The organism is Streptomyces sp. SYP-A7185, from assembly GCF_046103685.1.
GTDB lineage: Bacteria > Actinomycetota > Actinomycetes > Streptomycetales > Streptomycetaceae > Streptomyces.
This window is the reverse complement of record NZ_CP122310.1, coordinates 5,357,501-5,413,429: the sequence shown is the minus strand read 5'-3', so window position 1 is coordinate 5,413,429 and position 55,929 is coordinate 5,357,501. Positions and strand designations below refer to the sequence as shown.

General features: G+C 70.0%; 53 protein-coding genes and 2 rRNA genes (1 of these 55 running past the window's edge). 17 read left to right on the top strand and 38 right to left on the bottom strand.

Annotated features, from left to right (window positions below):
• Positions 1-120: 120 nt before the first annotated feature.
• Entirely contained in the window at positions 121-264 is a 144-nt protein-coding gene (locus tag QBL25_RS23780) for a hypothetical protein (RefSeq protein ID WP_409062975.1), read from the top strand.
• Here QBL25_RS23780 and QBL25_RS23775 read toward each other — a convergent pair.
• The 3 genes from QBL25_RS23775 to QBL25_RS23765 are packed head-to-tail and all read right to left on the bottom strand — an operon-like array spanning position 261 to position 3,334.
• A complete protein-coding gene (locus QBL25_RS23775; RefSeq protein WP_409059028.1) occupies positions 261-941 on the bottom strand; it encodes a UbiX family flavin prenyltransferase in 681 nt (226 codons plus the stop codon). The genes QBL25_RS23780 and QBL25_RS23775 overlap by 4 nt on opposite strands.
• Before the next feature lie 9 nt (positions 942-950).
• Positions 951-1,874, bottom strand: a complete 924-nt coding sequence (gene mqnP / locus QBL25_RS23770) for a menaquinone biosynthesis prenyltransferase MqnP (RefSeq protein WP_409059027.1) — start codon at positions 1,872-1,874, stop codon at positions 951-953.
• A gap of 2 nt (positions 1,875-1,876) precedes the next feature.
• Positions 1,877-3,334 (bottom strand): menaquinone biosynthesis decarboxylase, encoded by a 1,458-nt coding sequence (locus QBL25_RS23765; protein ID WP_409059026.1) that lies wholly within the window; start codon positions 3,332-3,334, stop codon positions 1,877-1,879.
• 89 nt (positions 3,335-3,423) lie between these two features.
• Between QBL25_RS23765 and QBL25_RS23760 the strand changes: the two genes are divergently transcribed.
• Positions 3,424-3,759 (top strand): PLD nuclease N-terminal domain-containing protein, encoded by a 336-nt coding sequence (locus tag QBL25_RS23760; RefSeq protein WP_409059025.1) that lies wholly within the window; start codon positions 3,424-3,426, stop codon positions 3,757-3,759.
• Positions 3,760-3,761: 2 nt separating this feature from the next.
• The gene (locus QBL25_RS23755) at positions 3,762-4,685 is read left to right on the top strand and encodes a LysR family transcriptional regulator (protein ID WP_409062753.1); all 924 of its coding nucleotides are present in this window, start codon (positions 3,762-3,764) and stop codon (positions 4,683-4,685) included.
• On the opposite strand, the gene QBL25_RS23750 is transcribed toward QBL25_RS23755, so the two are convergent.
• A complete protein-coding gene (locus tag QBL25_RS23750) occupies positions 4,618-5,544 on the bottom strand; it encodes a DMT family transporter (protein ID WP_409059024.1) in 927 nt (308 codons plus the stop codon). The two genes, QBL25_RS23755 and QBL25_RS23750, sit on opposite strands and share 68 nt — an antisense overlap.
• Positions 5,545-5,673: 129 nt before the next feature.
• Here QBL25_RS23750 and QBL25_RS23745 point away from each other — a divergent pair, with 129 nt between their 5' ends.
• Complete coding sequence (locus QBL25_RS23745) at positions 5,674-6,135, top strand: nucleoside deaminase (protein ID WP_409062752.1); 462 nt, start codon at positions 5,674-5,676, stop codon at positions 6,133-6,135.
• A 43-nt stretch (positions 6,136-6,178) separates the two neighbouring features.
• On the opposite strand, the gene ccsB is transcribed toward QBL25_RS23745, so the two are convergent.
• The 7 genes from ccsB to hemL all read right to left on the bottom strand — a co-directional run bounded on the left by ccsB (position 6,179) and on the right by hemL (position 13,993).
• Entirely contained in the window at positions 6,179-7,285 is a 1,107-nt protein-coding gene (gene ccsB / locus QBL25_RS23740; protein ID WP_409059023.1) for a c-type cytochrome biogenesis protein CcsB, read from the bottom strand.
• The gene (locus tag QBL25_RS23735; protein ID WP_409059022.1) at positions 7,282-9,069 is read right to left on the bottom strand and encodes a cytochrome c biogenesis protein ResB; all 1,788 of its coding nucleotides are present in this window, start codon (positions 9,067-9,069) and stop codon (positions 7,282-7,284) included. The genes ccsB and QBL25_RS23735 overlap by 4 nt, the downstream gene beginning before the upstream one ends.
• A 3-nt stretch (positions 9,070-9,072) precedes the next feature.
• On the bottom strand, positions 9,073-9,837 hold the full coding sequence (locus QBL25_RS23730; RefSeq protein ID WP_409059021.1) for a cytochrome c biogenesis CcdA family protein: 765 nt from the start codon (positions 9,835-9,837) through the stop codon (positions 9,073-9,075).
• Between the two features lie 10 nt (positions 9,838-9,847).
• Complete coding sequence (locus QBL25_RS23725) at positions 9,848-10,477, bottom strand: TlpA family protein disulfide reductase (RefSeq protein ID WP_409059020.1); 630 nt, start codon at positions 10,475-10,477, stop codon at positions 9,848-9,850.
• Between the two features lie 66 nt (positions 10,478-10,543).
• Positions 10,544-11,782 carry a hypothetical protein gene (locus QBL25_RS23720; protein WP_409059019.1) on the bottom strand — a complete coding sequence of 413 codons (1,239 nt, stop codon included), beginning with the start codon at positions 11,780-11,782 and terminating at the stop codon, positions 10,544-10,546.
• Between the two features lie 193 nt (positions 11,783-11,975).
• Positions 11,976-12,659, bottom strand: coding sequence for a histidine phosphatase family protein (locus tag QBL25_RS23715; RefSeq protein WP_409059018.1), 684 nt, complete (start codon positions 12,657-12,659; stop codon positions 11,976-11,978).
• Positions 12,656-13,993 carry a glutamate-1-semialdehyde 2,1-aminomutase gene (gene hemL / locus QBL25_RS23710; RefSeq protein ID WP_409062751.1) on the bottom strand — a complete coding sequence of 446 codons (1,338 nt, stop codon included), beginning with the start codon at positions 13,991-13,993 and terminating at the stop codon, positions 12,656-12,658. The genes QBL25_RS23715 and hemL overlap by 4 nt, the downstream gene beginning before the upstream one ends.
• Before the next feature lie 324 nt (positions 13,994-14,317).
• Between hemL and QBL25_RS23705 the strand changes: the two genes are divergently transcribed.
• On the top strand, positions 14,318-14,758 hold the full coding sequence (locus QBL25_RS23705) for a hypothetical protein (RefSeq protein WP_409062750.1): 441 nt from the start codon (positions 14,318-14,320) through the stop codon (positions 14,756-14,758).
• Between the two features lie 63 nt (positions 14,759-14,821).
• Here QBL25_RS23705 and QBL25_RS23700 read toward each other — a convergent pair whose 3' ends face one another.
• From QBL25_RS23700 to QBL25_RS23690, 3 genes are all read right to left on the bottom strand, one after another.
• Positions 14,822-15,403, bottom strand: a complete 582-nt coding sequence (locus QBL25_RS23700) for an FMN reductase (protein ID WP_409059017.1) — start codon at positions 15,401-15,403, stop codon at positions 14,822-14,824.
• Entirely contained in the window at positions 15,400-16,491 is a 1,092-nt protein-coding gene (locus QBL25_RS23695; protein ID WP_409062749.1) for an LLM class flavin-dependent oxidoreductase, read from the bottom strand. The genes QBL25_RS23700 and QBL25_RS23695 overlap by 4 nt, the downstream gene beginning before the upstream one ends.
• 321 nt (positions 16,492-16,812) lie before the next feature.
• Entirely contained in the window at positions 16,813-17,397 is a 585-nt protein-coding gene (locus QBL25_RS23690) for a TIGR03086 family metal-binding protein (RefSeq protein WP_409059016.1), read from the bottom strand.
• Positions 17,398-17,571: 174 nt separating this feature from the next.
• Here QBL25_RS23690 and QBL25_RS23685 point away from each other — a divergent pair, with 174 nt between their 5' ends.
• A complete protein-coding gene (locus QBL25_RS23685) occupies positions 17,572-18,420 on the top strand; it encodes a DUF6597 domain-containing transcriptional factor (protein ID WP_409062748.1) in 849 nt (282 codons plus the stop codon).
• A gap of 184 nt (positions 18,421-18,604) precedes the next feature.
• Here QBL25_RS23685 and QBL25_RS23680 read toward each other — a convergent pair whose 3' ends face one another.
• Positions 18,605-19,147, bottom strand: coding sequence for a GNAT family N-acetyltransferase (locus QBL25_RS23680; RefSeq protein ID WP_409059015.1), 543 nt, complete (start codon positions 19,145-19,147; stop codon positions 18,605-18,607).
• A 91-nt stretch (positions 19,148-19,238) separates the two neighbouring features.
• Between QBL25_RS23680 and QBL25_RS23675 the strand changes: the two genes are divergently transcribed.
• Both QBL25_RS23675 and QBL25_RS23670 read left to right on the top strand, forming a co-directional pair.
• On the top strand, positions 19,239-19,574 hold the full coding sequence (locus tag QBL25_RS23675; protein ID WP_362996516.1) for a YnfA family protein: 336 nt from the start codon (positions 19,239-19,241) through the stop codon (positions 19,572-19,574).
• An 83-nt stretch (positions 19,575-19,657) separates the two neighbouring features.
• A complete protein-coding gene (locus tag QBL25_RS23670) occupies positions 19,658-20,437 on the top strand; it encodes an SDR family NAD(P)-dependent oxidoreductase (RefSeq protein ID WP_409059014.1) in 780 nt (259 codons plus the stop codon).
• A 31-nt stretch (positions 20,438-20,468) separates the two neighbouring features.
• Here the strand turns inward: QBL25_RS23670 and QBL25_RS23665 are convergent, their stop codons facing one another.
• Complete coding sequence (locus QBL25_RS23665; protein WP_409059013.1) at positions 20,469-21,662, bottom strand: RtcB family protein; 1,194 nt, start codon at positions 21,660-21,662, stop codon at positions 20,469-20,471.
• A gap of 181 nt (positions 21,663-21,843) precedes the next feature.
• On the opposite strand from QBL25_RS23665, the gene QBL25_RS23660 reads away from it, so the two are divergent.
• The 3 genes from QBL25_RS23660 (at position 21,844) to QBL25_RS23650 (ending at position 25,374) form a co-directional block, all read left to right on the top strand.
• Positions 21,844-22,719 carry a DUF3558 domain-containing protein gene (locus tag QBL25_RS23660; RefSeq protein WP_409059012.1) on the top strand — a complete coding sequence of 292 codons (876 nt, stop codon included), beginning with the start codon at positions 21,844-21,846 and terminating at the stop codon, positions 22,717-22,719.
• A gap of 116 nt (positions 22,720-22,835) precedes the next feature.
• Positions 22,836-23,747 (top strand): DUF3558 domain-containing protein, encoded by a 912-nt coding sequence (locus QBL25_RS23655; RefSeq protein WP_409059011.1) that lies wholly within the window; start codon positions 22,836-22,838, stop codon positions 23,745-23,747.
• Between the two features lie 172 nt (positions 23,748-23,919).
• Positions 23,920-25,374 carry a DUF2637 domain-containing protein gene (locus QBL25_RS23650; protein WP_409059010.1) on the top strand — a complete coding sequence of 485 codons (1,455 nt, stop codon included), beginning with the start codon at positions 23,920-23,922 and terminating at the stop codon, positions 25,372-25,374.
• Positions 25,375-25,408: 34 nt separating this feature from the next.
• On the opposite strand, the gene QBL25_RS23645 is transcribed toward QBL25_RS23650, so the two are convergent.
• Positions 25,409-25,618 (bottom strand): hypothetical protein, encoded by a 210-nt coding sequence (locus tag QBL25_RS23645; protein WP_409059009.1) that lies wholly within the window; start codon positions 25,616-25,618, stop codon positions 25,409-25,411.
• A gap of 179 nt (positions 25,619-25,797) precedes the next feature.
• Positions 25,798-27,555 (bottom strand): lysine--tRNA ligase, encoded by a 1,758-nt coding sequence (gene lysS, locus QBL25_RS23640; protein ID WP_409059008.1) that lies wholly within the window; start codon positions 27,553-27,555, stop codon positions 25,798-25,800.
• Between the two features lie 145 nt (positions 27,556-27,700).
• Here lysS and argS point away from each other — a divergent pair, with 145 nt between their 5' ends.
• The gene (gene argS, locus QBL25_RS23635) at positions 27,701-29,476 is read left to right on the top strand and encodes an arginine--tRNA ligase (RefSeq protein ID WP_409059007.1); all 1,776 of its coding nucleotides are present in this window, start codon (positions 27,701-27,703) and stop codon (positions 29,474-29,476) included.
• Between the two features lie 74 nt (positions 29,477-29,550).
• On the opposite strand, the gene QBL25_RS23630 is transcribed toward argS, so the two are convergent.
• Together QBL25_RS23630 and QBL25_RS23625 are read right to left on the bottom strand one after the other, a co-directional pair.
• Positions 29,551-30,762 carry a PLP-dependent aminotransferase family protein gene (locus QBL25_RS23630; protein ID WP_409059006.1) on the bottom strand — a complete coding sequence of 404 codons (1,212 nt, stop codon included), beginning with the start codon at positions 30,760-30,762 and terminating at the stop codon, positions 29,551-29,553.
• A gap of 123 nt (positions 30,763-30,885) precedes the next feature.
• Entirely contained in the window at positions 30,886-32,373 is a 1,488-nt protein-coding gene (locus tag QBL25_RS23625) for a helix-turn-helix domain-containing protein (protein WP_409059005.1), read from the bottom strand.
• Between the two features lie 192 nt (positions 32,374-32,565).
• On the opposite strand from QBL25_RS23625, the gene QBL25_RS23620 reads away from it, so the two are divergent.
• Both QBL25_RS23620 and QBL25_RS23615 read left to right on the top strand, forming a co-directional pair.
• Positions 32,566-33,096: a DUF4232 domain-containing protein gene (locus tag QBL25_RS23620; protein ID WP_409059004.1), complete on the top strand. Its 531-nt coding sequence runs from the start codon at positions 32,566-32,568 to the stop codon at positions 33,094-33,096.
• Between the two features lie 181 nt (positions 33,097-33,277).
• Positions 33,278-34,162: an NAD(P)-dependent oxidoreductase gene (locus QBL25_RS23615; protein WP_409059003.1), complete on the top strand. Its 885-nt coding sequence runs from the start codon at positions 33,278-33,280 to the stop codon at positions 34,160-34,162.
• A gap of 18 nt (positions 34,163-34,180) precedes the next feature.
• On the opposite strand, the gene QBL25_RS23610 is transcribed toward QBL25_RS23615, so the two are convergent.
• From QBL25_RS23610 to QBL25_RS23580, 7 genes are all read right to left on the bottom strand, one after another.
• Positions 34,181-35,158, bottom strand: a complete 978-nt coding sequence (locus tag QBL25_RS23610) for a zinc-binding dehydrogenase (protein WP_409059002.1) — start codon at positions 35,156-35,158, stop codon at positions 34,181-34,183.
• 110 nt (positions 35,159-35,268) lie between these two features.
• Positions 35,269-36,258 (bottom strand): porphobilinogen synthase, encoded by a 990-nt coding sequence (hemB, locus tag QBL25_RS23605; RefSeq protein WP_409062747.1) that lies wholly within the window; start codon positions 36,256-36,258, stop codon positions 35,269-35,271.
• A gap of 129 nt (positions 36,259-36,387) precedes the next feature.
• Entirely contained in the window at positions 36,388-38,046 is a 1,659-nt protein-coding gene (locus QBL25_RS23600) for a uroporphyrinogen-III synthase (protein WP_409059001.1), read from the bottom strand.
• Positions 38,043-39,002 carry a hydroxymethylbilane synthase gene (gene hemC / locus QBL25_RS23595; RefSeq protein WP_409059000.1) on the bottom strand — a complete coding sequence of 320 codons (960 nt, stop codon included), beginning with the start codon at positions 39,000-39,002 and terminating at the stop codon, positions 38,043-38,045. Before hemC ends, QBL25_RS23600 begins: the two co-directional genes overlap by 4 nt.
• Positions 38,999-40,744 (bottom strand): glutamyl-tRNA reductase, encoded by a 1,746-nt coding sequence (locus QBL25_RS23590; RefSeq protein ID WP_409058999.1) that lies wholly within the window; start codon positions 40,742-40,744, stop codon positions 38,999-39,001. Before QBL25_RS23590 ends, hemC begins: the two co-directional genes overlap by 4 nt.
• On the bottom strand, positions 40,741-41,496 hold the full coding sequence (locus tag QBL25_RS23585; protein WP_351173364.1) for a redox-sensing transcriptional repressor Rex: 756 nt from the start codon (positions 41,494-41,496) through the stop codon (positions 40,741-40,743). The genes QBL25_RS23590 and QBL25_RS23585 overlap by 4 nt, the downstream gene beginning before the upstream one ends.
• Before the next feature lie 305 nt (positions 41,497-41,801).
• On the bottom strand, positions 41,802-42,080 hold the full coding sequence (locus QBL25_RS23580) for a glutaredoxin family protein (protein ID WP_409058998.1): 279 nt from the start codon (positions 42,078-42,080) through the stop codon (positions 41,802-41,804).
• Positions 42,081-42,205: 125 nt separating this feature from the next.
• On the opposite strand from QBL25_RS23580, the gene QBL25_RS23575 reads away from it, so the two are divergent.
• From QBL25_RS23575 to QBL25_RS23565, 3 genes are all read left to right on the top strand, one after another.
• Positions 42,206-43,165, top strand: coding sequence for an HAD family hydrolase (locus QBL25_RS23575; RefSeq protein WP_409058997.1), 960 nt, complete (start codon positions 42,206-42,208; stop codon positions 43,163-43,165).
• Positions 43,166-43,466: 301 nt separating this feature from the next.
• Positions 43,467-44,258, top strand: coding sequence for an ECF subfamily RNA polymerase sigma factor, BldN family (locus tag QBL25_RS23570; RefSeq protein ID WP_409058996.1), 792 nt, complete (start codon positions 43,467-43,469; stop codon positions 44,256-44,258).
• Positions 44,259-44,596: 338 nt separating this feature from the next.
• The gene (locus tag QBL25_RS23565) at positions 44,597-45,835 is read left to right on the top strand and encodes a DUF5667 domain-containing protein (RefSeq protein WP_409058995.1); all 1,239 of its coding nucleotides are present in this window, start codon (positions 44,597-44,599) and stop codon (positions 45,833-45,835) included.
• A 57-nt stretch (positions 45,836-45,892) separates the two neighbouring features.
• Here the strand turns inward: QBL25_RS23565 and QBL25_RS23560 are convergent, their stop codons facing one another.
• The 11 genes from QBL25_RS23560 to QBL25_RS23510 form a co-directional block, all read right to left on the bottom strand.
• On the bottom strand, positions 45,893-46,978 hold the full coding sequence (locus tag QBL25_RS23560) for a lysophospholipid acyltransferase family protein (RefSeq protein WP_409058994.1): 1,086 nt from the start codon (positions 46,976-46,978) through the stop codon (positions 45,893-45,895).
• A gap of 14 nt (positions 46,979-46,992) precedes the next feature.
• Positions 46,993-48,039, bottom strand: a complete 1,047-nt coding sequence (locus tag QBL25_RS23555) for an NAD-dependent epimerase/dehydratase family protein (RefSeq protein WP_409058993.1) — start codon at positions 48,037-48,039, stop codon at positions 46,993-46,995.
• A 359-nt stretch (positions 48,040-48,398) separates the two neighbouring features.
• The gene (locus tag QBL25_RS23550) at positions 48,399-48,497 is read right to left on the bottom strand and encodes a 30S ribosomal protein bS22 (protein WP_003948845.1); all 99 of its coding nucleotides are present in this window, start codon (positions 48,495-48,497) and stop codon (positions 48,399-48,401) included.
• 126 nt (positions 48,498-48,623) lie between these two features.
• Positions 48,624-48,833 carry a helix-turn-helix domain-containing protein gene (locus tag QBL25_RS23545; protein WP_157869005.1) on the bottom strand — a complete coding sequence of 70 codons (210 nt, stop codon included), beginning with the start codon at positions 48,831-48,833 and terminating at the stop codon, positions 48,624-48,626.
• A gap of 132 nt (positions 48,834-48,965) precedes the next feature.
• Entirely contained in the window at positions 48,966-49,781 is an 816-nt protein-coding gene (locus tag QBL25_RS23540; RefSeq protein ID WP_409058992.1) for a phosphatase, read from the bottom strand.
• 176 nt (positions 49,782-49,957) lie between these two features.
• Positions 49,958-51,133 (bottom strand): acetoin utilization protein AcuC, encoded by a 1,176-nt coding sequence (locus QBL25_RS23535; protein WP_409058991.1) that lies wholly within the window; start codon positions 51,131-51,133, stop codon positions 49,958-49,960.
• Complete coding sequence (locus tag QBL25_RS23530) at positions 51,084-52,307, bottom strand: MFS transporter (RefSeq protein ID WP_409058990.1); 1,224 nt, start codon at positions 52,305-52,307, stop codon at positions 51,084-51,086. The genes QBL25_RS23535 and QBL25_RS23530 overlap by 50 nt, the downstream gene beginning before the upstream one ends.
• A 158-nt stretch (positions 52,308-52,465) precedes the next feature.
• On the bottom strand, positions 52,466-53,191 hold the full coding sequence (locus QBL25_RS23525; protein WP_409058989.1) for a VC0807 family protein: 726 nt from the start codon (positions 53,189-53,191) through the stop codon (positions 52,466-52,468).
• 135 nt (positions 53,192-53,326) lie between these two features.
• Complete coding sequence (locus QBL25_RS23520) at positions 53,327-53,977, bottom strand: HAD family hydrolase (protein ID WP_409058988.1); 651 nt, start codon at positions 53,975-53,977, stop codon at positions 53,327-53,329.
• A gap of 93 nt (positions 53,978-54,070) precedes the next feature.
• A 5S ribosomal RNA gene (gene rrf / locus QBL25_RS23515) occupies positions 54,071-54,187 on the bottom strand.
• 91 nt (positions 54,188-54,278) lie between these two features.
• Positions 54,279-55,929 (bottom strand): 23S ribosomal RNA (locus tag QBL25_RS23510); it runs 1,472 nt beyond the window's last position.

Sequence of the window (55,929 nt, the reverse complement as noted above, 5' to 3'; positions counted from 1 at the left end):
TCATTATTCAGCGATACCGCGAGTCTATGTGTAGAATCTAAGGCGCAACAGGGTTTGGACCCTGTGAATCTTTCGGGATTTCAGCAGATCAACAACGATTGTTCAGACGATCTTTCAGGAGTGAGACACCCCGTGTACTCGATCGAGATGGCCTACGCCCGGATGCGCGAGCTGCAGGACCTGGCCAACCGCTCGCGTGCCCACCAGCCCACCCCGCCCAAGGCGGCCGCGCGCCACACGCGGCGCGCCGCCAAGAAGCGCTAACCCCCCGAAGGGGCGGAGCCTGAACCGAGCTCCCCCTTCCACCGGCGGTACAGCCGATGCGGCACCCCTGCCGCGTCGAGCGTCCGCCCGGCGACGAAGTCCACCAGATCCTGGATGTGCGTCGCCCCCGCGTAGAACGCCGGAGAGGCGGGCAGCACCACGGCGCCCGCCTCGTCCAGCGTCACCAAGTGCTTCAGCGTCTGCCCGTTCAGGGGCGTTTCCCGTACGCAGACGACGAGCCTGCGGCCTTCCTTGAGCGTCACGCTCGCCGACCGCTGCAACAGGTCCTTCGAGAGCCCGAGCGCCACCCCGGCCACGCAGGCCGTGGACGCGGGCACGATCAGCATCCCCTTGGTCGCGTACGACCCGGACGAGGGACCGGCGGCCAGATCACCGGCCGGCCAGTACCGCACGCCGTCCACCGGCACGTCGAAGGTCTCCGGCTTGCCGTCGGCGCCCCGGCCGAGCCACTCCCGCAGATCCTCCTGCCAGTGGGCGTCCCGGAAGGCGATGCCCGTCTCGTCGAGGATCGTCAGCCGCGAGGCCCGCGAGACCACCAGGTCCACGCTCTCCCCGGCCGCGAGCAGCGCCCGCAGCACGGCTGCGGCATACGGGGTCCCCGATGCCCCCGAGACCCCCACGATCCAAGGCTTACGCTGCGTATCTCCTGGCTTCACACCGTGAGCCTAGACGGTCAGACCGCGCACCAGCAGATCGAGCAGCGCGCACACGAACAGGGCGATGCCGATGAAGCCGTTGACCTGGAAGAAGGCGCGGTTGAGCCGCGAGAGGTCGTGGGGCTTCACGATCGAGTGCTCGTAGACGAACGCTCCGGCGACGATCACGAGTCCGAGCCAGAGGAACGGTCCCGCGCCGGTGTCCGCGGCGTACCAGGCGAACAGCGCGGTGGTCACGAGGTGGCAGCCGCGGGCGCCCCGGACGGCGGCGGGGATGCCGAACCGCGCGGGCACCGACTTCACGCCGACCTCGCGGTCCGTCTCCACGTCCTGGCAGGCGTAGATCAGGTCGAAGCCGCCGATCCAGACGCCGACCGCGAGCCCGAGGATGACGGCCTGCCAGGACCACTCGCCGGTGATCGCGATCCAGGCGCCGACCGGCCCCATGGCCTGCGCGAGACCGAGGATGGCCTGCGGGAAGTTCGTGAACCGCTTGCCGTAGGGGTAGACGACCATCGGGATCACCGCGATGGGCGCGAGCGCCAGGCAGAGCGGGTTGAGCAGGGCCGCGGCGCCCAGGAACACGACGAGCGCGACCAGCGCGCCGGTCCAGGCGGACTTCACCGAGACGGCACCCGTGACGAGCTCGCGGTGCGCGGTGCGCGGGTTACGGGCGTCGATCTCCCGGTCGATGATGCGGTTGGCGGCCATGGCGAAGGTGCGCAGGCCGACCATGCAGATCGTGACCAGGAGCAGCCGGCCCCAGTGGATGTTCCCGTCCAGCTGGAACATCGCGGTCAGCGCGGCGATGTACGCGAAGGGCAGCGCGAACACCGAGTGCTCGATCATGACCAGCCGCAGGAAGGCCTTGACCTTGCCGGGCGGGGCGGGCTCGGGCCCGAAGAGTTCCGGAGTCGCTGAATCAGCACTCATCTTTAGAGCCCGTACTCCTTCCAGCGGCGGTCGACCTTCGACGCCGTCTCCGGGTCGGACTCGACCATGTTCGGCCAGCCCCCGTCCCGGGTGTAGCCCTCCTCGGGCAGCTTCTTCGTCGCGTCGATGCCCGCCTTGCCGCCCCAGAACTGCTGGTAGGAGGCGTGGTCGAGATGGTCGACGGGACCTTCGGCCACCGTCAGGTCGCGCGCGTAGTCGGTGTTGCCGAGCGCGCGCCAGGAGACCTCGTGCAGGTCGTGGACGTCGCAATCCTTGTCCACGACCACGATCAGTTTGGTCAGCGACATCATGTGGGCGCCCCAGATGGCGTGCATGACCTTCTGCGCGTGCTTGGGGTACTTCTTGTCGATCGAGACGATCGCGCAGTTGTGGAACCCGCCGGACTCCGGCAGGTGGTAGTCCACGATGTCCGGGACGATCACCTTGAGGAGCGGCAGGAAGAACCGCTCGGTGGCGCGGCCGAGGGGCCCGTCCTCCGTGGGCGGGCGGCCCACGACGATCGACTGGAGCAGCGGACGCTTGCGCATCGTCACGCAGTCGATCTTCAGGGCGGGGAACGGCTCCTGCGGGGTGTAGAAGCCGGTGTGGTCGCCGAAGGGGCCCTCCGGCAGCATCTCGCCCGGCTCCAGCCAGCCCTCGATGACGACCTCGGCGTGCGCCGGGACCTGGAGCGGGACCGTCTTGCAGTCGACCATCTCCACGCGCTTGCCCTGGATGAACCCGGCCAGCATGTACTCGTCCATGTCGCCGGGCAGCGGCGCGGTCGAGGCGTACGTGACGGCGGGCGGACAGCCGAAGGCGATCGCCACGGGGAGCTTCTCGCCCCTGCGGGCGGCCACCTGGTAGTGGTTGCGGCTGTCCTTGTGGATCTGCCAGTGCATGCCGATGGTGCGCTTGTCGTGGCGCTGGAGGCGGTACAGACCGAGGTTGCGCACCCCGGTGTCCGGGTCCTTGGTGTGGGTCAGGCCCAGGTTGAAGAAGGAGCCGCCGTCCTCGGGCCAGGTGAAGAGCGCGGGCAGCTTCTCCAGGTCGACGTCGTCGCCGGTGAGCACGGTCTCCTGCACGGGCGCGTTGTCGGACTTCACCTTCTTCGGCGGGACGTGCGTCATCGCGCCGAGCTTCCCGAAGGCCTCGCGCACGCCGACGAAGCCGTGCGGCAGCTCCGGCTTGAGGAGGCCGCCGATCTTGTCGCTGATCTCGGCGTACGACTTCAGGCCGAGCGCCTTCAGGAGGCGGCGGTCCGTGCCGTACACGTTCATCGCGAGGGGCATCGCCGAGCCGCGCACGTTCTCGAAGAGGAGCGCGGGGCCGCCGGCCTTCTGGACGCGGTCGGTGATCTCGCCGACCTCCAGATACGGATCGACCTCGGCCTTGATGCGCTTGAGATCGCCCTCGCGCTCCAGTGCACGGAGCAGGGAGCGAAGATCGTCGTAAGCCATGCGTTCCAGTATCGGTCACCGGCTACCCTGGCCCCGTCACCGGGGCTCGTACGCCGCCCTTCCTTCGTCGCTTGGGGAATCGCGCCACCATGCTCAGGTATCTGCCGTTCCTGCTGGTCCTGGCCGTGTGGATCTACGCCTTCATCGATGTCCTGAACACTCCGGAAAAGGAGATCAGGCATCTGCCGAAGGTGGTGTGGGTCATCATCGTGCTGCTCTTCGGGGAAGTCCTCCTCGGCCCGATCGCCTGGTTCGCCACCGGCAAGGTCCGCAAGACCCCTGCCGCGGGGGGTGGCCCGCGCGCCGGGCGCGGCGGACAGTGGGTGGCACCGGACGACAACCCCGAGTTCCTGAAGTCCCTCGGGGACGAGGACCCGGGCAAGGACCCCGACGAGAAGAAGCGGGACAAGGGCACGGAGAGCTGATGATGGAACTGCGGCTGCTCGTCACCTTCGAAAAGGTCGCGTCGGTACTCAGCTTCACGCAGGCCGCGGCCGAGCTGAAGTACGCCCAGTCCAGCGTCACCAGCCAGATCCGCGCCCTGGAGTCCTCGCTCGGCGCCGAGCTCTTCGACCGGCTCGGCAGCCGCATCCGGCTCACGGAGGCCGGCGAGCGCCTGCTCCCCTACGCCCGGCAGATCATCGAGCTGACGGACGAGGCGCGGGCCGCGGTCGTCGACGCCGGAGAGCCGAGCGGTGCCATCGCGGTCGGCACGATGGAGTCCCTGACGTCCTACCGGCTGCCCCCGCTGCTCGAACTCTTCCACCACCGCTACCCCAAGGTGCAGCTCTCGCTGCGCCCCACGCTGGGCGACGAGACCCGCCAGGCGCTGCGGCAGGGGACGTACGACGTCGGGTTCCTGATGGAGCGGGAGACCGAGCACGCGGGCCTGGAGACCGAGGTCCTCGCCGAGGAGCCGCTGGTCCTGGTCTGCGCGCCGACGCATCCGCTGGCCGGGCACGGCGGGGACTCGCTCGCCACCGGCGATCTGGCGGCGGTGCAGCTGGTCGGCACGGAGCCCGGCTGCCCCTACCGGGATCTGTTCGAGGACGAGCTGCGGGTACGCAACGGCGCCCCGCCGCCCTTCATGGAGTTCGGCACGATCGAGGCCACCAAGCGAGGAGTCGCCGGTGGCCTCGGGGTGGCGCTGCTGCCGCGGATGGCGGTGCGCGAGGAGCTGACCTCGGGTGTGCTCCTCGCGCTGCCGTGGGAGCCGCCCTTCGTCCTGCACACGCAGCTGGCGTGGCGGGCGGGCAAGCGGCTTCCGGCTCATGTGCGGCTCTTCATCGAGCAGTCGGTACGGCTGGTGCGGGAGCAGGCAGCGGAGTCGCGGACGACCGCGAACCAGTGATCACTTTGGCCTGCCCGGCCCGGTTGACCTTCAGGCTGGCCAGGACGATCAGCGGTACGCCGAGCGCCTGGACGAGTCCGATGTGGTGCCCGTAGACGGCCCAGTCGGCGACCATCGCGACCGCCGGGTAGGTGAAGGCCAGTACGGCGATCTTGGCGGTGGGCAGCTTGGCGTACGCCGCGTACATCAGGACGTACATCAGGCCGGTGTGGATGACGCCGAGTCCCACGAGCCAGGCCCAGCCGGCGCCCGTTCCGCTCATCGCGCCGAAGTCCGCGAAGGGCAGCAGCAGCGGGATGCCGACGACGACCTGGACCAGGGCGATGAGGTGCGGGCGTACGCCGGTGATGCGCTTGGTGACGAGCGTGGACAGGCCGTAGAGCAGCGCGGCCACGAGCGCGAGGCCGATGCCGGCGAGGGAGCCGAGGTCGCCGGGGCGCACCCCGGAGACGAGGACGAGCCCGGCGAAGGCGGTCGCCAGCCACATCAGCTGGTGCCTCGTGAGCCGCTCGCGGAAGATGACCGCGCTGAGCAGCACCAGCAGGAACGGCTGCGTGTGGTAGACGACGGTGGCCAGGGAGATCGAGGTCGCCTCGTACGCCTTGAACAGGAACACCCAGTTGAAGACGATGAACGCCCCGCCGAGCGCGGCCAGGCCGAGCTTCTTCGGGGTGAGGCCGTGGTCGCGGAAATAGCCGCGGGCGAAGGCGTAGGCCCCCAGGGCGAGGGCGCCGAAGAGCACGCGGAAGAAGACGACGTTGAAGGCCGAGGCGCCGGACTCGACGACGAAGATGCCGAGCGTGCCGGAGAGCGTCATCGCGGCGGTGAGTTGGGCCGTGCCCTTGTTCTCTGAGGTCATGCCCAAGAAGCTACGAGCGGACGTATGCGCGGGTCCACGAGCCAGTGGGGCGTCCTGCCGATGGGGTCATCGGCAGGGACGATGGCCCTGGTCGAGGCCCGGACGAGAGGTGCGCACATGGACATGGACATGGACCAGGAGCAGGCTCGCGCGTGGCTCGCGACCGCCGCCGACGAGGCGCGGCAGGGCCTCGCGGAGGGCGGCGTACCGGTCGGGGCGGCGCTCTACGGCGCGGACGGGGCGCTGCTGGGGCGCGGGCGCAACCGACGTGTCCAGGAGGGCGATCCGTCCCTGCACGCGGAGACGGCGGCGTTCCGGGCCGCGGGGCGGCAGCGCACGTACCGCGGGACGACGATGGTGACGACCCTGTCCCCGTGCTGGTACTGCAGCGGTCTGGTCCGGCAGTTCGGGATCTCGCGGGTGATCGTGGGCGAGGCGCGGACGTTCCAGGGCGGCCACGACTGGCTCGCGGAGCACGGCGTGGAGATCGTGATCCTGGACGACCCGGCGTGCGCGGCGCGGATGCGGGAGTTCGTCACCGCCCACCCGCGGCTGTGGCACGAGGACATCGGTCTCGACGGGCCCTCGTAGCCGCCCCGGGGAAGTCCGCCGGGGTGGCCACGAGGGCTCGGGCTCAGACGCCCGCGTAGGAGTGCTTGCCGGTGACGAAGATGTTCACGCCGTAGTAGTTGAACAGCCAGCAGCCGAAGGCGATGAGGGCCAGGTAGGCGGCCTTGCGGCCCTTCCAGCCCGCGGTCGCGCGCGCGTGGAGGTAGCAGGCGTAGGCGACCCAGGTGATGAAGGACCAGACCTCCTTGGGGTCCCAGCCCCAGTAGCGGCCCCACGCGTCGCCCGCCCAGATCGCGCCCGCGATGATCGTGAACGTCCACAGCGGGAAGACGGCGGCGTTCACGCGGTAGGAGAACTTGTCGAGCGTGGCGGCGGCCGGGAGCCGCTCCAGGACCGAGGAGGCGAAACGGCCGGGCTTGCCGCCGCCGGCCAGCTTGTTCTCGTACGAGTCGCGGAAGAGGTACAGGATCGTCGAGACCGCGCCCACGTAGAAGACGGCGCCGCAGAAGATCGCGGTGGAGACGTGGATCCACAGCCAGTACGAGTGGAGGGCGGGAACCAACTGGTCGCTGGCGGTGTACAAGACAGTGACGGCGAGACCGAGGTCGAGGAGGACCGTGGTGATCAGTGGAAGGCCGAGCCAGCCGACGTTCTTCTTCAGCGCCATGAGCACGAGGTACACCCCGACGGCCATGGTGGAGAAGGTCAGGTTGAACTCGTACATGTTGCCCCACGGCGCCCGCTGCACCGACAGGGCGCGGGTGAGCACACCGCCGAACTCCACGAGGAACGCGAGCACGGTCAGGGACACGGCGATACGGCCGTAGAGGTCCCCCTTCTCGTCCCCGGCGGAGGCCCCGGGCCCGTCCGGCACGTCACGGGTGCCGGTGACGGACCGGGTGACGACCTTGGGGGCCGACGCGGGGCGGTCCAGGACGGTGGTGCCGCCCTTGGCCTTGACGGTGACGGCGGGCGCCTTGGCGGCGGCCTCGGTCCCGGGGGTCAGCGCGGCGGCCGTGCGGCCGACCTTGCTGCGGCTGCCGAAGATCCACTCCGCCATGTGCGCGAAGAAGGCAAGGAGATAGACGGCCATCGCGGAGTAGACCAGCACATTGCTGATGTGCGCGAGGTTCTCGTTCGGTTCGGCGGCGAGGGTGGTGGCGAGATTCACTTCTCAGCCCCTTCGGCAGGAACATCTTGGGGGGTGGAGTCGCCATGCTCGGCATCAGCATGATCGGCATGGTCTGGTTCGGGCGCGCTCGGCGCCTTCTCGTGCAGGTGCGCGGCCAGGTCGCCCAGCTCCTCGGGCAGCTTGGCGGACTCGCTGCGGCCGAGCCCGGCCATCTCGACGACGGTGACGCCGTCGGCGCCCCGGACGGCCCGCACCCACACGCGGCGGCGCTGGATGAACAGCGACCCGGCGAGCCCGACGATGGCGCTGATGGCCCCGACGAGCGCCCACATGCTGCCGGGCTGCTGGCTGATCTGGAAGGTCGCCCAGCGCTTGATGTCCTTCTCGAAGGTGATCGAGCCGGCGCCGTCGGGCAGCTTCATCGTCTCGCCGGGCCGCATCCGCTGCTTGAGGAGCTCGCCCTTGGCGTCCTTGAACTTCGTCATCTTGCTGGTGTCCAGCTGGTAGACGTTCTGCGGCAGCCCGGAGTCCACGCCGAGGCTCCCGTGGTACGCGGACAGCGCGAGCACGGGGTAGTCCAGTGCGGGGAACTGGGAGAACATCTGGCCCTGGCCCTCGCCCGCGAACGTCGGCACGAAGAAGGCGTTGAAGCCCAGCTGCTCCTTCTTGCCGTTCTTGTCGCGGTAGCCGTCCAGCACCTTCACGGCGCCGGTGGCCGTGCCGTTGCTGTCGATGGGCAGCAGGGGCACGGACATCCGGGAGACGACCTTGCCCTTGCCGTCGCGGACGGTGACGGTCGGGGCGTAGCCCTGGCCGATCAGGTAGACCTTCGAGCCGTCGACCTCGAGCGGCTTGTTGACCTCGATCGACGTCTTCTTCTCCGGTCCGTCGACGCCCTCGCTGTAGGTGACGTTCGCCCGGTAGGTGCGGGCGGTCCCCTTCTCGGGGCCCTTCCGCTCGAAGGTCGACTCGAAGCTGTCCAGCTTGAAGCTGAACGGCGCCAGGTCGTCGGTGTCGAAGAGGTTGCCCGACTTGAAGTTGTCGTACTGCGTGAGGGTGTTGGAGAACCCGTCGCCCTGGACGACGAGCTTGCCGCCCTCGGACTTGAACAGCGCGCCGACGGCGAACGCCACCAGGAGCACGATCAGCGAGATGTGGAAGAAGAGGTTGCCCGCCTCCCGCAGGTAGCCCTTCTCCGCGGCGACGGACGCTCCCGCGGCCCCCTTGCCCGCCGTGAGGTCCGCCCGGAAGCGGCGCCCCTTCAGCAGGCCGAGCGCCGCCTCGTGGACCTCCTCGGGCTCGGCCCCGGTGCGCCACGTGGTGTACGCGGGCAGCCGGTCGAGCCGCTTGGGCGCACCCGGCGGACGGCCGCGCAGCTGGCCGACGAACTGCCAGGTGCGGGGCACGATGCAGCCGATGAGGGAGACGAAGAGCAGGATGTAGATCGCGGAGAACCACACCGAGCTGTAGACGTCGAACAGCTGGAGCTTCTCGTAGATCGGCGCGAGCGTCGTGTGGGCCGTCTTGAAGTCCTGGACCTTCAGCTCGTCGATGCTGGTCTGCGGGATCAGCGAGCCGGGGATCGCACCGAGCGAGAGCAGGAGCAGCAGGAGCAGCGCGACCCGCATCGAGGTCAGCTGCCGCCACATCCACCGCGTCCAGCCGACGGCCTCGCGGCCGGTCCACTTCAGCCAGCCCGTGGCGCCGGGGGCGCGCTTGCCGCCGAAGGAGCCGGGCATCGCCCGGTCGACGGGGGCGGTGGACAGCTGGGAGCCCGCGGCGCCCAGGTCGCTCTGCTCTTCAGGGGCTTCGGTCTTGCTCATGGATCAGATCCCCACCGTGTAGCCGTTGGACCAGACCTGCATCTCCTGCACGATGCTGTCCCACACGCCGGTGACGAGCAGCAGTCCGGTCGCGATCATCATGATGCCGCCGATGCGCATCACCCAGACGTAGTGCTTCTTGACCCAGCTGAACGCGCCGAGCGCCTTGCGGAAGGCGATCGCCGCGAGGATGAACGGCAGCCCGAGCCCCACGCAGTACGCGACACTCAGTATGGCCCCGCGCCCCGCGCTGCCCTGGTCGAGGGCCAGGGAGTTGACGGACGTGAGCGTGGGGCCCACGCAGGGGGCCCAGCCCACGGCGAACAGCGCGCCGAGCACCGGGGCGCCCGCCAGTCCGGCGGCGGGCTTCTTGTGGAAGCGGAACTCCCGCTGGGAGAGCCAGGGCATGAGTCCCATGAAGAAGATGCCGAGCGCGATCATCAGGACGCCGAGCACCTTGGTGATGACGTCCTGGTACTCCTGGAGGTTCTGCCCGACATAGCCGAACAGCGCGCCGGTGGAGACGAAGACCGCGGTGAAGCCGAGCACGAAGAGCCCGGCCCCGGCCGCCATCCGCCCCCGCTTGGCCTCCGCCAGATCGGTGCCGCCGACGCCCGTGACGTACGACAGATAGCCCGGCACGAGCGGCAGGACGCACGGGGAGAAGAAGGAGACGAGACCGCCGAGGACCGCGACGGGCAGTGCCAGGAGGAGCGCGCCGTTCATGACGGTCTGGTTCGCTTCGCCGACGGCGGCGAGGGTGGACATCACGGCAAGATCACTTCTCCGCGATCAGCGGGTCGATCATCTTGCGCAGCTTGTCTTCGTTGAGAGCCTGCTGCGAGCGGGCCGCGATCTTGCCCTCGCGGTCGAGGATGATCGTGGAGGGGATGAACTTCGGGTTCATCGTGCCCTTGGGGAAGCGCAGCATGAGCTTGCCCATCGGGTCGTGCAGGCTCGGGTAGGAGATCTTCCACTCCTTCTCGAACGCGAGCGCCGGGTCCTTCTGCGGGTCCCGGGTGTTGATCCCGATGAACTGCACGCCCTTGTCCTTGGTCTCCTCGGAGACCTTCGCGAAGTTCGGGGCCTCGGCCCGGCAGGGCGAGCACCAGGAGCCCCAGACGTTCAGGACGACGATCTTGCCCTTGTAGTCGTCGACGTCGAGGTGCTTGCCGGTGAGGGTCTCGCCCTCCAGCTTGGGCCCGTCCTGGCGGTCGCCCTTGCCGGCCGTGGCGATGCCGTCGGAGCCGGTGACGAAGTTGGTGTTGCCCGAGCCACCGGAGGTGCCGCCCGAGCCGCACGCCGACAGGGTCAGCGCGGCGACCGCGGCTCCAGCGCCCAGCAGGGCGGCGCGGCTGCGGTTACGGCTGCTCTTCGTGCTCCGGGGGGCGCTGCAGGCGGCACTCATGTGAAAAGTTTCGCATGTCTGTTTCGGGGATCTTCCGCACCCCCCGGGGTTCCGGAAAGTCCCCTTTCAGACGGCCTTGCCGAGGCCCTTCCAGCCACCGGTGGGTTCCTGGCCCACCTCCAGGCCCTGGAGCTCGGCGAGGACCTTGGGGTCCTGGACGTCGAGCCAGTCCACGAACTGCCGGAAGGAGACGAGACGCACGTCCTTCTTCCCGGCCATGTGCTTGAAGGCCTCCTCGACGGCGTCCATGTAGATGCCGCCGTTCCACTCCTCGAAGTGGTTGCCGATGAAGAACGGCGCGCGGTTGGTCTCGTAGGCGCGCTTGAATCCGGCGACGTAGGACTCGGTGGCCTGCTTGCGCCAGCCCGGGTAGTTGGCCGGCGGGGCCTTCGTGGAGTTCTGCGACTGGTTGGCCAGGATGTTGTAGTCCATGGACAGGACCTCGAAGGAGTGCCCGGGGAAGGGCATCGCCTGGAGCGGCAGGTCCCACACGCCCAGCTTCTTGCGCGGCCAGCGCTGCCGGCCGCCGGGCGACGAGGCGTCGTAGCGCCAGCCGAGCTTCTTCGCCGTCGGCAGCAGGTTGTCCTGACCGAGGAGGCACGGGGTGCGGCCGCCGACGAGTTCCTTGTCGTAGTCGAAAGGCAGCGACGGCAGATCGCTCCAGCCGGTATTCGTCCGCCATTCCTTCACGAAGGACGTGGCCTGGTCGATTTCGCTCTGCCATTGCGCCGGCGTCCAGTTGGCGACCGTGCCGTGGCCCGTACAGAAGTGCCCGTTGAAGTGCGTGCCGATCTCATGGCCTTCGAGCCACGCCTGGCGGACGTACTTCAGCGTCTCCTTGATGTGACCGTCGGTGAGATAACCGATGTCGGACGCGCCGACCGCGTTGTTCGGCGGCTTGTACATCCGCTTCTTCGACTCGGGCAGGAGATAAAGCCCGGAGAGGAAGAACGTCATGCGCGCGTCGTGCTCCTCGGCCAGCTTGAGGAATCGCGGGAAGAGGCCGTTGCCCACTTCGCCCGCGCCGTCCCAGGAGAAGACCACGAACTGCGGGGGCGTCTCACCCGGCTGCAAGGGCACGGGCTTGGCCGGCTGGAGCGGCTGCTTGCCCGTGTACGCGGTCGAACCGTCGCCGATCGGCTTCGCCGGCGGTTTGTCGCCGCCCTGGCCGTCCTGACCGCCGTTGTCCCGGCCACCGGAACCGGCCGCGTGACTGCCGCCGCCCGTGCCGCAGCCGGCCAGTCCCCAAGCGGCCGCGGTCCCGACGCCGAGGCCGAGTATTCCCCTGCGACTGATGTCGCGCATTCCATCCCCATTCGTCGCGCCCTGCGGCCCTGCATGCGTCCATGCACGATGGACGCCCCGTTAGAGGGCGCGACGAACAAAGGGGTTCCGACAACAAGCACATATTTAGCGCTTTTTACCGAGAAGGGACATACAGTCGCCGGTCAATTACACGACGTCGACGACGAATCGACGGCGGACCGCCGCCGGTCGGTTACGCGCCGAACGCCTTGGCCTTTCCCTTTACGGGCTTGGCGCCCGCGAGAAGATGCGCGGGGACGAGATCCCGCGCGGGCTCGGTGTACCCCACGGAGACGATCTTGTCGCCGCGGTACGTGAACGTCGTCAGCGAGGCGAGCGTGCACTGCCGCTTGCGCGGGTCGTGCCACAGGCGCCGCTTCTCCACGAAGCTCCGCACGATCCAGATCGGCAGCTGGTGGCTGACGCACACCGCCTCGTGCCCGCGGGCCGCGTCCTTCGCCGCGTCCAGGGCGCCCATCATCCGCACGACCTGCTCGACGTACGGCTCGCCCCAGGACGGCTTGAAGGGGTTGACCAGGTGCTTCCAGTTCTCCGGGTTCTTCAGCGCGCCGTCGCCGACGCCGAAGGTCTTGCCCTCGAAGACGTTGCCCGCCTCGATGAGCCGCCCGTCCGTCGCCAGATCCAGGCCCTGCGCCTTGGCGATCGGCGTCGCCGTCTCCTGCGCACGGTCCAGCGGCGAGGCCACGACGTGCGTGATGTCACGCGGGGCCAGGTGCTCGGCGACCCGGTCGGCCATCTGCCGTCCCAGCTCGGAGAGGTGGTAGTCGGGCAGGCGCCCGTAAAGGATCCCGTCCGGGTTCTCCACCTCCCCGTGGCGCATCAAGTGGACGACGGTGAGCTCGCTGCCCGCGCTCATGCGGTGGCCTCCGTGGTGGATTCAGTGGCTTCGGCGGCCGCGCGCGCCGCCGAAGGCAGGGCGGCGGCGATCTTCTCGATCGCCCGCTCGTCGTGAGCGGTCGACACGAACCAGGACTCGAAGGCCGACGGCGGGAGATACACGCCCTGCGACAGCATCGAGTGGAAGAACGCGGTGAAGCGGAACGACTCCTGGGTCTTCGCGTCGTCGTAGTTCCGCACCTCGGCGTCGGTGAAGAAGACGGAGAACATGTTCGACGCGTTCTGGAGGCGGTGTGCGACGCCCTCCTTGGAGAGCGCCTCGGTGACCAGGCCGCGCAGCTGCTCGGAGACGGCGTCGACCTTGTCGTACGCCGCATCGTCCAGGAGGCGGAGCTGGGCGAGGCCCGCGGCCGTCGCGACCGGGTTACCGGAGAGCGTGCCCGCCTGGTAGACGGGGCCGACCGGGGCGAGGTGCGCCATGACGTCGGCCCGGCCACCGAAAGCGGCGGCCGGGAAGCCGCCGCCCATGACCTTGCCGAAGGTCAGCAGATCGGGGCGCACGCCGTCGACGCCGAACCAACCTGCCTTCGACGTACGGAAGCCGGTCATCACCTCGTCCGAGATGTACAGCGCGCCGTTCTCCCGGCACAGGTCCGCAAGGCCCTGGTTGAAGCCGTCGCGCGGCGGCACGACGCCCATGTTGCCCGGCGAGGCCTCCGTGATCACACAGGCGATCTCGCCGGCGTTCGCGGCGAAGGCGGCCCGCACGGCGTCCAGGTCGTTGTACGGGACGACGATGGTGTCGCCCGCCTGGGCGCCGGTCACGCCCGGGGTGTCCGGCAGCCCGAAGGTGGCGAGCCCGGAGCCGGCCGCGGCGAGCAGCGCGTCCACGTGGCCGTGGTAGCACCCGGCGAACTTGATGATCTTGGCTCGGCCGGTGAACCCGCGGGCGAGGCGGATCGCGGACATCGTCGCCTCGGTGCCGCTGGAGACCAGGCGCACCTGCTCGACGGGCGCGACGCGCGCGACGATCTCCTCGGCGAGCGCGACCTCGCCCTCGCCGGGCGTGCCGAAGGACGTGCCGCGCGCGACGGCCTCCTGGACGGCGGCGATCACGTCGGGGTGGGAGTGGCCGAGGATCATCGGCCCCCACGAGCAGACGAGGTCGACGTACTCACGGCCGTCGGCGTCCGTGAGGTACGGACCGGTACCGGACACCATGAAGCGGGGCGTTCCGCCCACAGCGCGGAAAGCGCGCACGGGAGAGTTCACACCACCGGGCGTCACGGCCGCCGCACGGTCGAAGAGAGTCTGCGAAACTGGGGCGCTATACGGGAAGCTCACATGAACCATGGTGTCAGAGGCTTCGGACATCCTGCGGACAGGTGTTTCACTCCACGTTTTAGCCGGTGACCGTGGGGGAGGTCACTGACACGATGATCGGGTTGCGCGGCGGGGCCCGCGAGGCCTAGAAAAGCAGGGGCGGGCGCCCTGAAGAAGCAGTCGGGTGGAGATATGCATCGCGGTGGCGGACTGGGCGAGGGGACCGACGGCCTGGGCCCCCGGCGTGCCCGGCGGATCGGCAAGCACCGGCGCGAGGCGGAAGCGGCCGAGGCTGAGGCCTTGGCGCGGGGCGGCGAGACCGAGCATGACCGGGCGGGAAGCAGGAGTGGCCGGGTGGGCGGGGTGACCTACAAGTACTTCGGAGCCCCGGACGGCGCGACCGCCGCCCGTGTGCCCATCTCGATGCGTCCCGAGGAGCTCGGCGGCGACGAGCTCGGCATGGGCGGCATGTTCACGAAGATCAAGCCGGAGACGGTGGCCGCGATGGTCCTGACCGGCATCGAGGGCATACCCCTGTCGAAGGTGCCCCCGCTCGAACTGGTCGTCCTTCACCCCGACTACGCCGTGGTGAAGCTCCCCATGACGGTCGTCGACCCCCTGCGCGGCATCGGCGAGGAGTCGGTCGGCGCCGCGGCGTTCATCTGGTCCACGGTCCCCGACCGAGGCGGCCCGCGCGACGCCTTCAACGTCTACCAATTGCTGCACGAATGGCAGGACTTCAGCCACCGCCTGCACGACGCGGGCCACCAGGCTTATTGCTTGGTGTGGCCGTGAGCTGAAGTCGCGCACCGTCTTTGCCCTCTTCGCCCTCTTTGCGCTTCGATGTCGGGCGCGGGGCTACTCCGGCCGTAGCGCCGCCAGTTGGCGTTCGAAGGGGATGAGTTCTTCCTCCTGGGCCAGGGCGGGGCGCATGATTTCGGCCAATTCCGCCGCGGCCCGGTCGATGCGTTCGTCCAGGCCGTCCGCGCCCCAGTCCTCGGACGCCGCGTACACGGCCGTCGGTACGACCAGGGCCCGCAGGTACGCGAACAGCGGGCGCATCGCGTGCTCCAGGACCAGCGAATGGCGCGGGGTGCCGCCGGTCGCCGCGATCAGGACCGGCGTACCGGCGAGCGCGTCCTTGTCCAGGACCGTCAGGACGTCGAAGAACGACTTGAACAGACCGCTGTACGAGGCCGAGAAGACCGGCGTGACGGCGATCAGGCCGTCCGCGCCCTTCACCGCGTCGGCCGCCGCGCTCAGCTGGGGGCCGGGGAACCCGGTGACGTAGTTGTGCGCGATCTCCACGGCCAGGTCGCGGAGTTCGACCACCTGGATCTCCACGTCCGCACGGCGCCCCGTGGCCGCCGCGAGGCGGTCGGCCAGGAGGCGGGTGGAGGAGGGGACGCCGAGTCCGGCGGAGACGACGACGAGCTTCATGCGGTGACCTCCTGGGTCTGCGTGGCCGCCACGCGGGTGGCGTGCGTCGGTGCGGCCGGGACGGTCGCCGGGCGGTTCTTGGCGAACTCCTCGCGCAGGACCGGGACGACCTCCTCGCCGAGGATGTCCAGCTGCTCCAGGACGGTCTTCAGGGGCAGACCGGCGTGGTCCATCAGGAACAGCTGACGCTGGTAGTCGCCGACGACATCCCGGAAGGACAGCGTCCGCTCGATCACCTGCTGCGGGGAGCCGACGGTGAGCGGCGTCTGGGAGGTGAACTCCTCCAGCGAGGGGCCGTGCCCGTAGACGGGGGCGTTGTCGAAGTACGGCCTGAACTCCTTCACCGCGTCCTGGGAGTTCTTCCGCATGAACACCTGACCGCCGAGCCCGACGATCGCCTGCTCCTCGGTGCCGTGGCCGTAGTGCGCGAACCGGCTGCGGTAGAGCTCGACCATCTTCTTGGTGTGCTCCTGCGGCCAGAAGATGTTGTTGTGGAAGAAGCCGTCCCCGTAATACGCGGCCTGCTCGGCGATCTCCGGGGAACGGATGGAGCCGTGCCAGACGAAGGGCGCGACACCGTCGAGCGGGCGGGGCGTCGACGTGAAGGACTGCAAGGGCGTACGGAACTTGCCCTCCCACGTCACGACGTCCTCGCGCCACAGGCGGTGCAGGAGGGCGTAGTTCTCGACGGCGAGGTTGATGCCCTGGCGGATGTCCTTGCCGAACCACGGATACACCGGCCCCGTGTTGCCGCGGCCCATCATCACGTCGACCCGGCCCTCGGCGAGGTGCTGGAGCATCGCGAAGTCCTCGGCGATCTTCACCGGGTCGTTCGTGGTGATGAGGGTGGTCGAGGTGGAGAGGATCAGGTTCTCGGTGCGGGCGGCGATGTAGCCGAGCATCGTGGTGGGCGAGGAGGGGACGAACGGCGGGTTGTGGTGCTCGCCGGTCGCGAAGACGTCGAGCCCGACCTCCTCGGCCTTCAGCGCGATGGCGACCATCGCCTTGATGCGCTCGTGCTCGGTGGGGGTGCGGCCCGTGGTGGGGTCCGGCGTCACGTCGCCGACGCTGAAGATCCCGAACTGCATGCCGGATCCGGACTGCATGGCTGACTCACTCTCCGCAGGTTGTTTATGGTTCAACTATACCTACGGAACGGTGGTGGGGTGGGGGGTATTCCCGGAGGGGGGTCGGGGGCGGGGGTCGGGGCCGGGGCCGGGAGGGGGGTGGCGGTCGGCTGGGGGCGGGCGGGGGTGACTCACGGAGGCCCGGGAGATCCGGCGAGGCCCGGCCCCGGGGAGGCCCCGGGAGATCCGCAGATGCCCGGCCCGAGGCCGCCCGGGGAGGCCTTGCGAGGTTGGCGGCCCAGTGCAGTCGGCAGCCCGGGGACGTCGGCGGCGGCCCCGGGCCTACGGGGTCCAGCGAGGGTCCCTGCCGGTCTCGGCCAGGAGCCGCTCCAGCTCCGAGGCCCCCTCGGGCACGGCCTGCGGCTCCCCGAAGACGCCCATCTTCCGGGCCGTCGGACCCAGGCCCGCGACCGATTCCCGCAGCGCGGCCACGACACCGCTGCTCTCCGGGGCGGGCTCGTAGTCCTGCCCCGTGGCGCGGGCCAGATCCCAGGCGTGCACCGTCAGGTCCAGCAGCGCCATGCAGCCGACGGTCCGCGCGGGCATGTCCATCGCCCCCGTGGTCCCCTCGTCGGCGCCGGGCGCGGCCCAGGCGCCGACCAGCCGGCCCGCCTCCTCGGCGAACCGATCGCGCCAGGCGGGGCCCTCGGCGACGTAATCGGGGGACGTACTGAAGTCGGCGTCCCGCTTCGCGGCCAGTGCCTGGAACTGGACGATCACCTGGATGAGGTGGTTGACCAGGGCCTTCACGTCGTACTCGGCACAGGGGGTGGGGGCGGTGAGGCGGTCGTCGGGGATGGCGCGGACCACCGGTACGGCGTGGGCGGTGGCTGCCTTCAGGAGGTCGGCGATGCTGGTCTCAGTCATGTTCCGACGGTAGGGCGGCGATCGCTCCCCTGGCTTGAAGAAACGCGACAAGGGTGCGGGACCCCGGCATACGATCCAGCCATGGCCGACGCCGACCCCGCTGCCTCTGCCCCAGGGGGTGCCGCTGGTGACTCCGCTGCCCCTACCCCAGGGGATTCCTCTGCTCCACGGGCTCTGCGGGCTCCACAAGCTCCCCCCGCACCGACACCCGCCCCGGGCCCCCGCACCGACACCCGCGGCATCGTCGATGCCGCCGGCCTCTTCGCCCGCGTACGGTTCCGCCGCGTCACGCCGGGTGCCTCCGCCGTGCGTCCCTACGTCGAGCAGTACTGGCTGATCGACTGGGACCTCACCGAGCCGTACGCCTCGCACGTCGTGCCGCACCCCTCCGTGAACGTCGTCTTCCAAGCGCTCCCCGGCCAGGAGCCCTTCGCCGAGGTGGCCGGGATCGGGCTCGGCCTCTTCACGCAGAAGCTGGAGGGGCGGGGGCGCGTGTGCGGGGTGAAGTTCCGTCCCGGCGGCTTCCGGCCGTTCGCCCCGAAGGCACCGGTGTCCGCGTGGACGGGCCGGCGGATGCTGCCGCTGGAGGAGGTCTTCGGGGAAGTCCCCGGGGGCGCACTGGACGCCGTGCTCTCCCCCGATGCCGAGCACGCGCGCGTGGCGGCCCTCGACGCCTTCCTCCTGAGCCTCGGGCCCACGCCCGACCCGCAGGCGGACCTCGCCATGGCCCTGGCCGAACGCATCCGCACGGACCGCGGGATCCGCCGGGTCGGGGACTTCGCCGCAGCGGAAGGCATGTCGGTACGGGCGCTCCAGCGGCTCTTCGCGTCGTACGTGGGGGTCGGCCCGAAGTGGCTGATCCTGCGCCACCGCATCCACGAGGCGCTGGAGCGGGCGGAGACGGACCCGGAGCTGGACTGGTCGACGCTGGCGACCACCCTGGGCTACGCGGACCAGGCCCACCTGACGAGAGACTTCACCTCCACGGTGGGCGTACCCCCCACGGCCTACGCCCCGCAGTGATACGCGCCGCCTCCGGACGCGGCCCCCTCCACACAAGGGCCCGCGCCACTCCCCCTCGCCAAGGGCCTGCTCCCGGCTAACCAAGGGCCCGCTACCGGCTAAGCAAGGGCGTGCTCCCCGTCCCCAAGGGCCTGTTCCCGGCTACCCAAGGGCCTCCGCCCCCTTCCCAAAGGCCCGCCCCCGGCTACCCAAGGGCCTCCTCCCCCTCCCCAAAGGCCCGCTCCCCCTCCAGATCGACGCTCCAGTCGTTGCACCGCATCCAATGCCCCTTCGGGTACTCGCAGTCGGACTCCCCCCGAAACGTGAACCCCGCCTTGCGGCACACGCCGTTGGACGCGGCGTGCTCCCGGGAGGGAAAAGCGTGCAGATAGCGGTGCCGGCCCGCGGCCCTGGCCTCCGTGACGACGAGCCGCGCGGCCCGCGCGGCGATGCCCCGCCCCTGGAACTCCGGCAGCACGCCCCACCCCGTCTCCCACGCGGGCGCGCCCTGCCACGTCGTCTCCCAGTAACCGATCGACCCGACGCCCGCGCCGTCGAGCTCGATGCGGAACATCCGCCCCCGCTCCTGCAACGCGAGGTAGCGCCGATGCCGCGTCACCAGCTGCTCCTCCGTCTCGGGGCCGCCCAAGTGCACGGTCATCTCGGGCGAGTTGTTGGCCACCAGCAGCGCGAAGTCCCCCTCCGACCAGGGGACGAGTCGCAAACCCTCAGCACCTTGTCTCTCCATACGGCCACGCTACGACGCCCCACTGACAACGCCTCACCGACAACGCCCCGCCCAGCACGGGCAGGCCCGCGCCGCATGTCACGATCCCCTCATGCTCATCGCCCGCTCCGCCGCCCTCTTCGTCCTCGCAGCCCTCTTCGAGATCGGCGGCGCCTGGCTCGTCTGGCAAGGGGTGCGCGAACACAGAGGGTGGGCGTGGATCGGCGCGGGCGTCATCGCACTCGGCGTCTACGGCTTCGTGGCCACGCTCCAGCCCGACGCGGAGTTCGGCCGCATCCTCGCCGCGTACGGCGGCGTCTTCGTCGCCGGATCCATCGCCTGGGGCATGGTCGCCGACGGCTACCGCCCCGACCGCTGGGACGTGACCGGAGCGCTGATCTGCCTCGCCGGCATGGCGGTGATCATGTACGCGCCGCGGGCCCGCTGAGGCCCCCGGGGGCCCACGGGCACCCCGCCTATCCTTGACGACGGACAGGACAGAAAAGAACACCCGTACGCCAAGGAGCAGCCATGACCGCCGCGAACGCCGCGCCCGCCGCCACCCGCATCGCGATCGTCACCGGCGCGAGCAGCGGCATCGGCGCCGCCACCGCGCGCGGCCTCGCGGCCGCCGGCTACCGCGTCGTCCTCACCGCCCGCCGCAAGGACCGCATCGAGGCCCTGGCCGCCGAACTGACGGCCGCGGGGCACGACGCGATGGCGTACGCGCTCGACATCACCGACCGCACGGCCGTGGACGAGTTCGCCACCGCCTTCCGCAAGGTCGCGGTCCTGGTCAACAACGCGGGCGGCGCGCTCGGCGCCGACCCCATCGCCACCGGCGACCCCGCCGACTGGCGCCAGATGTACGAGACGAACGTCATCGGCACCCTGAACGTCACCCAGGCCCTGCTCCCCGCCCTCACCGCGAGCGGCGACGGCACGGTCGTGGTCCTCTCCTCCACGGCGGGCCACGGCACGTACGAGGGCGGCGGTGGCTACGTCGCCGCCAAGCACGCCGAGCACGTCCTCGCCGAGACCCTCCGCCTGGAGATCGTCGGCACCCCGGTCCGCGTGATCGAGGTCGCCCCCGGCATGGTCAAGACGGAGGAGTTCGCGACGACCCGCTTCGGCGGCGACACGGAGAAGGCCGCGAAGGTCTACGCGGGCGTGGCGTCCCCCCTCACGGCCGACGACGTGGCGGACACGATCACCTGGGCGGTGACCCGCCCGCCCCACGTGAACATCGACCTCCTGGTGGTCCGCCCCCGAGCCCAGGCCTCCAACACAAAGATCCACCGCGAGCTGTGAGCGGTGGGCCCTGCGCGGGCCCACCGCCGGTTCAGCCCTTCACGCAGATGACCTGCTTGATCCTGGCGACGACCTCGACCAGGTCGCGCTGGTTCTCCATGACCTGCTCGATCGGCTTGTACGCGCCCGGGATCTCGTCCACGACGCCCGAGTCCTTGCGGCACTCGACGCCCCGCGTCTGCTCCTCCAGGTCCTGCGTGGAGAAGCGCTTCTTCGCCGCGTTCCGGCTCATCCGCCGGCCCGCGCCATGGGAGGCCGAGTTGAAGGACGCCTTGTTGCCGAGGCCCTTCACGATGTACGAGCCGGTGCCCATCGAGCCGGGGATGATCCCGAATTCGCCGCTGCCGGCGCGGATCGCGCCCTTGCGGGTGACGAGCAGGTCCATGCCGTCGTAGCGCTCTTCACTGACGTAGTTGTGATGGCAGGAGATGACCGGCTCGAAGGTCACCTTCGCCTTCTTGAACTCCTTGCGGACCACGTCCTTGAAGAGCGACATCATGATCGAGCGGTTGTACTTCGCGTACTCCTGTGCCCAGAAGAGGTCGTTCCGGTAGGCCGCCATCTGCGGGGTGTCCGCGATGAAGACCGCCAGGTCGCGGTCGATGATTCCCTGGTTGTGCGGCAGCTTCTGCGCGACCCCGATGTGGTGGTCGGCCAGTTCCTTGCCGATGTTCCGGGAGCCGGAGTGCAGCATCAGCCAGACCGATCCGGACTCATCGAGACAGAACTCGATGAAGTGGTTCCCGGATCCGAGCGTTCCCATCTGCTTCGTGGCGCGCTCCTCGCGGAATTTGACCGCTTCGGCGACGCCGTCGAAGCGGGACCAGAAGTCGTCCCAGCCGCCGGTGGTGAAGCCGTGGAGGCGGGTGGGGTCCACGGCGTCGTCGTGCATCCCCCGGCCCACCGGAATCGCCTGTTCGATCTTGGACCGCAGGCGGGACAGATCGCCCGGCAGGTCGTTCGCCGTCAGGGACGTCTTGACCGCGGACATTCCGCAGCCGATGTCGACGCCCACCGCGGCGGGGCACACCGCTCCCTGCATGGCGATCACCGAGCCGACCGTCGCACCCTTGCCGTAGTGGACGTCCGGCATGACCGCCAGGCCCTTGATCCAGGGCAGGGTCGCCACGTTCCTGAGCTGCTGGAGCGCCACCTCCTCCACCGATGCCGGGTCCGTCCACATCCGGATCGGTACCTTGGCCCCCGGAACCTCCACGTACGACATAACGTCCTCATTCCCCCGTAGTTGAACAGAAGTGCTGAAAGTCTCGAAGCGCAAATACCGGAGCCAAGGTCAACGAAAAGGATCACGGACCGGCGTCCACGGCATTGCGTGCGATACACATTGTGTCCACCGGTCGCCCACCAGCGGCAACCCAATATCCCCGGCGAGAAGGAGCCCATCGGTGCAGCGGAAGGCCTATGTACCAGGCGTCGCGGCTCTCATCGCGGCGCTGCTCACCGGCTGCACGGGCGGAGGCGCGCTCGGCGGTGAGCCGGACGACTCGAAGCCCGGCGACACCGGCGGGACGACCGCGGCAGCCGAGCCCGGCAAGTACCGCACGCTCCCCGAGCCCTGCGGACAGGTCGACCGCGGCACGCTCGACGCGATGCTGCCCGGCATCGAGGAGCTCCCGGGCGAGGAGCAGCAGGAGAAGGCGTACGAGGGTGCGCCCACCGTCACGTTCGACACGGACCGGCGTGTGGGCTGCCGCTGGAAGGTGGAGTCCTCGGACGCCACCCACCGTCTTCTCGTCGACTTCGAGCGCGTCGCCTCGTACGACACCGCCGTGAGCGACGACACGCGTGCGGCGGAGGTCTACTCGTCGAAGGTGCGGAAGGCGGACCTGCCCGATCCCTCCGGCACCCCGTCCGCCGGTGACGTGGCGGACCAGGACGACGAGGGCGCCACGGAGGACGCGGGGGCCGAGCCTTCCGACAGCGCCGGCTCCGGCAAGGGCGAGGACAAGGGGAAGGGCAAGGGGGAATCGAGCGGCAGCTCCTCCAGTGGCTCGCCCCAGGAAGCCGTCACGCCGCCCGGTCTCGAACCCCGCAACCTCGACGACCTGGGCGACGAGGCCTTCCTCGACGACGCACTCACGACGTCCGGTTCCGCGACCCGCCACCGCACGGTGACTGTGGTGTTCCGCACGTCGAACGTCGTCGTGACCGTCGAGTACGACGAGCAGCCGGGGCGCCGCACGGAGATCCCGGACAGCAAGGAAATGCAGGACAAGGCGCAGGAACTGGCCGGAAAACTGGCCGACGGTTTCGCCGAATAGGGGCGGTTCGGACGGGGCACCGGGTCTCCGGAAGCGGAGCAGCCCGCGCCGGGCACGGCGTACCGTGGCCCATCGGACCGACGACAGCCGTCTTGAGTGACTTGAGTGAAGGAACCATGCACCGACCAGCACAGCGACTCACCCGCATACTCACCTGCGCAGCCGCCGTACCGGTGATCTTCATTGCCTCCGGCTGCTCCTCCGACTCCGGTTCGGGTTCGGACGGGGCCAAGAAGGACTCGGGCTCGAAGGCTTCCGCCTCGGCCTCGGGCAAGGACAAGGCGGCGACCGTGGAGAAGGCGGCGTACAGCAAGCTGCCCGAGCCCTGCGACGTCCTGTCGAAGAAGACCCTTGAGGACCTTGTCCCGAAGGCCAAGGACAAGTCGGGCAAGGCGGGCACCTCCGACGACACGTCGGCGCGTGGCACCTGCTCCTGGGACAGCCTGGACAACAACGGCGTCGACGGCTCGCAGTTCCGCTGGCTCCGCGTCTCGCTGATGCGCTTCGACTCGGACGCCTCGCTCGGCAGCGGTGCCAAGCGCGCGCAGAACAGCTTCGCCAAGCAGGTCGCGGACGCGCAGGCGACGGAGGGCGCGAAGAGCGTCAAGACGGAGCCGGTGCCGGGCATGGGCGACCAGACGACGGTCGTCCACTACGACCTGAAGAAGGACAAGGAAAACTTCAAGCAGCAGACGGTCGTGACGCGTGTGGAGAACGCGGTCGTGACGATCGACTACAACGGCGCGGGCCTGGCGGGCGACAAGGCCCCGAGCTCGAAGGACCTGTCCAAGGCGGCCGAGAAGGCCGCGAAGGAAGCCTCTGAGGCGGTCGTCTCGGCGAACAAGGCGGGCGGCGGCTCGAAGGACTCGGGCTCCGGTGCGGGCTCGGGTTCGGGTTCGGATGATTCCAAGTCGGACTCCAAGTCGGACTCGAAGTCCGGCTCCAAGTCCGACGCGAAGTCCGACTCCTCCGACGCGGCGTCGGACTCCAAGTCGGGTTCCAAGTCCAGCAGCAAGCCCAAGAGCTGACGCAGGACGCGGAAAAAGCGGCACGCGTCTCGCGTGCAACTCGCGTCACAGTCACGGCAGTTGTGGAGCCCGGCCCTCTGGTGGCCGGGCTCCTGCCGTACCGGCACACCGTCTTCCGCATGCGTGTGCCAGGCTGTCGCTCGCAACAAACCGAACAGGGAGGGGTTCGCGGGTGGCCGCGATGCAGCTGACACGCACGCACCGGATACTCATCGGCGTGGTCGTCGCCGGTGCGGTCGTCATCGCCGGCATCGGCTTCGCGGGGTCGTACGCGGCCGTGCGCGAGCTGGCCGAGAAGAAAGGCTTCGGCAGCTTCTCGGCGGTCTTCCCGATCGGCATCGACGCGGGCATCTGCGTCCTGCTGGCGCTGGACCTGCTCCTGACGTGGATCCGTATCCCCTTCCCGCTGCTGCGCCAGACGGCGTGGCTCCTGACGGCGGCGACCATCGCCTTCAACGGCGCCGCCGCCTGGCCGGACCCGCTGGGCGTGGGCATGCACGCCGTCATCCCGGTCCTGTTCGTGGTGGCCGTGGAGGCGGCGCGGCACGCGGTGGGCCGGATCGCGGACATCACCGCCGACAAGCACATGGAGGGCGTGCGCCTCACGCGCTGGCTGCTCTCCCCCGTGCCGACGTTCAAGCTGTGGCGCCGGATGAAGCTGTGGGAGATCCGCTCCTACGAGCAGGTCATCCAGCTGGAGCAGGACCGCCTCATCTACCAGGCCCGCCTCCAGGCCCGCTTCGGCCGCTCCTGGCGCCGCAAGGCCCCCGTGGAATCCCTGATGCCGCTGCGCCTGGCCCGCTTCGGCGTCCCGCTCGCGGAGACGGGCCCCGCCGGGCTGGCCGCCGCGGGCATCGAGCCCGCGTTGCTGCCACCGGCGCCGGTACCGGCGGTCGCGGAGGCCCCGCAGCAGCAGTCGCAGCCGCCGGAGCTGGTGGCACCGACCGTGCCGCAGCTGGAGGCGGACCCGCGGGGGCAGGAGCAGCCGCAGGGGCAGGAGCCCCCGGCGCAGGAGCAGCAGCCCGAGGGGGCGCACGTGAGCCCGTGGTTCGCGGCTCAGCAGCCTTCGTACGTTCCCGAGGAGCCGCACGACCAGTGGTACGCGGAGCAGCAGGCTTACGCGGACCAGCAGGCCTATGCCGATCAGCAGGCCTACCTGGAGCAGCAGCAGGCGTACTTCGACGAGCAGGGCGGTGATCCGCGGGCTGCCGCGGACGCGGCTGCGGCTGCCGCTGCCGCCGGGGGTGAGCCGGAGTTTCCCGTTCCGGCGGGGCCCGGCCGGACGCGCCAGCTGGGCGGTCAGCATCTGATCCCGGGGCCGCGCGAGGAGCAGGCTCCCGAGGACGACGTGCGGGAGCAGGCCGGGGAGGAGCTGGAGCCGCTGCCCGAGGCGTCCGGTCTGCCGGACGACGTCTCCCGTGAGGACGCGTACTTCGCGGCGTTCCGCAAGTACGTGAGCGAGCTCGGGGACTACCCGAACGCCCGGCAGTTCGGCCTGTACCTGATGGACCTGTACGGGGTCACCGGCCAGGCGGGCGGCCCTCCGGCCGAGAGCACGCTGCGCCCGTACCTGCGTGACTTCCGGGGGCGCTACCAGGAGGACCTGGACTCCGAGTACAGCGCCTGACCGGCAGCCGGCAGTAGGTATCCGGCAGCCGGGGTCAGCCCGCGCTGCGGGCGCGCTTCTTGCCGGTCTCGCCCCAGACGGCGAGGGCGGCGCCCACGACGAGCAGGGCGAGGTATCCGGGGGTGGGGATGTCCCACCACTTGTGGAAGAGGCCCCAGGGGCCGTCCCCGAAGGTTTGCCCGGCCGCGCCGAGCGCGCCCTGGATTCCGACGACCCATCCGACGATGGCGATGATTTCCTTCATACGTCCACGATCACTCGCCCCCGGGCGCCGGACGTCCTGCCCCGGGCTGATCCCCGGGTAGTCCCAACGATGCAGCCCCGCATCCGCCCAGCGGAAGGGGGCCCGCATCCGCCCAGCGGAAAGGGGCCCCGCCCAGGCACCCCCGGGCGGAACCCCTTACCCCCAAGCCGGGCGCGGCCCTACGCGGCGAGCAGCTTTCGCACCCGCTCCGCGCCCACGGCGAGCAGCAGCGTGGGCAGGCGCGGGCCCGTCTCCCGGGTCACCAGGAGGCGGTACAGCAGGGCGAAGAAGGACCGCTGCGCGACCTTGATCTCCGGCGGCAGCTCCTTGGCCGTCGCGTCCGCCGAGAACCCCGCCTGCACCTTCGGCACGCCGTACACGAGGTGCGTGAGCCCGTCGAGGGACCAGTGCGAGTCCAGGCCCTCCAGGAGCAGCCGCAGCGACTCGCGGGCCGACTCGTCCAGCGAGGACAGCAGCTCCGTGTCCGGCTCCGAACGCACGATGGTGCGCGCGTCGGCCGGGACCTGGGTGGTGATCCAGTTCTCGGCGCGGTCGAGCCGGGGCCGCGCCTCGTCCAGGGACGAGATGGGGTCCGAGGGGTCCAGGTCCCGCAGGATGCGCAGGGTCTGGTCCTCGGCGCCCGCCGTGACGTCGGCGACGGACGCGAGCGTCCGGTACGGCAGCGGACGCGGCGTCTTGGGCAGCTCACCGGCGGCCGTACGCACCGCACGCGAGTGCGCGGCGGCGTCGGCGGGCAGCGCGGAGCCGTCGGCGACCTTCGCGTCGAGCTTGTCCCACTCGTCGTAGAGCCGCTGGATCTCCTGGTCGAAGGCGATCTTGAAGGACTGGTTCGGCTTGCGGCGGGCGTAGAGCCAGCGCAGGAGCGGCGCCTCCATGATCTTCAGGGCGTCGGCCGGGGTCGGCACACCGCCCTTGGAGGACGACATCTTCGCCATGCCGGAGATGCCGACGAAGGCGTACATGGGGCCGATCGGCTGCACGCCGTCGAAGATCTCGCGGACGATCTGCCCGCCGACGACGAAGGACGACCCGGGAGACGAGTGGTCCACGCCGCTCGGCTCGAAGATGACGCCCTCGTACGCCCAGCGCATGGGCCAGTCGACCTTCCAGACCAGCTTGCCGCGGTTGAACTCGTTCAGGTGGACCGTCTCGGTGTGCCCGCAGTCCGCGCACACGTACGCCAGCTCGGTGGTCTCGTCGTCGTACGACGTGACCGTCGTGAGGTCCTTCTCGCACGCGCCGCAGTACGGCTTGTACGGGAAGTACCCGCTGGAGCCGCCGCTGCCGTCGTCCTCGCTCGCGGCGCCGGAGCCCTCCGCGGCCTCCAGCTCGGCCTCGTCGACGGGCTTCTGCGACTGCTTCTGGCCGCCCTTCCCGGGTGCCTTCTTGGTGCGGTACTGGTCGAGGATCGCGTCGATGTCACCGCGGTGCTTCATCGCGTGCAGGACCTGCTCGCGGTAGACGCCCGAGGTGTACTGCTCGGTCTGGCTGATCCCGTCGTACTCCACGCCCAGCTCGTCGAGCGCCGCGGTCATGGCCGCCTTGAAGTGCTCGGCCCAGTTCGCGTACGCGGAACCGGCCGGGGCGGGCACGGAGGTGAGGGGCTTGCCGATGTGCTGGGCCCAGGTCTTCTTGTCGACTCCGGGGATGGCGTCCGGGACCTTGCGGTACCGGTCGTAGTCGTCCCAGGAGATGAGGTGGCGGACCTCGTGCCCGCGCCGCCGGATCTCGTCGGCGACCAGGTGCGGGGTCATGACCTCGCGGAGGTTGCCCAGGTGGATCGGTCCCGAGGGCGAGAGCCCGGAGGCGACGACGACCGGTTTGCCCGGGGCACGACGCTCCGACTCGGCGATGACCTCGTCCGCGTAGCGGGAGACCCAGTCGGTGGTATCGGTGCTCTGAGCCACGATCGGCACGCCTTTCTTCTTCTACGTGAGTACCGCCTGTCGGAGCCATTCTCCCAGGTCGACCCGTAACCGCGAAAACCGCTTTTCACCCCGTGGGATACTCGAATTTCTAGACCCCCAGCAACCAGGCACCCGAGCAGAACGGCACCCATTCATGGCCTCGGTCACGTCCCTCACCGCCTCCGTCCACCAGCGCCTCGCGGACGCCCTTACGGCTGCCCTGCCGGAAGCCGGCTCCGCCGACCCGCTGCTGCGACGAAGCGACCGGGCCGACTACCAGGCCAACGGAATCCTGGCGCTCGCCAAGAAGGCGAAGGCGAACCCGCGCGAGCTCGCGACGAAGGTCGTGGACGCGCTGCCCGCCGACGACGGCCTGATCAAGGACGTCGAGGTCTCGGGGCCCGGCTTCCTGAACGTCACGGTCACCGACAAGGCGATCGTCGAGAACCTCGCCGCGCGCGCCGCCGACGGCGAGCGGCTCGGCGTGCCGTTCTCGGAGACCGCCGGCACGACGGTGGTCGACTGGGCCCAGCCGAACGTGGCCAAGGAGATGCACGTCGGCCACCTGCGCAACTCGGTCATCGGCAACTCCGTCGTCAAGATCCTGGAGTTCACCGGCGAGAAGGTCGTCAGCCGCCACCACATCGGCGACTGGGGCACCCAGTTCGGCATGCTCGTGCAGTATCTGATCGAGCACCCGGACGCGCTGGGCCACCAGTCCGCCGCCGAGGGCTCGGTGGAGGCGGGCGAGGAGGCGATGTCGAGCCTCAACCGCGTCTACAAGGCCTCGAAGGTGCTCTTCGACTCCGACGAGGAGTTCAAGACGCGCGCCCGGCGCCGGGTGGTGGACCTCCAGGCGGGCGACCCCGAGACGCTCGCGATCTGGCAGCGGTTCGTGGACGAGTCGAAGGTCTACTTCTACTCGGTCTTCGACAAGCTGGACGTGGAGATCCACGACGAGGACATCGTCGGCGAGTCCGGGTACAACGACATGCTGGCGGAGACGTGCCGCATGCTGGAGGAGTCCGGCGTGGCCGTCCGGTCGAACGGCGCGCTGTGCGTGTTCTTCGACGACGTGAAGGGCCCGGACGGCAACCCGTCCCCGCTGATCGTCCAGAAGTCCGACGGCGGTTTCGGGTACGCGGCCACCGACCTCTCCGCGATCCGCGACCGCGTCTTCAACATCAAGGCGGACACCCTCCTGTACGTGGTGGACGCGCGGCAGTCGCTGCACTTCAAGATGGTCTTCGAGACGGCCCGCAGGGCGGGCTGGCTGACGGACGGCGTCAAGGCGGTGCAGCTCGGCTTCGGCACGGTCCTCGGCAAGGACGGCAAGCCGTTCAAGACGCGTGAGGGCGAGACGGTCCGGCTGATCGACCTCCTGGACGAGGCGATCGAGCGGGCGTCGGCCATCGTGCGCGAGAAGGCCCAGGACCTCTCCGAGGAGGAGATCGCCGAGCGCGGCGCCCAGGTGGGCATCGGCGCGGTGAAGTACGCGGACCTGTCGACGTCGGCGGTGCGCGACTACAAGTTCGACCTGGACCAGATGGTGTCGCTCAACGGCGACACGTCGGTCTACCTCCAGTACGCGTACGCCCGTATCCAGTCGATCCTGCGCAAGGCGGGCGACGTCGCGCCGAAGGCCCACCCGGAGCTCGAACTGGCCCCGGCCGAGCGGGCGCTGGGCCTGCACGCGGACCAGTTCGCGGAGACGGTCGCCGAGGTCGCCGGGGAGTACGCCCCGCACAAGCTGGCCGCGTATCTCTACCAGCTGGCGTCGCTCTACACGACGTTCTACGACAAGTGCCCGGTCCTGAAGGCGGACACCCCGGCCCAGGTCGAGAACCGTCTGTTCCTGTGCGACGTCACGGCCCGGACCCTGCACCAGGGGATGGCCCTGCTGGGCATCAGGACGCCCGAGCGCCTCTGAACGACCCTGATTGCCCGCCGCTACCGCGCTCGCTCGGCCCCCGCGCCCCGTCAGGGACGCGGGGGCCGGCCGTTTCACCGGGCCAGTGCGCCCCGGAGCCTGCGCAGTCCTTCCCCGATCTCCTCGGGCGTCTGCGTCACGAAGCACATCCGCAGGGTCGTGCGGTCCGGCTCCCCGGCGTAGAACGGCGCCCCGGGGACGTACGCCACGTCGTGCCTGACGACCTGGGGCAGCAGCGCGGCGGTGTCGTACCCCTCGGGCAGCTTCGCCCAGACGAACATGCCGCCCTCGGGCCGGATCCACGCCGATCCCTCGGGCAGCGCCTGCGGGAGGCCGAGGAGCATGGCGTCACGCCGCTCGCGATACGCCCCCGCGACGCGGGCCACGTGCGCGTCCAGGTCGTTGTCCGCCAAGTACCGCGCCGCGGAGAGCTGGTTGACGGTCGGGGTGTGCAGGTCGGCGGCCTGCTTGGCGATGACGCAGGCGCGCAGCAGCACGGCGGGTGCCCGCATCCAGCCCAGGCGCAGGCCCGGCGCCATGACCTTGGAGAAGCTGCCGAGCAGGACGGTGCGGTCCTCGGCCCCTGGGTACGAGGCGATCCACGGCACGCGCTCCCCCTCGAAGCGCAGTTCCCCGTACGGGTCATCTTCGACGATCCACAGGCCCCGCCGCGCGGCGACGCCGGCGATCGCGGCGCGGCGGTCGGCGGGCATGGTGCGGCCGGTGGGGTTCTGGAAGGTGGGGACGGTGTAAAGGAGCTTGGGCCGGTGCCGGGCGACGAGTTCGTCGAGGGCGGCCGGGTCCATCCCGGCCTCGTCGCCGGGGACGGGCACGAGGTGCGCGCCCGCGAGGCCGAAGGCCTGGAGTGCGGCCAGGTAGCAGGGGCTTTCGACGAGGACGGTGTCGCCGGGCTCGACGAGGGCCGTGGCGAGCAGGGAGAGCGCCTGCTGCGATCCGGTGGTGATGAGGAGGTCGTCGGCGTCGGTGGCGAGCCCGCGCACGGCGAAGCGCGCGGCGATGGCGGCCCGCAGCGTCGGCTCGCCCTCGGTCGTGGCGTACTGGAGAGCGCGTGCGGGCTGCTCGGTGAGCACCGCCTGGAACGCGGCGGCGATGCCCTCCGCGTCGAAGAGGCCGGGGGCGGGGAGCCCGCCCGCGAAGTTGATGACCTCCGGCCGTGCCGTCACGGCCAGGATGTCCCGTACCGGAGAGCCACCGACCGAGGCGGCACGCGCGGCGAGGGGCGGCGTGGGGGCGGCGGTGCTGGGGGCAGGGGCGGTGACGGTCATCTGCGGCTCCTTTGTCTTCCCGGCAGCGTAAGCACCTGCGTGCCGTCTACATGCACCATTCCGGGATGCGGACGGCCGCGGAACGGCCCCGCCGCGAGCCGGATGCGGGGCCGTGGTGCGTCGCTAGGCGGGCGGGTCCGGCACGTCGTCGTTGTCGCGGTTCGTCTTCGTCCACTTCTTGCTGTTGAGCGAGAACCCGTAGACGGGACGGCCCCGGTCGCCGCTCGTGGCGAACGGTTTGCCCGTGTCGTCGATGCGTACCGTGCCGTGCCGGTCGCCGCTCGACCACTCCAGTTCCAAGTACCAGCGTACGTAGCGGGAGTTGGCGGTGGCGTTGACGTAGAACGCCTCGGGGTCGCTGGCGCTGACCTTGTAGGGGAAGTCGTCGCTCCCCTGAGGGGCCGGGCGCGGCACCGACGCGTCCAGGTTGACGTCGAAGGAGTGCTTGGGCACGTTGCCCCCGCAGCCGACGCCGAGGTAGCCCATCTTGTAGTTGTTCCAGGCCAGGGGCGAGCTGGTGCCGGCGACGCGGACGTGCAGGGACTCCAGGACGACGGTTTCCTCGCCCGTGCCCTGGACGGTCAGCTTCACGGTCTGGTCCCGGGCGGAGACCGCGCCGTTCGCGGCGACCCAGCCTTCGGCGTCCTGCTCGTTGGGGGGCGGGGAGAGGGTGCCGGGCTCCTTGTCGACGAGGTAGGGGTGCCCGCAGGGGTCGCTCCAGTACTGGGGCTGGGTGGAGACGGTCACCGGGGCCGCGCCCGTGTCCGTACCCGTGTACGTGTCCGATTCCCCGCCGCCCTTGCCGCCGCCACCCGCGCCCCCCGCGCCGGGCGCGCCGGTCGTGCCCTCAACGCCCTTGCCGTCACCCGCGGGTCTGCTGGACTCCGATGCCTTCTTGCCCGGCTTGCCCTTCGCGGAGGGCGAAGGGGAGCCGGTGGCGTCCCGGTCCCATGCCCCCTCGCCGCCGTGCGGGCCCGGGGTGGTGGCGGACGCCCGCTCGCGCTCGCCTCCGCTGCCGGACGCGGCCTGTACGGCGACGGCGGTGGCGCCGAGCGCGAGGACGGCACCGGCAGCGACGAGCACACGCGCCCGGGGCAGGCGCCTGCCGCCGGACTTCCCCGCTGGGGCGGGCGCCGGGCCGATGACGAAGTCGGAGTCCTTGGCGGGGTCGTTGGCGGGGGCCTTGTCGGGGCCCTTGTCGGGGTCCTTGGCGGGGGATCCGGTGGGTGCGCTGCCGGGTGCCGCCTCACCGGCCGGGGCAACAGGAGCAGCAGCGGCAGCAGGGGCGGCAGGTGCGTCGGGCCCCGCGGCACGCGGTGGCTCCGTCGTGCCCCGCTGTGCGTCCCCCTCCTTGCGGTCGCCTCTGGACGCGTCGGCCAGGATCCACTGCCGGTGGACCTCGACCATCTCCTCGCGTGAGGCCCCGCACATCCGGGCGAGCCGCTCCAGCGGAGCGAACTCCGTCGGTACGGCCGACCCGTTCACGTATCGGTGCAGTGTCGACGTCGACACGTGCAGCCGCTTGGCCAGCGCCCCGTAACTGAGCCCCGACCTCTCCTTCAGCTCCCGCAGCAAACCCGCGAGATCGCCCGCCCCCACGCTCTCTCCCATTCCATCCGGCCGTTCCATGGAACGGAGTTCTCGCAGTTCAGGGCCGTACGAACATCCCCGCGTCCCCAACTGCCTTCCCACGGCGGCGACTGGGACGGAACCCCGCACAAGCTGGGGCCATACAAGCACGCCGCGGCCGGGACTCCCTCGGCGCGGCTCGCGTCTCCCACGTCACACCGAAAGAGATCAGCCATGCGCCTTTCCACCAAAGCCTCCGCGGTCGCCACCGCCCTCACCGCCGCCCTCTCCCTCACCGCGCTCGGCGGCGCGGCCTCCGCCGCGACTCCCGCCGCCAAGGCGGCGCCGGTGACCTGCACCGCCGCCACCACGAAGATCACCGTCCAGGAGGTCGAGCGCCCCCTCAACCACCTGCTCCTGAAGGCCAAGAACACGGGGACGAAGACCTGTTACGCGTACGGCGCCCCGTACCTGCGCTTCGACGAGGGCCAGTCGGCCACGCCGTGGCTGGAGGAGAGCACGCCCCAGGCCGTCGTCACGCTGGAGCCCGGGCAGACGGCGTACGCGGCCATCGGCACGTCGTCGCCGGAGGGCGCGGAGGGCCACCAGGCCCACGAGCTGGACGTCCTCTTCGCCAACCGCGCGATGAACGGCAGCGTGGGCAACCCCGGGGCGGCGAAGCTGCCGCGCGGCGGGGTGTACGTCGACAGCTCGGCGTTCGTCACGTACTGGCAGACGTCGGCGTCGGCCGCGCTGATGTGGTGACCGGTTCCGGGCCGGCCCGCCGCCGTAACGGCGAGCGGGTCGGCCCACCCGGTGCCTCACGCGCACCTTCCGGTAAGTACGCACAAATTAGTGGGTACTTGTCCGCGTCCCGGTGCGCGGCAAGGATCGAAGGCGTTCCCCACCCACCCCGCCATACGCCTCCGATCGGAGTTCCCCAGCCATGCCCGCACAGCCCGCGCAGTCTCCCGTAACCGTCCTCGGCCTCGGCCTGATGGGCAGCGCGCTCGCCGCCGCGCTCCTCAAGGCGGGTCACCCCACCACCGTGTGGAACCGCACCGCCGCCAAGACGGGCCCCCTCGCCGCGCAGGGCGCCATCCCGGCCGACACGGCGAGGGACGCCGTCGAGGCGGCGCCCCTGGTCATCGTCTGCCTCACGACCAACGACGGCGTCCGCGGCCTCCTGGAACCCGAGGCGGACGCCCTCAAGGGCCGTACGGTCGTGAACCTGACGAACGGGACGCCCGCCCAGGCCCGGGAGCTGGCGTCCTGGGCCGCGGCGCACGGCGTCGCGTACGTCGACGGCGGGATCATGGCCGTACCCCAGATGATCGCGACGCCCGGTGCGTACATCCTCTACAGCGGCGCGGACGCCACGGCCTTCGAGGCCCACCGCGCGACCCTGTCCGCGCTCGCCGCCCCCAAGTGGGTCGGCGAGGACCCCGGGCTCGCCGCCCTCTACGACCTGTCCCTGCTCACCGGCATGTACGGGATGGTGATGGGCGTCGCGCAGGCGTACGCCCTCATCGGCAGCGAGGGCATCGCGGCCCGGGAGTTCGCGCCGCTGCTCAGGGACTGGATGGCGGCGATGACGGACGCGGTGGTGCCCGGGACGGCCGAGGCGGTCGACGCCGGCCGGCACCTCACCGACGTGTCCAACCTCGCCATGAACCGCGACGCGTACCCCAACTTCCTCCAGGCGTATGCCGACCAGGGCCTGCGCGGTGACCTGTTCGCGCCGTTCCAGGGCCTTCTGGACCGCGCGGTCGACGAGGGGTACGGCGCCGACGGCCTCTCCCGCCTGGTGACCCTGCTCAAGCAGGGCTAGCGCAGGAGTCACGCGGGCCTAGGGGACGAGGACGACCTTGCCCGTGGTCTCCCGGCGCTCCATGGCCGCGTGGGCCGCGGACGCGTCCGCCAGCGGGAAGGTCTGCACCGCGGGGGCCAACTCCCCCTTGGCGGCGGCCTCCAGGGCCCGGCGTTCGCGGTCGGGGCCGCCCTCGGGGTGCGCGATGAGCTGCATCAGCGCGTTGGTGACGGTGATGCCCCGCTCCTCCACGGCCGCCGCGTCCGGCTCGAACGCCTCCTGCGAGGACCAGCCGATCATGACGTACCGCCCGGCGTCGCCGAGCAGTCCGAACGCGGCGGCGGACTTCTCGCCGCCCACCCCGTCGAGGACCACGCTCACCCGGCGGCCGTCGAGCCGCTCGCGCACGAGGTCCGCCCAGCCGGGTTCGTTGTAGTCGACGGCGAGATCGGCGCCCAGCTCCCAGACGGCCTCGACCTTGTCGGGCCCGCCCGCGGCACCGATGACGACCGCCCCCAGCGAGGCCGCGTACTGCACCACCAGCCGCCCGACGCCACCGGCGGCGGACATCACGAGCACCACGTCCTCCGGGGTGATCCTGGCGGCGTCCAGGAGCCCCATGGTCGTGGCCCCGGTCATCACCATGGTCACGGCGGCCTCGAACCCGAGCCCGGCCGGCACCTCGTGCAGCTGCGCGAGGTCGGCCACCGCGAGCTCGGCGTAGCCGCCGGGCTCGCTGCGCGGGGTCACGACCGCCCGCCCCAGCCAGGCGGGATCCACCCCGGGGCCCACCGCGTCGACGACACCGGCGACCTCCCCGCCGAAGACGGCGGGCAGCTCGGGCAGCGGCGGCGCCATGCCGCCGGCCTCGCCCCGCCGCATGACGGTCTCGATGTGGTGGACTCCGGCCGCCCGTACGGCGATGCGCACCTGGCCCGGCCCCGCGAGGGGGTCGGGCCAGGTCTCGTACGCCAGGTTCTCGGCGGGTCCGAACTCGTGCAGTACGACGGCGCGCATACGTCCTCCTCAGAACGTCGGACGTCGGCGGCGGGTCGGCCGGACGTCGATGCACACCACCCTGCGACCTCAACCAAACTTGAGGTCAAGCGGACACTCCGCGCGGCTCCTCAGAGCCGCCGCGCCACCTCGGTCGCCCAGTACGTGAGGATCATGTTCGCGCCCGCGCGCTTGATGCCCGTGAGCGACTCCATGATCGCCTGGTCGCGGTCGATCCAGCCGCGCTCGGCGGCGGCCTCGATCATCGAGTACTCGCCGGAGATCTGGTACGCGGCGACCGGCACGTCGACGGCGTCGGCGACCTTCGACAGGATGTCCAGGTAGGGGCCGGCGGGCTTCACCATCACCATGTCGGCGCCCTCCTCGAGGTCGAGCGCCAGCTCGCGCAGCGACTCGCGGGCGTTGGCCGGGTCCTGCTGGTAGGTCTTGCGGTCGCCCTTGAGGGACGAGCCGACGGCCTCGCGGAAGGGGCCGAAGAAGGCGGAGGAGTACTTGACGGTGTAGGCGAGGATCGACACGTCCTCGTGCCCGACCTGGTCCAGCGCGTCGCGGATCACGCCGACCTGGCCGTCCATCATGCCGCTGGGGCCCACGACGTGGGCGCCCGCGTCGGCCTGGACCTGCGCCATCTCGGCGTACCGCTCCAGGGTGGCGTCGTTGTCGACGCGCCCCTCGGCGTCCAGGACACCGCAGTGGCCGTGGTCGGTGAACTCGTCCAGGCACAGGTCGGACATGACGATGAGGTCGTCGCCGACCTCGGCGCGCACGTCGCGCAGGGCGACCTGGAGGATCCCGTCCGGGTCGGTGCCGACGGTCCCGGCCGCGTCCTTCTTCGACTCCTCCGGCACCCCGAAGAGCATGATCCCGGAGACCCCGGCCTCCATCGCCTCGACGGCGGCCTTCTTCAGGCTGTCGCGGGTGTGCTGGACGACGCCGGGCATGGCACCGATCTCCACGGGGGCGCTGATCCCCTCGCGCACGAACGCGGGCAGGATCAGGTCGGCCGGGTGCAGCCGCGTCTGGGCGACCATGCGCCGCATGGCGGGCGTGGTCCGAAGGCGGCGGGGCCGGGCCCCGGGAAACGATCCGTACGTGGTCACTGTCTCTCTCACCTCACGAAAGATTCCGGCCCCGGCTGAAGGATCTCAGCCGGGGCCGGGGAAGCAACTAGCCCGTCCGGTGCTCGCGGACGAACTCGGCGAAGCCGGTGATTACGGTACGCCTGGACGTCAGGGTGCCGCACGCCGCCTGCGGGAACCCGGGCGCCGCTCGCTGGGCCGGGTGACGGGGTCCCCCGCCTCCAGGGCGGAGAGCCTGCGCCGGGTCCCGAACTCGGCCAGCGCCTCGGCCAGCTTGTGCACCGACGGCTCGGGAGCCATCACGTCCACCCGGAGCCCGTGCTCCTCCGCGGTCTTGGCGGTGGCGGGGCCGATGCACGCGATGACGGTCACGTTGTGCGGCTTGCCGGCGATGCCGACGAGGTTCCGCACGGTCGACGAGGACGTGAAGAGCACGGCGTCGAAGCCGCCGCCCTTGATCGCCTCACGCGTGTCCGCCGGGGGCGGCGACGCACGCACCGTCCGGTAGGCGGTCACGTCGTCGACCTCCCACCCGAGGTCGATGAGCCCGGCGACCAGCGTCTCCGTGGCGATGTCGGCCCGCGGCAGGAAGACACGGTCGATCGGGTCGAAGACCGGGTCGTACGGCGGCCAGTCCTCCAGGAGACCCGCGGCCGACTGCTCGCCGCTGGGCACCAGGTCGGGCTTCACGCCGAAGGCGATCAGCGCCGCGGCGGTCTGCTCGCCCACCGCCGCGACCTTGATCCCGGCGAAGGCACGCGCGTCGAGCCCGTACTCCTCGAACTTCTCGCGCACCGCCTTGACTGCGTTCACGGAGGTGAAGGCGATCCACTCGTAGCGGCCCGTGACGAGCCCCTTGACCGCGCGCTCCATCTGCTGGGGCGTGCGCGGCGGCTCCACGGCGATGGTCGGCACCTCGTGCGGCACCGCGCCGTAGGACCGCAGCTGGTCGGAGAGCGAGGCCGCCTGCTCCTTCGTGCGCGGCACGAGCACCCGCCAGCCGAAGAGCGGCTTCGACTCGAACCACGACAGCTGGTCGCGCTGGGCGGCCGCGGAGCGCTCGCCGACCACGGCTATGACGGGCTGGCCTCCGTCGGGCGAGGGCAGCACCTTCGCCTGCTTGAGGACCTGGGCGATGGTGCCCAGGGTCGCCTGCCAGGTGCGCTGCCGCGTCGTCGTACCGGCGATCGTCACCGTCAGCGGGGTGTCGGGCTTGCGCCCGGACGACACCAGCTCACCGGCGGCCGCGGCCACGGAGTCCAGGGAGGTCGACACGACCAGGGTCCCGTCGGACGCCCCCACCTCGCTCCAGCAGCGGTCGGAGGCGGTGCGCGCGTCGACGAAGCGCACGTCCGTGCCCTGGGCGTCGCGCAGCGGAACACCCGCGTAGGCGGGTACACCGACCGCCGCCGCGATGCCGGGCACGACTTCGAAGGGGATGCCCTCGGCGGCGCAGGCGAGCATCTCCTCGGCCGCGTACGTGTCGAGGCCGACGTCGCCGCTGACGGCACGCACGACCCGCCTGCCGCCCCGTGCCGCCTCCATGACAAGATTGGTCGCGGCTCGCAAAGCCGACGCTCCGGCGATCGCTGACGCGTCGTCAACTGCCCCTGGCTGAGGTGTGTCCACACCTCCCCGGGCATGCGCACGAACGACGTCGAGCACATCCGGCTCGGCGATCAGCACGTCCGCTCGGGCCAGCGCCTCGACGGCGCGCAGCGTAAGTAGTCCCGGATCTCCGGGTCCGGCACCCAGGAAGGTGACGTGCCCGTGTGCGGGAAGGCCGGGAAGGTTCGAGGTGGGGCTCAAAGTGCTCGCTCCCCCATCAGACCGGCCGCGCCCTTGGCAAGCATCTCGGCAGCGAGTTCACGGCCGAGCGCCAAGGCTTGGTCATGCGTCTCGGGCACGGGACCGGTGGTGGACAGCTGCACCAGCGTCGAGCCGTCGGTTGCCCCGACGACGCCGCGCAGGCGCATTTCCTTGACAATCTGCCCGTCGGCCAGCAAGTCGGCCAGTGCGCCCACGGGCGCGCTGCAACCGGCTTCCAGGGCGGCGAGCAGGGATCGCTCGGCGGTCACGGCGGCCCGGGTGTACGGGTCGTCGAGCTCGGCGAGCGCGGCGGTCAGTGACGCGTCGGACGCGGCACATTCGATCGCCAGTGCCCCCTGGCCGGGGGCGGGCAGAACTGTGTCGACCGACAGGAAGTCGGTCACCTCGCCGATCCTGCCGACGCGGTTGAGGCCCGCGGCGGCGAGTACGACGGCGTCGAGCTCGCCCTTGCGCACGAACCCGATGCGGGTGTCGATGTTCCCCCGGATCGGCACGGTCTCTATGGCGAGTCCGTGGTTGCGCGCGTAGGCGTTGAGCTGCGCCATCCGGCGGGGCGAGCCCGTGCCGATGCGCGCGCCGCCCGGCAGCTCGGGGAAGGTCATCCCGTCGCGTGCGATGAGCACGTCACGGGGGTCCTCGCGCAGCGGGACCGCGGCCAGGGCCAGGTCGTCGGGCTGCGCGGTCGGCAGGTCCTTCAGCGAGTGGACGGCGAAGTCGACCTCGCCGGCGAGCAGCGCGTCGCGCAGGGCGGTCACGAAGACGCCGGTGCCGCCGATCTGTGCCAGGTGCTCACGGGACGTATCGCCGTACGTCGTGATCTCCACGAGCTCTACGGGGCGGCCGGTCAGCCGGCTCACTGTGTCGGCCACCTGCCCGGACTGGGCCATGGCCAGCTTGCTGCGCCGTGTCCCGAGCCTGAGTGCCCTCTCGGTCATGCCCGGCCTCGATTCGGATCTGTTTGTGGTGCGTTCTGGTCGGTGGGTTCGTTGACCTTGTCGGCCCTGCTGACGGCGGCGACCGTCTGCGGGTCGAGGTCGAAGAGGGTGCGCAGCGCGTCCGCGTACCCGGCGCCGCCGGGCTCGCTCGCCAGCTGCTTGACCCGCACGGTGGGTGCGTGGAGCAGCTTGTCGACGACGCGGCGGACGGTCTGGGTGATCTCCGCGCGCTCCTTCTCGGGAAGTCCGGGGAGCCGTCCGTCGAGCCGCGCGATCTCGTTCGCGACGACGTCGGCGGCCATGGTGCGCAGGGCGACCACGGTCGGCGTGATGTGCGCGGCCCGCTGTGCGGCGCCGAAGGCGGCGACCTCGTCGGAGACGATCGCCCGCACCCGCTCCACGTCGTCGGCCATCGGGGCGTCGGCGGACGCCTCGGCGAGCGACTCGATGTCGACGAGGCGTACGCCGTCGATGCGGTGCACGGCGCCGTCGATGTCGCGGGGCATGGCCAGGTCGAGCAGGGCGAGCAGGACGTGTCCGGTCTCGACCATCGAGGGGCCGCGGCGCCGCTCGGGCACGCGCCCGGTGGCGGTCACGGCCGCGGCGAGCGCGGTGATGGTGTCGGCCTCGCTCTGCGGGTCGTCGCGGCGCTCGGCGGGGGCGTTGTCCACCCAGGCGGCGTGCTGCTCCAGCGTCGCGGCGTCCATCCCGGCGACGGCTTCCTCGCCCATGACGGAGAAGCCGACCCCGCGGCCCACGGTCCCGTCGCCGGAGAGCCCGAGCGGGCAGGCCTCGTCGGCATCGGCGGGGTGCGCGGCGGCGGGGGCCGCGGTGTCCGCGGCGGGCGGGCGCGGGGCGCCCACGGTGACGGGTGCGCCGGTGCGGTCGGCCACGCCCGCCGCGACGGCCTCGGCCGTCAGGACGAGACCGGTCGCTCCGGTGCAGGAGACGGCGACGTCGGCACGTGTCAGTTCCGCCGCCACCTGGTCCATCGGCACGGCGCGCGCGACGGTGCCGGTGCCGCCCTCGGCCAGGCTGCGTCCATATTGCTCTCCGAGCAGGGCGGCCAGGCGGTGGGCCCGGTCGAAGGTGCGGTTGGCGACGACGACCTCGTGGACGCCGGCGCGCGCGAGGGTGGCCGCGGCGAGCGAGGACATGGATCCGGCGCCGATGACCAGGGCGCGCTTGCCCTTGGCCCAGGTCTCGACCGGCTCGCGCCCGGCGAGCTGTTCGAGGCCGAAGGTCACGAGCGACTGCCCGGCCCGGTCGATGCCGGTCTCGGAGTGCGCGCGCTTGCCGACCCGCAGGGCCTGCTGGAACAGGTCGTTGAGCAGGCGCCCGGCGGTGTGCAGCTCCTGGGAGCGCGCGAGGGCGTCCTTGATCTGGCCGAGGATCTGCCCCTCGCCGACGACCATCGAGTCCAGGCCGCAGGCCACCGAGAACAGGTGGTGGACGGCTCGGTCCTCGTAGTGGACGTAGAGATAAGGGGTGAGCTCTTCGAGGCCCACGCCGCTGTGCTGCGCGAGCAGGGTCGACAGCTCGGCGACGCCCGCGTGGAACTTGTCCACGTCGGCGTACAGCTCGATGCGGTTGCAGGTGGCGAGCACGGCCGCTTCGGCGGCGGGCTCGGCCGCGAGCGTGTCCTGGAGGAGCTTGGCCTGGGCGTCGGCGGCGAGGGCGGCCCGTTCGAGCACGCTCACCGGAGCACTGCGATGGCTCAGCCCCACGACGAGGAGACTCATGCCGGCATCACGGCGGGGACGTCCCCGTCGGGTCCTTTGCGCTGCTGCTTGGCGGCGACGGGCGGCACGGCGCCGTCGGCCGCGGCTTCCTCGCCGGCCTTGCGCTGCTCGTGGAAGGCGAGGATCTGCAACTCGATGGAGAGGTCCACCTTGCGTACGTCGACGCCGTCGGGCACGGAGAGCACGGTCGGCGCGAAGTTCAGGATCGAGGTCACACCGGCGGCGACGAGCCGCTCGCAGACCTGCTGGGCGGCGCCGGCCGGGGTGGAGATGACGCCGATGGAGACGCCGTTGTCACTGATGATCTTCTCGAGGTCGTCCGTGTGCTGCACCGGCATGCCGGCGACGGGGGTGCCCGCCATCGCCGGGTCGGCGTCGATCAGCGCGGCGACGCGGAACCCGCGCGAGGCGAACCCGCCGTAGTTGGCGAGGGCGGCGCCGAGGTTGCCGATGCCGACGATCACGACGGGCCAGTCCTGCGTCAGGCCCAGCTCGCGGGAGATCTGGTAGACGAGGTACTCGACGTCGTAGCCGACGCCACGCGTCCCGTAGGAGCCGAGGTAGGAGAAGTCCTTGCGCAGCTTCGCGGAGTTGACCCCCGCGGCGGCCGCGAGCTCCTCGGAGGAGACCGTGGGCACCGAGCGCTCCGACAGTGCGGTGAGGGCTCGGAGGTACAGCGGAAGCCTGGCGACGGTGGCCTCGGGAATCCCTCGGCTGCGGGTCGCCGGTCGGTGAGTTCGGCCAGTTGCCACGGTGCTCCTGCGGGTAGAGCGGGGCTGCAGGCGGTCACACGTCCCCAGACCGCCCCGTCGAAAGCAGGCTATGTCTTTGTGAACGCGTGCACAAAGATGGTGTCCGATTTGCCCGGCCAACGTGACCGGGGTCACGCGCCTCGGCCAGGCATTCCTGGAACCGGTACACGTGAGGCGGCGTTGCTCATTTGATGGGGGCAAAACCGCACACTCTCCTCACGATCATCGCCCCCGAGACCAAAACCGCCCACGATCCTAAGGGACCTCGCGGACCTTTTGGACTCGTCGGTCAGTGACGATTCGGACTACGGGGCGAGCTCACGCCGCAGGCGATCTTCGTTCACCCGCCAGAAGGTGTGCTGTTCACCGTCGACCAGAACCACCGGAATCTGTTCCCAGTAGGCCCGGTTGAGCTCTTCGTCCTGCGTGATGTCCTTCTTCTCCCACACGACTCCCAGCTCGCCGCAGACCTTCTCGATCACCAGTTGTGCTTCTTCGCACAGATGGCAGCCGGGCTTTCCGATCAAGGTGACCGTCCGGTCCTGGGGCTTCTTCTTCTCCGTACGGCGAAAAATCGGGCTCATGACACCATTCTCGCCCCGCCGACGCGCCGTGCGGACCTCCTCTTTAACGGTGCGGTCGCGCAGAGTTCACGGCGCCGAATCCTGCCGACTCCGGAACGGCCGAACGAACTAGCTATGCTCACGACATGGCCGCTCTCGGATGGCTCACCCCCCGTAGGCGCTCCGCCACCGCGCGGAGCGTGTTGGCAGGCGAGGCCTCGGCTGAGGCAGCGCGCAAGACCTCCCAGGAGCTGGAGGCCCTCGACGAAGCCGCGGCGCTCGCCGGGGAGACCGCTCCCGCGGAACCGGAGGAACCGGAGTTCCCGGTCTCCGGCGACGACAAGGCCGCCGCCTTCTTCGACCTCGACAACACCGTGATGCAGGGCGCCGCGATCTTCCACTTCGGCCGCGGCCTCTACAAGAGGAAGTTCTTCGAGCGCCAGGAGCTGGCCCGGTTCGCCTGGCAGCAGGCGTGGTTCAGACTCGCGGGCGTCGAGGACCCCGAGCACATGCAGGACGCCCGCGACAGCGCCCTGTCCATCGTCAAGGGCCACCGCGTCGCCGAGCTGATGTCCATCGGCGAGGAGATCTACGACGAGTACATGGCCGAGCGCATCTGGCCCGGCACGCGCGCCCTGGCCCAGGCCCATCTGGACGCGGGCCAGAAGGTCTGGCTCGTCACGGCCGCCCCGGTGGAGACGGCGACGATCATCGCCCGCCGCCTGGGCCTGACCGGCGCCCTCGGCACGGTCGCCGAGTCCGTGGACGGCGTCTACACCGGCAAGCTCGTCGGCGAGCCGCTGCACGGCCCGGCGAAGGCCGAGGCGGTGCGCGCCCTGGCGTCGGCCGAGGGCCTGGATCTGGCCCGGTGCGCCGCGTACAGCGATTCGCACAACGACATCCCGATGCTTTCGCTCGTCGGGCATCCGTACGCGATCAATCCCGACGCCAAGCTGCGCAAGCACGCGCGTGAGCGGGACTGGCGGCTGCGGGACTACCGCACCGGCCGCAAGGCCGCCAAGGTCGGCATCCCGGCCGCCGCGGGCGTCGGCGCCCTCGCAGGTGGCACGGCCGCGGCCATCGCCCTGCACCGCCGCCGCCACTGAACATTCCCTCGGTCCTACCCCGCCCTGGCTCCCGCCAGTCACGCCGGTAGCACTCGGCCACAACACGCCCTGCTGTTAGACGGAATGTGACCTGTTTCGATCAACAAGTGCTCACTGTGCGCTACTTGAACGGGCACGGACCGATAACAGAAGCGACGTAATCGGTGATTTGAGCAACTGGGTGTAGTGCCGCCTGTACGAAGCGTTATTCTCCTCAGACGCATTACGGACCCCACACGTCGCTACGACGGGTGAACGGTTCCGCACTGCACGTGATGGAAGCTCTGCCTCTGGGAGTCCCGTGTACCCACACGTCGGGGTTGACGCCTCGGGCCTGGCTACGCTGCGCGCAACGGTCATCGACCGCTTGCGCGGCTTCGTCCCCACCGCGTACGCCGGCCCCGCCGTCCCCGCATTTGCCGTCCCCACACCCGCCGGGCCCGTCTATGCCCTGGCGGACAGCGGCGCGGCGGTCAGCAGACGGGCCCGTTCCGCCTCTGCCGCCACCTCAACCCCCACCCCACGCCGTCCCGCCGCGGACAGCGACAGCGCCCGCATGATGGAACTCGTCGAACGCGCCCAAGCGGGCGAGTCCGACGCCTTCGGCCGTCTCTACGACCAGTACAGCGACACGGTCTACCGCTACATCTACTACCGAGTCGGCGGCAAAGCGACCGCCGAGGACCTCACCAGCGAGACCTTTCTGCGCGCCCTGCGCCGGATCAGCACGTTCACCTGGCAGGGCCGTGACTTCGGCGCCTGGCTGGTCACGATCGCTCGCAACCTGGTCGCCGATCACTTCAAATCGAGCCGTTTCCGCCTCGAAGTGACCACAGGCGAAATGCTCGACGCCAATGAGGTCGAGCGCAGCCCCGAGGACTCCGTCCTGGAGTCCCTCTCCAACGCCGCACTGCTCGACGCCGTGCGCCGCCTCAACCCCCAGCAGCAGGAGTGCGTGACCCTGCGCTTCCTGCAGGGCCTCTCGGTCGCCGAGACCGCTCGGGTGATGGGCAAGAACGAGGGCGCGATCAAGACCCTCCAGTACCGCGCCGTGCGCACACTGGCCCGGCTCCTCCCCGACGACGTGCGCTAGCGCCGCGCGCCGTCGGCGGCCACCGGCAGTACCCGGCGGTCGCCGGGCGGCCTCCAGCGGCCGTCCGTGTCTCCCGGTAGCCGTCCATGGCCCTCTGTAGCCGTGCGGAGCGTTCAACTCACCCTCCGTGGCGGCCAGATGGCCGTCACGGAATTTGGGCGGTCCGATCATCCTCCGTCCGTAACCCAAGTGCCGCGACGCTCGTTGTGCGGGATGCAGGCTCCCTGTGGTCGCTCCCTGACTACCTCCGCTCACTCGATCGTGTGGATGTGCTCAGGTCGGGCAACCCTCAGGACCCCCTGGGGAGTCGACCGTCATGACGAGAGGAGGTGCCGCCAGTGATCGCGAACGTATCGGCACACCGGCGGGCGAACGCCTTCGCCCAGGCCCTGGAGGAGCAATCCGACCAGGCCCCGGCGGCCGAGCAGTCCGAAGGTTCCGTCACACCCGATCCCGTGCCGTCCGAACAGACGGCGCCGGACAGGATGTTGGCTTTGGCGACCGGCCTCGGCGAACTGCCGAAGCCGGAGATGGATCCCGAGGTCAAAGTGGTCCAGCGGGCCCAGCTCGTAGCTGCCATGGAGGCCATGCTCCTTGAGGGCACGGCCGCGGGCGGTGGGACGATCGGCACCACGGTGCCCGAACAGCGGTCCCGCAAGGGTGCCCACCGGGCCACGGGACTGCGCAAACTGAAGCCGCGCTCCCGGCTGTCGCAAGGCATCGCGGCGGGCGGGCTCACCGTGGGCGTGGCCGCGGGAGCGTTCAGCGGAGTGGCCGCGGCCAGCTCCGACGCACTCCCCGGCGATTCGCTGTACGGCTTGAAGCGCGGCATGGAAGACCTCAAGCTCGGCATGGCCGACGGCGACAGCGACAAGGGCGGGGTCTATCTCGACCACGCCTCCACGCGCCTGAACGAAGCCCGTCGGCTGATGGAGCGCGGCCGCAGCGGCGACCTCGACCACGAGTCACTGGGCGAGGTCAGGCGGGCCCTGTCGGGCATGCGGCACGACGCCACGGAAGGCCACCGCCTGCTCCACCAGGCGTACGAGCGTGACGGCTCGATCGGCCACATCCAGACGCTGTCCGCCTTCACCGAGTCGCACCGCAGGAGCTGGAGCGACCTCCAGAGCAGGCTGCCCGTGCAGCTCGGGGACGTGGGCGAGCAGGTGACCTCGGTCTTCGACGCGATGGACGAGGAAGTGGAACCCCTCCGCTCGCTCCTCCCCCGCACCCCGGACCGGGACAGCTCCCCCGGCCGGCCCAGCCAGGGCGGCTCCGCCGGCTCCACGACGCCGGACAGCCCCGCGGCCCCGGATTCCTCCCCGCGGGACGGTTCGAGCGCCGAGAAGCGCGAGCCCCGCCCGTCGGCACCGGACAAGGGCGAGGACGACGGCCTCCTCGGCGGCAACACAGGGGGTCTCCTGGACCCCCCGAAGTCCGACACGACCCCGAGCAGCCCGTCCAGCGGCGACTCCTCCGGCAAGGAGACCCCGGCCCCGAAGCCGGACGTCACCGTGCCCCCGATCCTTCCGGGCCTGCTGCCGGGCCTCGGGATCGACGAGGAGGACGCGAAGTAACGAGCCGTACGGAAACGCCGGAGGAGCCGCACGTCCAGCTCCTCCGGCGTTTTCCGTTCAGAAGAACACGGACCGCCGCTGCACCAGCAGCTTGTACAGCGTGTGCTGGATCTGCTCCCTGACCTGGTCGGTCAGGTTGAACATCAGCATCGGGTCCTCGGCCGCCTCCGGCGGATACCCGTCCGTCGGAATCGGCTCACCGAACTGGATCGTCCACTTGGTCGGCAGCGGCACCGCCCCCAGCGGCCCGAGCCAGGGGAACGTGGGCGTGATCGGGAAGTACGGGATGCCGAGCACCCGCGCCAGCGTCTTCGCGTTGCCGATCATCGGGTAGATCTCCTCCGCCCCCACGATCGAGCAGGGCACGATCGGCGTCCCCGCCCGCAGCGCGGTGGAGACGAAGCCGCCCCGCCCGAACCGCTGGAGCTTGTAGCGCTCGCCGAACGGCTTCCCGATGCCCTTGAACCCCTCCGGCATCACCCCGACCAGTTCGCCACGCTCCAGGAGCCGCTCGGCGTCCTCGGCGCACGCCAGCGTGTGCCCCGCCTTGCGCGCCAGTTCGTTGACCACCGGCAGCATGAAGACGAGGTCCGCCGCGAGCAGCCGCAGATGCCGCCCGGCGGGATGGTTGTCGTGCACGGCGACCTGCATCATCAGACCGTCGAGCGGCAGTGTCCCCGAGTGGTTGGAGACGATCAGCGCCCCGCCCTCGGAGGGGATGTTCTCGACGCCCTTCACCTCGACGCGGAAGTACTTCTCGTACAGCGGCCGCACCAGGGACATCAGGACCTGGTCGGTGAGCTCCTCGTCGTAACCGAAGTCGTCGACCTCGTAGTCGCCCGTGAGGCGGCGGCGCAGGAACGCGAGGCCGCCCGCGATGCGCCGCTCCAGGCCGCCACCGCCGCCCCGCGGCTCCGCTGCGGCCCCGGCGTCGGCTTCCGTCCCGGCAGCCCCCTGACGCGGGGGTTCCGGCTCGGCCCGCTCCACCTGCGGCCCTCCGTCCTGCTGGCCGGGCATGGCCGTGACGTCACGCACGGCTGCCGGATCGTTCTTGCGCCGGACCGTGCTCCTGCGCCGCGGCGGGCGCTGCGCACCCGCGCGCGACCGGTCGTCGTCGAACGGAATGACCTTGGCGTCCGCCATCGTTGACGCTCTCCTCAGTTGGCGCTCTGGTTGCCCGCGAAGGGCAGCGTGGCGATCCGGTCGATGACCCCCGCGACGGCCTGCGGCGGCAGAAGTCCCGGACCCCGACTGCTGACGAAATCCGCGAAGGTCTCCGCGGTGGTGTATTTGGGGCTGAAGCCCAGTGTCTCGCGCATCTGCCGGGTCGCGACGACCCGCCCGTGCGTGAGCAGCCTGATCTGCTCGGGCGAGAAGTCCGTCATGCCCAGGGTCCGCAGCGCCTGGCCGACCCAGGAGACCGCGGGCATGAACACCGGCAGCGTCGGGCGCCCCAGGCGCCGTGCGCACTGCGAGAGCAGCAACAGGCCGTCACCGGCGATGTTGAACGTACCGCTGTTGAGCGTTCCGCGCCGCGGTTCCCGTGCCCCGAGGCGCAGGACCTCGATCGCGTCGTCCTCGTGCACGAACTGGAGCCGCGGATCGTGGCCGAAGACGGTCGGCAGGACCGGCAGCGAGAAGTACTCGGCGAGCGGCGAATCCGCGGCGGGGCCCAGGATGTTCGCGAACCGCAGCACGCAGACCGCGACGTCCGGACGGCGGCGCGCGAACCCGCGCACATAGCCCTCGACCTCGACGGTGTCCTTGGCGAAGCCCCCGCTCGGCAGCGACTTCGGCGGCGTCGTCTCGGTGAAGACCGCGGGGTCACGCGGCGCGGATCCGTACACGTTGGTGCTCGACTTCACCACGAGCCGCTTGACCGTCGGCGACTTCTGGCAGGCGCCGAGCAGCTGCATGGTGCCGATGACGTTGGTTTCCTTGAGTGAGCCGCGGTTCCCGCCGGCCAGGGCGGTGCCGGTGACGTCCAGGTGCACGACCGTGTCGACGGAGAACTCGGTGAGGACCTTCGCGATCGCGGGCTGCCGTATGTCGGCCTGGACGAAGTCGGCGCCGCCCAGATGGTGCTCGGGAGGCACCGCGTCCACGGCGATCACCCGGTCGACGTCGGTGTCCCGCAGCACACGCCGGACGAACCGTCCGCCCAGTTGTCGGGCCACCCCGGTCACGAGCACGACCTTGCCCAAGATCAGCGCCTGCCTTCCCCAGCCCTCGAAGTCCTGCCGCGCCCCATCATGTCCCTCCCGGCACACGCTAGCGGGTCGATGTTGCGCTGTGATGACCGCCCGCTGCAGGAAGTGACGACAGCCACTCGTGTACCCACGAACCAGGCCCTACGCCCAGACCAGGACGTACGCCCGATCGGGACGCACATCCTGCCGAGGCCGTACGTTCGAAACAAGCCCCCGGGCGGACCGCCGCGGCCCCAAAACCGGCCGGAAGACGCCTCGGGAGCGTACCTCCGAGACAGCGGGTACCCCCGAAAACGCCGAAGTCCTCCCGCCGGATGACGGGAGGACTTCGATACGCGCGGTACAGCTGTCGCTTACTTCTTGTTGCGACGCTGAACGCGAGTGCGCTTCAGCAGCTTGCGGTGCTTCTTCTTGGCCATCCGCTTACGCCGCTTCTTGATAACAGAGCCCACGACTACCCTCGCTCACTTCTCTTCACTCGGTGCGGGGCAGCTGACTGGGCCCACACGACCTACGTCGGCCCTAGCCTACCCGCCCCCGGGTGAGGGACGTAATCGAGGGCGATCGACCGGCTCCGGTCAGCCCGCCTCGACTCCTACATAGGACTCGCGGAGGTACTCGTGAACCGCCTGCTCCGGGACCCGGAAGGACCTTCCGACCCGGATGGCGGGCAGATGACCGCTGTGCACCAAGCGGTACACGGTCATCTTGGACACTCGCATCACCGAGGCGACTTCCGCCACGGTCAAGAACTGAACCTCGTTCAGCGGCCTCTGGTCTGCAGCCATGACACCCCACCTGAACCTTCCGCACATGACGGGCACCGGCTTCCCCTTCCGGTGACTCTTCGTCTCTGCGCGCTCACTCCCCAGACTAGGGGCGGATGATGCGAGTGGGGAAGAGGAGTAGCGATCGGCCGCCTACTGTGACAGACACGCTCGATTGAGTACATAGCGAGTAAGCGGTCGGTAGTAATCAGACCGCACAGCGTCATCAAGCGGAACGACGACGGACACCCGCCCCTCGGCCTCTCCGACGAACAGCGCGGGATCGTCCGTATCCGCCAGACCGATCGCCTCAAACCCCAGCTGACCTGCCCCGCAGACCCACCCATGGTCCCCGACGACGAGCTCGGGAAGCGGTCCCCCGGCCTCCGCCGCGGCCGCGAGGGCGGCTCGAACCGGGAGCGGGGAGTGGGTGTGTGCGCCGGTCTCACTCCCGGTGGGACGCGCGCCGGGTTCCCGCACCAGCGCGACTCCTTGTACGTAGTCAAGGTTGTACGTGCGTAGACCGAACCGGGTCGTTATGTCGACACTGTTGCCCTGCGCGGGGGTGAGGACGGTGCACCCGGCCGCCGACAAAGCGTCCGCCAGAGCGGCGTAGAAACCGAGGAGCCGGTGCGGATGTCCCGTCCCGAAGAGCACCGGGAGGCGCCTTCGGGCCGCGTCCGCCAGCTTCTCGGCGAAGGCGTCCAGCGCGGCCAACGTCCGCTCCGGGTCGATGACATCGCCCCCCGAAGTGTGCCTCGGGTCGGCGGAGACACCGCACTTGTCGGCCATCAGTCCCAGGAGGTCACCGTGGCCCCAACTCCACTCGGGGTCGAGCCCGAGCAGTATCCGCGGGTCGCGGGCCGCGAAGAGCCGATAGCTCCGCAGGCTCTCTTCCCGCGTGGTGGCCACGGGCCCGGCCAGCCGGGCAGCCAACAGATGCGCACGCAATGCTCCGGTGCTCAACACGTGGAGAGCGTGCCGCAGAGAACCGCGCGTTGCCCCCAAAACCGTGAAAAACCCCCACAGTTGGGCTAACGCGCCGTATTCTCATCGGCTCGTGAAGCCGCCGTCGCGCTCGCGGTTCCGTCCCACTCGCGGGGCCGTCCCATGGCTCGCCCCGCCTCACCGCACGTGGTGCGGCTCTACGGCAACAGCCCCCTCAAGGGGAACGCCGCCCGGCGCGCGGCAAGCACCGCCTGGTCGAGCCGGTCCGCAGGGTCGTACCCCTCGGACCAGTCCGCCCAGGAGACGGGCCAGCGCCCGTCGGTCATCCGCGCCGGCGCCAACTGCCGCGTCCGCGCATACGCTTCCTGCCGCCAGGCCTCGGGGATCTGAGCCGACGGCTGCACCTCGCGCCCCGCCGCGATGGCGGTCAGATGGGTCCAGGACCGCGGCACCACGTCCACCACGGCGTACCCGCCCCCGCCCAGCGCGACCCACCGCCCGTCGGCGTGCGCGTGCGCCAACTCATGGCAGGCCACCTGCACGGCCCGCTGCGCGTCGAGCGAAACCGCCAGATGCGCCAGCGGATCCTCGAAGTGCGTGTCGGCCCCATGCTGTGTGACCAGCACCTGCGGCCGGAACTCCGCGAGCAGCTCCGGCACGACGGCGTGGAAGGCCCGCAGCCAGCCCGCGTCCCCCGTCCCGGCCGGCAGCGCCACGTTCACGGCCGACCCTTCGGCGTCCCCGGCCGCACCCGTCTCCTCGGGCCACCCGGTCTGCGGGAACAGCGTCCGCGGATGCTCGTGCATCGAGATCGTCAGAACCCGCGGATCGTCCCAGAACGCCGCCTGCACCCCGTCCCCGTGGTGCACGTCCACGTCCACGTACGCGACCCGCTCGGCGCCGAGCTCAAGGAGGCGCGCGATGGCCAGCGAGGCGTCGTTGTAGATACAGAACCCGGAGGCCGAGCCCGGCATCGCGTGATGCAGCCCCCCGGCGAAGTTGACCGCGTGCAGCGCTTCCCCGCGCCAGACCGCCTCGGCGGCGCCCACCGACTGCCCGGCGATCAGCGCCGAGACGTCGTGCATCCCCGCGAAGGCGGGGTCGTCCGCGGTCCCGAGGCCGTACCCACCCTTCGCCGAGGCCGGATCGGCGGACGCGGCCTTGACCGCCGCCACGTAGTCCTCGCGATGCACGAGGCGCAGCGTCGAGTCGCCGGCACGCTTGGCCGCGACCACTTCCAGTTCGCGGTCGAGCCCGAAGGCACCGACCAGGCTTCTGGTCAGCGCGAGCCGGACCGGGTCCATGGGGTGCTCGGGACCGAAGTCATAGCCCGTTACTGCCTCGTCCCACATCAGCTGTGCGTGGCCGCTCATGCCCGTCACCGTATCGGTCCGCTCCGGGGGCGAAAGACCGGGCGTACAACAAGGTCACGAGCACCAACACCATGGGAACGAGCATCGCCCCGCGGTAGTTCCAGGCATCCCCGAGCGCCCCCACCAGCGGCGAACCGATGAGGAACCCCACGTAGTTGAAGACGTTCAGCCGCGCGACGGCCGCGTCCGACGCCCCGGGGAAGAGCCGCCCCGCCGCGGCGAAGGTCTGCGGAACGATCACGCACAACCCGAGCCCGAGCACCGTGAAGCCCAGGATCCCGGTCCACGCCCCGGGCGCCACGGCCACGACCGCGAACCCGAGAGCCGCCACCACCGACCCGGCCCGCACCACCGCCACGGCCCCGAACCGCCGCACGCCCAGATCCCCGAGCCCCCGCCCCAGGAGGGTCATGACCATGTAGACGTTGTAGGGGACGGTCGAGACCTCCTCCGAACTCCCGAGCACGTCCTGAAGGTACTTCGCGCTCCAGTTGGAGACGGTCGAATCCCCGATGTACGCGACGGTCATCACCAGGCAGAGCGGGAGCAGCAGCTTGAAGACGACGGGCCCGCCCTTGCCTTCACCGGCATCACCCGCACCACCGGCCACACCACCCCCGGCGTCGACGTACCACCAGCTCCCCACCAACGCGGCCGGCAGCAGCACCACGACCACCGGCAGGTATGAGACGAAGAGCGACAGATCCCAGTGCGCCCCCGCCCACGCGATCGACGCCCCCGCGATCCCGCCCAGGCTGTACGCCGCGTGGAACCCCAGCATGATGCTGCGCCCGTACGCCCGCTGAAGGCTCACCCCCAGCATGTTCATGGACGCGTCGAGCGCCCCCACCGAGAGCCCGAACGCTCCCAGCGCCACGGCCACTTGCCACAGGGCGTCGCCCGCCCCGACCCCCAGCAGCGCCAGGAGCACCACGGGTTGCGCCCACCGCAGCACGCGGCTGGGCGGCACCCTCTTGACCAGCCACTCCGTTCCGACGCTGCCGACCCCCGCGAGGATCGGCACGGCGGCGAGGAACACCGGCAGCAGGCCGTCGGATATCCCGTACTGATCCTGAATGGCGGGGATACGTGTCACCAGCAACGCGAAGGTGACGCCCTGCACCAGGAAGCTGAACGCCAAAGAGGCCCTGCCGCGCCGCAGCTCGTCTGTCATGGCTGCTGAGCGTAGGACCCCTGACTACCGGTGGGTAGATAGATCACTCAACCAATTCCTCGGGCTTGGAAGCCCTCGCGGCCCGCACGGCCGCGAGAGGCATGCCTCAGAGGCGCGCTTCGGAGGCGCGCTCCAGAGACACGCTTCAGAGGCACGCTTCAGCCGAGCGCCGCGACCTCAGCGCTGACCCTCTTCTCCATCGGGTCGACGACCAGGCGGCCACTCGCCATCACCGTCGCCGTGATCGTGACGCCCGCGATCACGCCACCGAGCCACACCATGGTGTCGACCGGCAGCGTGTAGGCCCCCACGACCCGCACCACGGCCTCACCGAACAGCGCCACACCCCACATCACCGAGAACGTCCGCTCCATCCGCGCGAACCGCCCCCGCTCGGCGATCAGCCGCTCCCACACGGCCGTCCGCACCGGATTCCCCTTGGTCACCCAGGGCTTGAGCCCCACGGTCATCAACGGCCGCCCGGCGGCCACCGACATCAGCACGGCGATCCCGACCGTCGCGGTGATCCCGCTGTCCTTGGCGAGCATCAGCCGCGGATCACCGGCCAGGAGGCTGAGCAGCAGCCCGACCACGTTGGCGGCCAGGATGAGCGCCGCGAGGCCGTTGACCTTCCGCTCCTTCACCACGCTCCACAGCGTCCGCCCGGCGGGCACCACGCTGCTCCAGGCGAGCGCCGCCATCGTGCCCATCCCGAAGCCCTTGCTGAGCAGGTAGTACGAGGCGGTGGGCACCACGGCGTCCAGGACGAGCGGCTTCAGGGACTCCCAGCGCGACTGCCGGACCGAAGCTGCCCCCGGGGCCGCTGTGGCGGCAGGGGCTGCTGGGTCCGTGGCGGGGGTGGCGAGCTGGCTCAGGGCGCTCATGGTGTTCGGTCCTCCGTCGTCGCTGGGGCTGGCTCCGGTCGATGCACTCAGCTTCGCCGTGACCACCCGCCGGCCGACAGAAACGATCGTCCGGACCTGGCGATGACAAATGTCAGGCCGCTCCCCGGGCCCGTGTCATACAAGCAGGTCAGCCAACTCACCCATGCTTGCGAAGAGTTCGGTGGCCCCCGCACCCGAGAGCCGCTCGGCCGGCGTCATGGCGGTGAACCCGTACACCGTCATCCCCGCGGACCGCGCGGCCTGCACCCCGAGGGGACTGTCCTCGATCACCACACACTTCTCGGGTCGCACACCCATGCGCTCGGCGGCGTACAGAAAGAGATCCGGGGCCGGCTTCCCCCGCCCCACGTCCTCGGCGCTGAAGATCCGCCCGTCGTCGAACCACCGGTCGAGCCCGGTCCGCCGATGCCCGACACGAATCCGCTCATGACTACCGGACGATGCAAGGCAGTACGGCACACCATCCGCCACCAGCTTCTCGAGTACGTCGACGGCCCCGGCCACGGGCTCCAGCTCCCGCTCGAAGGCCGCAAAGACACGAGCGTGGAAGGCCGCGTCAAAATCCTCGGGCAACCGCTGCCCACTGCGCTCAAGAACAAGGTCGTGTACGCGATGGACGGCGGCCCCCATGTAGTCACGCAGGGAGTCCTCGTACGTGGTGGGGTGACCGAGCTCGGTCAGATAGCCGGCGAGGATCGTGTTGGAAAGCGGCTCGCTGTCCACGAGGACGCCGTCATTGTCGAAGATGACCAGGTCGTATCGCATCACTCGACCCTAAACGCAGAAAAGGCCCGCATAGGGCCCGGAACGCAGAAAACCCCCGCACCCAGAGGGTGCGGGGGTTTCCCGTTAATGATAGTTCGGCGGCGTCCTACTCTCCCACAGGGTCCCCCCTGCAGTACCATCGGCGCTGTGAGGCTTAGCTTCCGGGTTCGGAATGTAACCGGGCGTTTCCCTCACGCTATGACCACCGAAACACTATGAAACTGTCAACCGCACCGCAGTCGTGGCCCGACATACGGGGTTGTTCGTGGTTTCAGAACCAACACAGTGGACGCGAGCAACTGAGGACAAGCCCTCGGCCTATTAGTACCAGTCACCTCCACCCGTTACCGGGCTTCCAGATCTGGCCTATCAACCCAGTCGTCTACTGGGAGCCTTAACCCCTCAAAGGGGGTGGGAATACTCATCTCGAAGCAGGCTTCCCGCTTAGATGCTTTCAGCGGTTATCCTTTCCGAACGTAGCCAACCAGCCATGCCCTTGGCAGGACAACTGGCACACCAGAGGTTCGTCCGTCCCGGTCCTCTCGTACTAGGGACAGCCCTTCTCAATATTCCTACGCGCACAGCGGATAGGGACCGAACTGTCTCACGACGTTCTAAACCCAGCTCGCGTACCGCTTTAATGGGCGAACAGCCCAACCCTTGGGACCGACTCCAGCCCCAGGATGCGACGAGCCGACATCGAGGTGCCAAACCATCCCGTCGATATGGACTCTTGGGGAAGATCAGCCTGTTATCCCCGGGGTACCTTTTATCCGTTGAGCGACGGCGCTTCCACAAGCCACCGCCGGATCACTAGTCCCGACTTTCGTCCCTGCTCGACCCGTCGGTCTCACAGTCAAGCTCCCTTGTGCACTTACACTCAACACCTGATTACCAACCAGGCTGAGGGAACCTTTGGGCGCCTCCGTTACTCTTTGGGAGGCAACCGCCCCAGTTAAACTACCCATCAGACACTGTCCCTGATCCGGATCACGGACCCAGGTTAGACATCCAGCACGACCAGAGTGGTATTTCAACGTTGACTCCACGAACACTGGCGTGCCCGCTTCACAGTCTCCCACCTATCCTACACAAGCCGAACCGAACACCAATATCAAACTGTAGTAAAGGTCCCGGGGTCTTTCCGTCCTGCTGCGCGAAACGAGCATCTTTACTCGTAGTGCAATTTCACCGGGCCTATGGTTGAGACAGTCGAGAAGTCGTTACGCCATTCGTGCAGGTCGGAACTTACCCGACAAGGAATTTCGCTACCTTAGGATGGTTATAGTTACCACCGCCGTTTACTGGCGCTTAAGTTCTCAGCTTCGCACACCCGAAAGTGCACTAACCGGTCCCCTTAACGTTCCAGCACCGGGCAGGCGTCAGTCCGTATACATCGCCTTACGGCTTCGCACGGACCTGTGTTTTTAGTAAACAGTCGCTTCTCGCTGGTCTCTGCGGCCACCCCCAGCTCATGGAGTAAATCCAATCACCAGTGATGGCCCCCCTTCTCCCGAAGTTACGGGGGCATTTTGCCGAGTTCCTTAACCATAGTTCACCCGAACGCCTCGGTATTCTCTACCTGACCACCTGAGTCGGTTTAGGGTACGGGCCGCCATGAAACTCGCTAGAGGCTTTTCTCGACAGCATAGGATCATCCACTTCACCACAATCGGCTCGGCATCAGGTCTCACCCTCATGTCATCCGGATTTACCTAGATGACGGGCTACACCCTTACCCCGGGACTACCACCGCCCGGGCTGGACTACCTTCCTGCGTCACCCCATCACTCACCTACTACCACCTTGGGTCGGCGGCTCCACCACTTCCCTTTGCCCGAAGGCTCCAGGACGGCTTCACGGCCTTAGCATTAATGGGCTCGATGTTTGACGCTTCACAGCGGGTACCGGAATATCAACCGGTTATCCATCGACTACGCCTGTCGGCCTCG

Excerpts from the sequence above, each read along its gene's own strand:
- QBL25_RS23535 (WP_409058991.1), bottom strand. The coding sequence starts at position 51,133 with ATGAGCGGCCACGCACAGCTGATGTGGGACGAGGCAGTAACGGGCTAT.
- QBL25_RS23560 (WP_409058994.1), bottom strand. The coding sequence starts at position 46,978 with ATGGCGGACGCCAAGGTCATTCCGTTCGACGACGACCGGTCGCGCGCG.
- QBL25_RS23545 (WP_157869005.1), bottom strand. The coding sequence starts at position 48,833 with ATGGCTGCAGACCAGAGGCCGCTGAACGAGGTTCAGTTCTTGACCGTG.
- QBL25_RS23630 (WP_409059006.1), bottom strand. The coding sequence starts at position 30,762 with ATGACCGTCACCGCCCCTGCCCCCAGCACCGCCGCCCCCACGCCGCCC.
- QBL25_RS23765 (WP_409059026.1), bottom strand. The coding sequence starts at position 3,334 with ATGGCTTACGACGATCTTCGCTCCCTGCTCCGTGCACTGGAGCGCGAG.
- hemL (WP_409062751.1), bottom strand. The coding sequence starts at position 13,993 with ATGGTTCATGTGAGCTTCCCGTATAGCGCCCCAGTTTCGCAGACTCTC.
- QBL25_RS23670 (WP_409059014.1), top strand. The coding sequence starts at position 19,658 with ATGACCGCCGCGAACGCCGCGCCCGCCGCCACCCGCATCGCGATCGTC.
- QBL25_RS23655 (WP_409059011.1), top strand. The coding sequence starts at position 22,836 with ATGCACCGACCAGCACAGCGACTCACCCGCATACTCACCTGCGCAGCC.
- QBL25_RS23725 (WP_409059020.1), bottom strand. The coding sequence starts at position 10,477 with ATGAGTGCCGCCTGCAGCGCCCCCCGGAGCACGAAGAGCAGCCGTAAC.
- QBL25_RS23615 (WP_409059003.1), top strand. The coding sequence starts at position 33,278 with ATGCCCGCACAGCCCGCGCAGTCTCCCGTAACCGTCCTCGGCCTCGGC.
- QBL25_RS23620 (WP_409059004.1), top strand. The coding sequence starts at position 32,566 with ATGCGCCTTTCCACCAAAGCCTCCGCGGTCGCCACCGCCCTCACCGCC.
- QBL25_RS23520 (WP_409058988.1), bottom strand. The coding sequence starts at position 53,977 with ATGCGATACGACCTGGTCATCTTCGACAATGACGGCGTCCTCGTGGAC.
- QBL25_RS23525 (WP_409058989.1), bottom strand. The coding sequence starts at position 53,191 with ATGAGCGCCCTGAGCCAGCTCGCCACCCCCGCCACGGACCCAGCAGCC.
- QBL25_RS23720 (WP_409059019.1), bottom strand. The coding sequence starts at position 11,782 with ATGCGCGACATCAGTCGCAGGGGAATACTCGGCCTCGGCGTCGGGACC.
- QBL25_RS23735 (WP_409059022.1), bottom strand. The coding sequence starts at position 9,069 with ATGAGCAAGACCGAAGCCCCTGAAGAGCAGAGCGACCTGGGCGCCGCG.
- QBL25_RS23625 (WP_409059005.1), bottom strand. The coding sequence starts at position 32,373 with ATGGGAGAGAGCGTGGGGGCGGGCGATCTCGCGGGTTTGCTGCGGGAG.
- QBL25_RS23590 (WP_409058999.1), bottom strand. The coding sequence starts at position 40,744 with ATGAGTCTCCTCGTCGTGGGGCTGAGCCATCGCAGTGCTCCGGTGAGC.
- QBL25_RS23575 (WP_409058997.1), top strand. The coding sequence starts at position 42,206 with ATGGCCGCTCTCGGATGGCTCACCCCCCGTAGGCGCTCCGCCACCGCG.
- mqnP (WP_409059027.1), bottom strand. The coding sequence starts at position 1,874 with ATGAGTGCTGATTCAGCGACTCCGGAACTCTTCGGGCCCGAGCCCGCC.
- QBL25_RS23700 (WP_409059017.1), bottom strand. The coding sequence starts at position 15,403 with ATGAAGCTCGTCGTCGTCTCCGCCGGACTCGGCGTCCCCTCCTCCACC.
- QBL25_RS23645 (WP_409059009.1), bottom strand. The coding sequence starts at position 25,618 with ATGAAGGAAATCATCGCCATCGTCGGATGGGTCGTCGGAATCCAGGGC.
- QBL25_RS23680 (WP_409059015.1), bottom strand. The coding sequence starts at position 19,147 with ATGGAGAGACAAGGTGCTGAGGGTTTGCGACTCGTCCCCTGGTCGGAG.
- QBL25_RS23690 (WP_409059016.1), bottom strand. The coding sequence starts at position 17,397 with ATGACTGAGACCAGCATCGCCGACCTCCTGAAGGCAGCCACCGCCCAC.
- QBL25_RS23745 (WP_409062752.1), top strand. The coding sequence starts at position 5,674 with ATGGACCAGGAGCAGGCTCGCGCGTGGCTCGCGACCGCCGCCGACGAG.
- QBL25_RS23580 (WP_409058998.1), bottom strand. The coding sequence starts at position 42,080 with ATGAGCCCGATTTTTCGCCGTACGGAGAAGAAGAAGCCCCAGGACCGG.
- QBL25_RS23755 (WP_409062753.1), top strand. The coding sequence starts at position 3,762 with ATGGAACTGCGGCTGCTCGTCACCTTCGAAAAGGTCGCGTCGGTACTC.
- QBL25_RS23760 (WP_409059025.1), top strand. The coding sequence starts at position 3,424 with ATGCTCAGGTATCTGCCGTTCCTGCTGGTCCTGGCCGTGTGGATCTAC.
- QBL25_RS23530 (WP_409058990.1), bottom strand. The coding sequence starts at position 52,307 with ATGACAGACGAGCTGCGGCGCGGCAGGGCCTCTTTGGCGTTCAGCTTC.
- QBL25_RS23715 (WP_409059018.1), bottom strand. The coding sequence starts at position 12,659 with ATGAGCGCGGGCAGCGAGCTCACCGTCGTCCACTTGATGCGCCACGGG.
- QBL25_RS23730 (WP_409059021.1), bottom strand. The coding sequence starts at position 9,837 with ATGTCCACCCTCGCCGCCGTCGGCGAAGCGAACCAGACCGTCATGAAC.
- QBL25_RS23675 (WP_362996516.1), top strand. The coding sequence starts at position 19,239 with ATGCTCATCGCCCGCTCCGCCGCCCTCTTCGTCCTCGCAGCCCTCTTC.
- QBL25_RS23610 (WP_409059002.1), bottom strand. The coding sequence starts at position 35,158 with ATGCGCGCCGTCGTACTGCACGAGTTCGGACCCGCCGAGAACCTGGCG.
- hemC (WP_409059000.1), bottom strand. The coding sequence starts at position 39,002 with ATGACCGAGAGGGCACTCAGGCTCGGGACACGGCGCAGCAAGCTGGCC.
- argS (WP_409059007.1), top strand. The coding sequence starts at position 27,701 with ATGGCCTCGGTCACGTCCCTCACCGCCTCCGTCCACCAGCGCCTCGCG.
- QBL25_RS23695 (WP_409062749.1), bottom strand. The coding sequence starts at position 16,491 with ATGCAGTTCGGGATCTTCAGCGTCGGCGACGTGACGCCGGACCCCACC.
- QBL25_RS23665 (WP_409059013.1), bottom strand. The coding sequence starts at position 21,662 with ATGTCGTACGTGGAGGTTCCGGGGGCCAAGGTACCGATCCGGATGTGG.
- QBL25_RS23750 (WP_409059024.1), bottom strand. The coding sequence starts at position 5,544 with ATGACCTCAGAGAACAAGGGCACGGCCCAACTCACCGCCGCGATGACG.